70 protein-coding genes, 1 tRNA gene and 2 pseudogenes (2 of these 73 cut by a window edge) are annotated in these 53,690 nt (G+C 61.2%); 46 read left to right on the top strand and 27 right to left on the bottom strand.

Annotated features, from left to right (window positions below; all coding sequences use genetic code 11):
- Positions 1-650 carry the 3' portion of a CFI-box-CTERM domain-containing protein gene (locus tag SBA_RS05055; RefSeq protein ID WP_261936104.1) on the top strand. 190 nt of this gene lie to the left of the window's left edge, so the window shows 650 of its 840 coding nt (coding positions 191-840); the start codon falls outside the window, past its left edge; it ends in the stop codon at positions 648-650.
- 199 nt (positions 651-849) lie between these two features.
- Positions 850-1,176, top strand: coding sequence for an excalibur calcium-binding domain-containing protein (locus SBA_RS05060; RefSeq protein WP_261936105.1), 327 nt, complete (start codon positions 850-852; stop codon positions 1,174-1,176).
- A gap of 23 nt (positions 1,177-1,199) precedes the next feature.
- Here the strand turns inward: SBA_RS05060 and SBA_RS05065 are convergent, their stop codons facing one another.
- From SBA_RS05065 to SBA_RS05085, 5 genes are all read right to left on the bottom strand, one after another.
- Positions 1,200-1,496, bottom strand: coding sequence for a hypothetical protein (locus tag SBA_RS05065; RefSeq protein WP_261936106.1), 297 nt, complete (start codon positions 1,494-1,496; stop codon positions 1,200-1,202).
- A 198-nt stretch (positions 1,497-1,694) separates the two neighbouring features.
- Positions 1,695-2,162 (bottom strand): excalibur calcium-binding domain-containing protein, encoded by a 468-nt coding sequence (locus tag SBA_RS05070; protein ID WP_261936107.1) that lies wholly within the window; start codon positions 2,160-2,162, stop codon positions 1,695-1,697.
- Positions 2,163-2,210: 48 nt separating this feature from the next.
- Positions 2,211-2,708, bottom strand: coding sequence for a MucR family transcriptional regulator (locus tag SBA_RS05075; RefSeq protein ID WP_261936108.1), 498 nt, complete (start codon positions 2,706-2,708; stop codon positions 2,211-2,213).
- A 103-nt stretch (positions 2,709-2,811) separates the two neighbouring features.
- Positions 2,812-3,006, bottom strand: a complete 195-nt coding sequence (locus SBA_RS05080) for a DUF6961 family protein (RefSeq protein WP_261936109.1) — start codon at positions 3,004-3,006, stop codon at positions 2,812-2,814.
- Positions 3,003-3,203, bottom strand: coding sequence for a DUF5818 domain-containing protein (locus tag SBA_RS05085; protein WP_261936110.1), 201 nt, complete (start codon positions 3,201-3,203; stop codon positions 3,003-3,005). The genes SBA_RS05080 and SBA_RS05085 overlap by 4 nt, the downstream gene beginning before the upstream one ends.
- Before the next feature lie 367 nt (positions 3,204-3,570).
- Here SBA_RS05085 and SBA_RS05090 point away from each other — a divergent pair, with 367 nt between their 5' ends.
- From SBA_RS05090 to SBA_RS05100, 3 genes are all read left to right on the top strand, one after another.
- Complete coding sequence (locus SBA_RS05090) at positions 3,571-4,674, top strand: ParA family protein (RefSeq protein WP_261936111.1); 1,104 nt, start codon at positions 3,571-3,573, stop codon at positions 4,672-4,674.
- Positions 4,671-5,390, top strand: coding sequence for a RelA/SpoT domain-containing protein (locus tag SBA_RS05095; RefSeq protein WP_261936112.1), 720 nt, complete (start codon positions 4,671-4,673; stop codon positions 5,388-5,390). The genes SBA_RS05090 and SBA_RS05095 overlap by 4 nt, the downstream gene beginning before the upstream one ends.
- Before the next feature lie 224 nt (positions 5,391-5,614).
- A complete protein-coding gene (locus tag SBA_RS05100; protein WP_261936113.1) occupies positions 5,615-5,959 on the top strand; it encodes a polyhydroxyalkanoic acid system family protein in 345 nt (114 codons plus the stop codon).
- A gap of 29 nt (positions 5,960-5,988) precedes the next feature.
- On the opposite strand, the gene SBA_RS05105 is transcribed toward SBA_RS05100, so the two are convergent.
- Positions 5,989-6,213, bottom strand: a complete 225-nt coding sequence (locus tag SBA_RS05105) for a hypothetical protein (RefSeq protein ID WP_261936114.1) — start codon at positions 6,211-6,213, stop codon at positions 5,989-5,991.
- 87 nt (positions 6,214-6,300) lie between these two features.
- Entirely contained in the window at positions 6,301-6,951 is a 651-nt protein-coding gene (locus tag SBA_RS05110) for a hypothetical protein (protein ID WP_261936115.1), read from the bottom strand.
- 313 nt (positions 6,952-7,264) lie between these two features.
- Here SBA_RS05110 and SBA_RS05115 point away from each other — a divergent pair, with 313 nt between their 5' ends.
- The 7 genes from SBA_RS05115 to SBA_RS05145 all read left to right on the top strand — a co-directional run bounded on the left by SBA_RS05115 (position 7,265) and on the right by SBA_RS05145 (position 11,878).
- On the top strand, positions 7,265-7,543 hold the full coding sequence (locus tag SBA_RS05115) for a hypothetical protein (protein ID WP_261936116.1): 279 nt from the start codon (positions 7,265-7,267) through the stop codon (positions 7,541-7,543).
- A gap of 469 nt (positions 7,544-8,012) precedes the next feature.
- A complete protein-coding gene (locus SBA_RS05120) occupies positions 8,013-8,414 on the top strand; it encodes a hypothetical protein (RefSeq protein WP_261936117.1) in 402 nt (133 codons plus the stop codon).
- Positions 8,411-9,088, top strand: coding sequence for a hypothetical protein (locus SBA_RS05125; protein WP_261936118.1), 678 nt, complete (start codon positions 8,411-8,413; stop codon positions 9,086-9,088). The genes SBA_RS05120 and SBA_RS05125 overlap by 4 nt, the downstream gene beginning before the upstream one ends.
- A complete protein-coding gene (locus SBA_RS05130; RefSeq protein ID WP_261936119.1) occupies positions 9,085-9,729 on the top strand; it encodes a hypothetical protein in 645 nt (214 codons plus the stop codon). Before SBA_RS05125 ends, SBA_RS05130 begins: the two co-directional genes overlap by 4 nt.
- Before the next feature lie 231 nt (positions 9,730-9,960).
- On the top strand, positions 9,961-10,143 hold the full coding sequence (locus tag SBA_RS05135; protein ID WP_261936120.1) for a hypothetical protein: 183 nt from the start codon (positions 9,961-9,963) through the stop codon (positions 10,141-10,143).
- A 245-nt stretch (positions 10,144-10,388) separates the two neighbouring features.
- Entirely contained in the window at positions 10,389-11,186 is a 798-nt protein-coding gene (locus SBA_RS05140; RefSeq protein WP_261936121.1) for a hypothetical protein, read from the top strand.
- A 56-nt stretch (positions 11,187-11,242) separates the two neighbouring features.
- The gene (locus SBA_RS05145) at positions 11,243-11,878 is read left to right on the top strand and encodes a recombinase family protein (RefSeq protein ID WP_390902390.1); all 636 of its coding nucleotides are present in this window, start codon (positions 11,243-11,245) and stop codon (positions 11,876-11,878) included.
- A 100-nt stretch (positions 11,879-11,978) separates the two neighbouring features.
- On the opposite strand, the gene SBA_RS05150 is transcribed toward SBA_RS05145, so the two are convergent.
- On the bottom strand, positions 11,979-12,260 hold the full coding sequence (locus tag SBA_RS05150) for a DUF427 domain-containing protein (RefSeq protein WP_261936122.1): 282 nt from the start codon (positions 12,258-12,260) through the stop codon (positions 11,979-11,981).
- 328 nt (positions 12,261-12,588) lie between these two features.
- Here SBA_RS05150 and SBA_RS05155 point away from each other — a divergent pair, with 328 nt between their 5' ends.
- On the top strand, positions 12,589-12,825 hold the full coding sequence (locus tag SBA_RS05155) for a hypothetical protein (RefSeq protein WP_261936123.1): 237 nt from the start codon (positions 12,589-12,591) through the stop codon (positions 12,823-12,825).
- A 204-nt stretch (positions 12,826-13,029) separates the two neighbouring features.
- Here the strand turns inward: SBA_RS05155 and SBA_RS05160 are convergent.
- Positions 13,030-13,115, bottom strand: a tRNA-OTHER gene (locus tag SBA_RS05160).
- A 367-nt stretch (positions 13,116-13,482) separates the two neighbouring features.
- Here SBA_RS05160 and tnpA point away from each other — a divergent pair.
- The 3 genes from tnpA (at position 13,483) to tnpC (ending at position 15,824) form a co-directional block, all read left to right on the top strand.
- Positions 13,483-13,866 (top strand): IS66-like element accessory protein TnpA, encoded by a 384-nt coding sequence (gene tnpA, locus SBA_RS05165; protein WP_104960067.1) that lies wholly within the window; start codon positions 13,483-13,485, stop codon positions 13,864-13,866.
- A complete protein-coding gene (gene tnpB / locus SBA_RS05170; protein ID WP_104960066.1) occupies positions 13,863-14,210 on the top strand; it encodes an IS66 family insertion sequence element accessory protein TnpB in 348 nt (115 codons plus the stop codon). The genes tnpA and tnpB overlap by 4 nt, the downstream gene beginning before the upstream one ends.
- 102 nt (positions 14,211-14,312) lie before the next feature.
- The gene (gene tnpC / locus SBA_RS05175) at positions 14,313-15,824 is read left to right on the top strand and encodes an IS66 family transposase (RefSeq protein WP_390902434.1); all 1,512 of its coding nucleotides are present in this window, start codon (positions 14,313-14,315) and stop codon (positions 15,822-15,824) included.
- A gap of 153 nt (positions 15,825-15,977) precedes the next feature.
- Here tnpC and SBA_RS05180 read toward each other — a convergent pair whose 3' ends face one another.
- Both SBA_RS05180 and SBA_RS25265 read right to left on the bottom strand, forming a co-directional pair.
- Complete coding sequence (locus SBA_RS05180; RefSeq protein ID WP_261936124.1) at positions 15,978-16,601, bottom strand: hypothetical protein; 624 nt, start codon at positions 16,599-16,601, stop codon at positions 15,978-15,980.
- Between the two features lie 8 nt (positions 16,602-16,609).
- Positions 16,610-17,359 (bottom strand): PD-(D/E)XK nuclease family protein, encoded by a 750-nt coding sequence (locus SBA_RS25265; RefSeq protein ID WP_390902435.1) that lies wholly within the window; start codon positions 17,357-17,359, stop codon positions 16,610-16,612.
- 326 nt (positions 17,360-17,685) lie between these two features.
- On the opposite strand from SBA_RS25265, the pseudogene SBA_RS05185 reads away from it, so the two are divergent.
- Positions 17,686-18,121 (top strand): annotated as a pseudogene (locus tag SBA_RS05185) (DUF1810 domain-containing protein).
- Positions 18,122-18,185: 64 nt separating this feature from the next.
- A complete protein-coding gene (locus SBA_RS05190) occupies positions 18,186-18,500 on the top strand; it encodes a hypothetical protein (RefSeq protein WP_261936125.1) in 315 nt (104 codons plus the stop codon).
- Between the two features lie 537 nt (positions 18,501-19,037).
- On the opposite strand, the gene SBA_RS05195 is transcribed toward SBA_RS05190, so the two are convergent.
- The 13 genes from SBA_RS05195 to SBA_RS05255 all read right to left on the bottom strand — a co-directional run bounded on the left by SBA_RS05195 (position 19,038) and on the right by SBA_RS05255 (position 31,812).
- Positions 19,038-21,002 (bottom strand): AAA family ATPase, encoded by a 1,965-nt coding sequence (locus tag SBA_RS05195; protein ID WP_261936126.1) that lies wholly within the window; start codon positions 21,000-21,002, stop codon positions 19,038-19,040.
- Between the two features lie 386 nt (positions 21,003-21,388).
- Complete coding sequence (locus SBA_RS05200) at positions 21,389-21,568, bottom strand: hypothetical protein (RefSeq protein WP_261936127.1); 180 nt, start codon at positions 21,566-21,568, stop codon at positions 21,389-21,391.
- A 196-nt stretch (positions 21,569-21,764) separates the two neighbouring features.
- Positions 21,765-22,043, bottom strand: a complete 279-nt coding sequence (locus SBA_RS05205; protein ID WP_261936128.1) for a hypothetical protein — start codon at positions 22,041-22,043, stop codon at positions 21,765-21,767.
- 417 nt (positions 22,044-22,460) lie between these two features.
- Positions 22,461-23,063, bottom strand: a complete 603-nt coding sequence (locus SBA_RS05210; protein WP_261936129.1) for an alpha-ketoglutarate-dependent dioxygenase AlkB — start codon at positions 23,061-23,063, stop codon at positions 22,461-22,463.
- Positions 23,051-23,476: a thermonuclease family protein gene (locus SBA_RS05215; protein ID WP_261936130.1), complete on the bottom strand. Its 426-nt coding sequence runs from the start codon at positions 23,474-23,476 to the stop codon at positions 23,051-23,053. Before SBA_RS05215 ends, SBA_RS05210 begins: the two co-directional genes overlap by 13 nt.
- A gap of 72 nt (positions 23,477-23,548) precedes the next feature.
- The gene (locus tag SBA_RS05220) at positions 23,549-24,289 is read right to left on the bottom strand and encodes a hypothetical protein (protein WP_261936131.1); all 741 of its coding nucleotides are present in this window, start codon (positions 24,287-24,289) and stop codon (positions 23,549-23,551) included.
- A 529-nt stretch (positions 24,290-24,818) separates the two neighbouring features.
- Positions 24,819-27,377 (bottom strand): PriCT-2 domain-containing protein, encoded by a 2,559-nt coding sequence (locus tag SBA_RS05225; RefSeq protein WP_261936132.1) that lies wholly within the window; start codon positions 27,375-27,377, stop codon positions 24,819-24,821.
- A gap of 112 nt (positions 27,378-27,489) precedes the next feature.
- Complete coding sequence (locus tag SBA_RS05230) at positions 27,490-27,660, bottom strand: helix-turn-helix transcriptional regulator (protein WP_261936133.1); 171 nt, start codon at positions 27,658-27,660, stop codon at positions 27,490-27,492.
- A 376-nt stretch (positions 27,661-28,036) separates the two neighbouring features.
- Positions 28,037-28,603 (bottom strand): hypothetical protein, encoded by a 567-nt coding sequence (locus tag SBA_RS05235; RefSeq protein WP_261936134.1) that lies wholly within the window; start codon positions 28,601-28,603, stop codon positions 28,037-28,039.
- Positions 28,600-28,839 (bottom strand): hypothetical protein, encoded by a 240-nt coding sequence (locus SBA_RS05240; protein WP_261936135.1) that lies wholly within the window; start codon positions 28,837-28,839, stop codon positions 28,600-28,602. Before SBA_RS05240 ends, SBA_RS05235 begins: the two co-directional genes overlap by 4 nt.
- Before the next feature lie 114 nt (positions 28,840-28,953).
- Positions 28,954-29,538, bottom strand: coding sequence for a hypothetical protein (locus SBA_RS05245; protein WP_261936136.1), 585 nt, complete (start codon positions 29,536-29,538; stop codon positions 28,954-28,956).
- A 143-nt stretch (positions 29,539-29,681) separates the two neighbouring features.
- Complete coding sequence (locus SBA_RS05250; protein WP_261936137.1) at positions 29,682-30,011, bottom strand: site-specific integrase; 330 nt, start codon at positions 30,009-30,011, stop codon at positions 29,682-29,684.
- A gap of 88 nt (positions 30,012-30,099) precedes the next feature.
- Positions 30,100-31,812 carry a recombinase family protein gene (locus SBA_RS05255; RefSeq protein WP_261936138.1) on the bottom strand — a complete coding sequence of 571 codons (1,713 nt, stop codon included), beginning with the start codon at positions 31,810-31,812 and terminating at the stop codon, positions 30,100-30,102.
- A 30-nt stretch (positions 31,813-31,842) separates the two neighbouring features.
- Here SBA_RS05255 and SBA_RS05260 point away from each other — a divergent pair.
- Both SBA_RS05260 and SBA_RS05265 read left to right on the top strand, forming a co-directional pair.
- Positions 31,843-32,724, top strand: a pseudogene (locus SBA_RS05260) (YifB family Mg chelatase-like AAA ATPase); the annotation flags it as partial.
- Positions 32,725-32,878: 154 nt separating this feature from the next.
- Entirely contained in the window at positions 32,879-33,445 is a 567-nt protein-coding gene (locus SBA_RS05265; RefSeq protein WP_261936139.1) for a hypothetical protein, read from the top strand.
- A gap of 434 nt (positions 33,446-33,879) precedes the next feature.
- On the opposite strand, the gene SBA_RS05270 is transcribed toward SBA_RS05265, so the two are convergent.
- From SBA_RS05270 to SBA_RS05280, 3 genes are all read right to left on the bottom strand, one after another.
- Positions 33,880-34,263, bottom strand: a complete 384-nt coding sequence (locus tag SBA_RS05270) for a bactofilin family protein (protein WP_261936140.1) — start codon at positions 34,261-34,263, stop codon at positions 33,880-33,882.
- Positions 34,244-35,425 (bottom strand): M23 family metallopeptidase, encoded by a 1,182-nt coding sequence (locus SBA_RS05275; protein WP_261936141.1) that lies wholly within the window; start codon positions 35,423-35,425, stop codon positions 34,244-34,246. Before SBA_RS05275 ends, SBA_RS05270 begins: the two co-directional genes overlap by 20 nt.
- A gap of 160 nt (positions 35,426-35,585) precedes the next feature.
- Positions 35,586-37,880 (bottom strand): putative bifunctional diguanylate cyclase/phosphodiesterase, encoded by a 2,295-nt coding sequence (locus SBA_RS05280; protein WP_261936142.1) that lies wholly within the window; start codon positions 37,878-37,880, stop codon positions 35,586-35,588.
- 352 nt (positions 37,881-38,232) lie between these two features.
- Between SBA_RS05280 and rpsL the strand changes: the two genes are divergently transcribed.
- From rpsL to secY, 26 genes are all read left to right on the top strand, one after another.
- Positions 38,233-38,604, top strand: coding sequence for a 30S ribosomal protein S12 (rpsL, locus tag SBA_RS05285; protein WP_004208728.1), 372 nt, complete (start codon positions 38,233-38,235; stop codon positions 38,602-38,604).
- 15 nt (positions 38,605-38,619) lie between these two features.
- On the top strand, positions 38,620-39,090 hold the full coding sequence (gene rpsG, locus SBA_RS05290; RefSeq protein WP_224550570.1) for a 30S ribosomal protein S7: 471 nt from the start codon (positions 38,620-38,622) through the stop codon (positions 39,088-39,090).
- A gap of 163 nt (positions 39,091-39,253) precedes the next feature.
- The gene (gene fusA / locus SBA_RS05295) at positions 39,254-41,326 is read left to right on the top strand and encodes an elongation factor G (protein WP_224550569.1); all 2,073 of its coding nucleotides are present in this window, start codon (positions 39,254-39,256) and stop codon (positions 41,324-41,326) included.
- Between the two features lie 137 nt (positions 41,327-41,463).
- Positions 41,464-42,654 carry an elongation factor Tu gene (gene tuf, locus SBA_RS05300; protein WP_066606490.1) on the top strand — a complete coding sequence of 397 codons (1,191 nt, stop codon included), beginning with the start codon at positions 41,464-41,466 and terminating at the stop codon, positions 42,652-42,654.
- Between the two features lie 209 nt (positions 42,655-42,863).
- The gene (rpsJ, locus tag SBA_RS05305) at positions 42,864-43,172 is read left to right on the top strand and encodes a 30S ribosomal protein S10 (protein ID WP_007686587.1); all 309 of its coding nucleotides are present in this window, start codon (positions 42,864-42,866) and stop codon (positions 43,170-43,172) included.
- Between the two features lie 270 nt (positions 43,173-43,442).
- Positions 43,443-44,198 (top strand): 50S ribosomal protein L3, encoded by a 756-nt coding sequence (gene rplC / locus SBA_RS05310; protein ID WP_224550597.1) that lies wholly within the window; start codon positions 43,443-43,445, stop codon positions 44,196-44,198.
- 3 nt (positions 44,199-44,201) lie between these two features.
- Positions 44,202-44,825 carry a 50S ribosomal protein L4 gene (gene rplD, locus SBA_RS05315; protein WP_224550568.1) on the top strand — a complete coding sequence of 208 codons (624 nt, stop codon included), beginning with the start codon at positions 44,202-44,204 and terminating at the stop codon, positions 44,823-44,825.
- Positions 44,818-45,135: a 50S ribosomal protein L23 gene (locus SBA_RS05320; RefSeq protein ID WP_224550567.1), complete on the top strand. Its 318-nt coding sequence runs from the start codon at positions 44,818-44,820 to the stop codon at positions 45,133-45,135. The genes rplD and SBA_RS05320 overlap by 8 nt, the downstream gene beginning before the upstream one ends.
- Before the next feature lies 1 nt (position 45,136).
- Positions 45,137-45,973, top strand: a complete 837-nt coding sequence (rplB, locus tag SBA_RS05325; protein WP_224550566.1) for a 50S ribosomal protein L2 — start codon at positions 45,137-45,139, stop codon at positions 45,971-45,973.
- Positions 45,974-45,978: 5 nt separating this feature from the next.
- On the top strand, positions 45,979-46,254 hold the full coding sequence (gene rpsS / locus SBA_RS05330) for a 30S ribosomal protein S19 (protein WP_007707899.1): 276 nt from the start codon (positions 45,979-45,981) through the stop codon (positions 46,252-46,254).
- The gene (gene rplV, locus SBA_RS05335; protein WP_224550565.1) at positions 46,254-46,640 is read left to right on the top strand and encodes a 50S ribosomal protein L22; all 387 of its coding nucleotides are present in this window, start codon (positions 46,254-46,256) and stop codon (positions 46,638-46,640) included. The genes rpsS and rplV overlap by 1 nt, the downstream gene beginning before the upstream one ends.
- A 4-nt stretch (positions 46,641-46,644) precedes the next feature.
- Entirely contained in the window at positions 46,645-47,340 is a 696-nt protein-coding gene (rpsC, locus tag SBA_RS05340; protein ID WP_224550564.1) for a 30S ribosomal protein S3, read from the top strand.
- A gap of 21 nt (positions 47,341-47,361) precedes the next feature.
- Positions 47,362-47,793: a 50S ribosomal protein L16 gene (gene rplP, locus SBA_RS05345; protein WP_261936143.1), complete on the top strand. Its 432-nt coding sequence runs from the start codon at positions 47,362-47,364 to the stop codon at positions 47,791-47,793.
- Between the two features lie 4 nt (positions 47,794-47,797).
- Positions 47,798-48,001: a 50S ribosomal protein L29 gene (rpmC, locus tag SBA_RS05350; RefSeq protein ID WP_056691689.1), complete on the top strand. Its 204-nt coding sequence runs from the start codon at positions 47,798-47,800 to the stop codon at positions 47,999-48,001.
- Positions 48,002-48,013: 12 nt separating this feature from the next.
- On the top strand, positions 48,014-48,277 hold the full coding sequence (gene rpsQ, locus SBA_RS05355; RefSeq protein WP_006960320.1) for a 30S ribosomal protein S17: 264 nt from the start codon (positions 48,014-48,016) through the stop codon (positions 48,275-48,277).
- A 167-nt stretch (positions 48,278-48,444) separates the two neighbouring features.
- Positions 48,445-48,813, top strand: coding sequence for a 50S ribosomal protein L14 (gene rplN / locus SBA_RS05360; RefSeq protein WP_056691686.1), 369 nt, complete (start codon positions 48,445-48,447; stop codon positions 48,811-48,813).
- Positions 48,813-49,124, top strand: a complete 312-nt coding sequence (rplX, locus tag SBA_RS05365) for a 50S ribosomal protein L24 (RefSeq protein WP_261936144.1) — start codon at positions 48,813-48,815, stop codon at positions 49,122-49,124. The genes rplN and rplX overlap by 1 nt, the downstream gene beginning before the upstream one ends.
- Entirely contained in the window at positions 49,124-49,699 is a 576-nt protein-coding gene (rplE, locus tag SBA_RS05370) for a 50S ribosomal protein L5 (RefSeq protein ID WP_224550562.1), read from the top strand. Before rplX ends, rplE begins: the two co-directional genes overlap by 1 nt.
- A gap of 51 nt (positions 49,700-49,750) precedes the next feature.
- A complete protein-coding gene (rpsN, locus tag SBA_RS05375; RefSeq protein ID WP_261936145.1) occupies positions 49,751-50,056 on the top strand; it encodes a 30S ribosomal protein S14 in 306 nt (101 codons plus the stop codon).
- 12 nt (positions 50,057-50,068) lie between these two features.
- A complete protein-coding gene (gene rpsH / locus SBA_RS05380) occupies positions 50,069-50,464 on the top strand; it encodes a 30S ribosomal protein S8 (RefSeq protein WP_224550561.1) in 396 nt (131 codons plus the stop codon).
- Positions 50,464-50,997 carry a 50S ribosomal protein L6 gene (gene rplF, locus SBA_RS05385; RefSeq protein WP_066606456.1) on the top strand — a complete coding sequence of 178 codons (534 nt, stop codon included), beginning with the start codon at positions 50,464-50,466 and terminating at the stop codon, positions 50,995-50,997. The genes rpsH and rplF overlap by 1 nt, the downstream gene beginning before the upstream one ends.
- 1 nt (position 50,998) lies before the next feature.
- Positions 50,999-51,352 carry a 50S ribosomal protein L18 gene (rplR, locus tag SBA_RS05390; RefSeq protein WP_066606453.1) on the top strand — a complete coding sequence of 118 codons (354 nt, stop codon included), beginning with the start codon at positions 50,999-51,001 and terminating at the stop codon, positions 51,350-51,352.
- A gap of 2 nt (positions 51,353-51,354) precedes the next feature.
- Positions 51,355-52,086 (top strand): 30S ribosomal protein S5, encoded by a 732-nt coding sequence (gene rpsE, locus SBA_RS05395; RefSeq protein WP_261936146.1) that lies wholly within the window; start codon positions 51,355-51,357, stop codon positions 52,084-52,086.
- 5 nt (positions 52,087-52,091) lie between these two features.
- On the top strand, positions 52,092-52,271 hold the full coding sequence (gene rpmD, locus SBA_RS05400) for a 50S ribosomal protein L30 (RefSeq protein WP_066560520.1): 180 nt from the start codon (positions 52,092-52,094) through the stop codon (positions 52,269-52,271).
- Between the two features lie 367 nt (positions 52,272-52,638).
- Positions 52,639-53,172 carry a 50S ribosomal protein L15 gene (gene rplO, locus SBA_RS05405; protein ID WP_261936147.1) on the top strand — a complete coding sequence of 178 codons (534 nt, stop codon included), beginning with the start codon at positions 52,639-52,641 and terminating at the stop codon, positions 53,170-53,172.
- Positions 53,173-53,367: 195 nt separating this feature from the next.
- Positions 53,368-53,690, top strand: partial view of a preprotein translocase subunit SecY gene (gene secY, locus SBA_RS05410; protein WP_224550558.1) — the 5' end (the start) only. It continues 1,042 nt past the right edge of the window; 323 of the gene's 1,365 nt are visible here — the first part of the coding sequence; the start codon lies at positions 53,368-53,370; the stop codon falls past the right edge of the window.

The raw sequence follows: 53,690 nt of genomic DNA on the forward strand, positions 1-53,690 counted from the left end.
CTGGAGAACGGCGAGAAGCCATTATTGCCGAGGTTACTGGCGAACTGAATAAGATCGTCACAGCCCTCTACCGCATGGCGCGCAACCACATGGAGGAATTTGCGGCGCTTGATCACACGTGGCCTTCTTATCTGAATCAAGTCGCTCAAATGTTAGATGCTTTGGAGCAGGCTGAAAAATGGGACCCTCAAAATAAAGTTATACTAGAAAATATCGTTCACCTTACGAAGGACAATATCGAAGGATACAAATATTGGGATTCTATCAATCGCGTTTCAGGTGTTCATGGAATAACTCCAGAATATGAAAAGACGCTGCGCGGAATGATGGAAGCCGCAGTTACGGCTTTACGTGATATGGACGAGACTTATGTGGCTCCCGCCGTCGAAAAGAAGCAAGCCGATGCCTGTTTCGTTGTTACAGCGACAATGGGAGATTTCAGTCATCCCGACGTAACGCTTCTCCGCCAATTTCGCGATGAGTGGATAGTCGAAAAGCCGGGCGGCCGACGCTTTGTACGATTGTATTATCGAATAGGCCCTGGGTTGGCGGCTTGGATCGAGGGGAAGCCCAGCCGACGACGTCTCGCGTATAGGCTTATTGTCAGACCGGCGGTCCGCTTTGCCATGCGTATGAAGGATCCTCAATAACCAGGGACCCGGTCGAAAAAAGCCAAGCATGAGTTTTTCTGATCATTCTTCGCAGGCATTGAGTTCGTGCCGCTGCCAGCGTTAGCGACGCCGGATCGGGAAATTCAGTCAGTTGATTATTGCAGACAAATTCGTGACGATGGTTGTTCGTTTGCAGGTGCCAGCCATAAGGTAACCTTTAGTTTTGGAAGAACGACACATGTTGCCGCTTCGACGTTCTGGACTAGCGGCAATCGGAGCTGCAATTGTGGCACACTTACTTTCCGCGCCTTGCGCCTTTGGCCATCCAGGAGGCCTGAACGCTGAAGGCTGTCATAACGACCGGAAAAATGGCGGATACCATTGCCACCGAACGAGTTCCAGCGGCGCTCCCGCTCCCAGGCGGCAAGCCGGCACGGGCAGCGGCGGCGGAGCGTTCGCAAACTGTTCCGCCGCAAGGGCTGCGGGTGCCGCGCCGGTACGGGTAGGCGATCCTGGGTACGGGCGGCACTTGGATCGCGACGGTGACGGGATTGGGTGCGAGTAATCGCCACCAACCCCGTCAATTTGTCAATTTCCGTTTATAACCTTCGCCCGCTCAGCAGGGGTCAGCGCTTCAGCGTTGATGTCAGAGTCGTCAATTGCCTCTTCCTTGGCGTCGCCGGCCTCTCGGGCGGCGTCAGCCTTCGCCTGCATCAGGTCCTCGGCTGTGCCGCTCATGTTGTCGGCCATGGCGTCCATCTTGTCGGCCTTGTTCTCGGCCGCTTCTTGCACCTGCTCGCCTAGCTTGTCGTCGCCCTTGCCGCCGCAAGCCGCCAGCGCCAGGCTCAAACCGATCGCCGCTTCTATTGTGAATGTGCGCTTCATTCCGTCTCTCCCTGTCGTGAGAGGGAATAACGGCCAGGGGCAGACTTGGCTCCCCCGCCTACTGCTAACGGTCAACGGCTCAGCCGCCTGCCAATGCTGCCACTGGTCTGGCACGCCCATACCACGGCTCGGCATCCCTATGGGGGCGATGGCCATGAGGCTGCGGCAGGAGGACGGCCAACGGGCGGAAACGAATAGTCAGCGCTGCCAGCGATAAGGCTCGCACGCGATGCCGTCACCATCGCCGTCCATGTGGGGTCCGTATCCTGGCTGTCCAGCGTACAGCGGCGCAGCACCTGCGGCCCGCGCCTGGGCGCAGTTGCGGTACGACCATCCGCTTGCGGCGGGCAGTGGCCGGGCGCGGGGCGTAGTTACCGTCGCAACGCTGCCTGACCCCGGTTGTTGCGCATCAAGCTCGGCGGCGGACATCAGCGGCGCGGGCGTGTACGGCACGGTATCGGCCGTCATCACCTGCTCGACAGCTGAGCGATCGTCGGAGGGGGCTTCATTACCCATGTAGATTGAGCCAGCGCCAACCGCCGCGCAAATCAACAATCCTGCCAGAGCTTGCGCCACAAACCTCTCCTGCCGACGCTTGCGGCGCTGGGCTGCGTAATAGCTGCCGGGGCGAACAGGTACGGCGCGGAAGGGCTTCTTAAAAGTCATGGGGCGGCATCGTGCCGCCCCAGTGTAAAGGATTGGTTGCCAACCGCGTCAGGCTGGCTCGGCTTCAACCTTTGGCTTCGGCTTCCGTCCACGCGGCGCGGGCGCTTTTCCGGTCTGTTCAGCAGGGATGGCCGAAGCCGCCTTGGGTTTCCTGCCCAGCCCGATCTTGACTGCCAGGTCCTTGCGCTGCTGGGCGTAGTTCGGCGCGGTCATAGGATAGTCAGCAGCAAGGCCCCACTTGGCCCGGTACTCGTCCGGCGTCATCTGGTAGGCCGTCTTTAGATGCCGCTTCAGCATCTTGAGCTTCTTCCCGTCCTCCAGGCAGACGATATAGTCTGGCTTGACCGACGCGCGAATGGAGACGGCAGGCTCCTGCTTGGGCGCTTCAGGTTCGGCAGGCGTGCCAAGGCCGGACAGTGCGGCGTGGACGTTCGCGATCAGGCCTGCAACGTCACCGACGCTGACCGAGTTGTTCGACACGTGCGCTGCGACAATGTCGGCAGTCAAAGCGATGAGGGTGTCTTGCGATATAGCTTCTGTGGACATGCGACCTGTCTCTCTATTTGGGAAAAGGGATTTTTGATTGGCTTGGATTGCTTGATGCAGGGCGCACATAGCATGGACCACGCGGAAAGGCGACCGCCGTACTTTAGGACAAGCGGTCAGGCGGCGAAAGTTTGGTCAGGCAGCTCGCGATCTTCTTCCACATCGCGACACCGTCTGCGTCGCCTGCCCGCTTCATCTCCTCGACACGCGCGGCGGCAACAGAGGCAGCGCGCTCCCCATGCTGACGCAGCAGCATGGAAGCAGCGCCCCACGGCACCTGATCCAGGGTTAGCGTCACGCGGGAGTGATCCTGTCTACCGCTACCACGTCGTGGCCCTGACGGGCACCCTCGACGCGCGCCTTGCGGCCCAGCAGACGGTCATGGCGGCCTAGGGCAAGCAGCCGCCACTGCCCGCCGTCTGGCATCTGTAGGATCAGCTGGCGGCCGTCGAGCAGCAGCAAGCCTTCAAGGGTGATGGGGCGTTCGCGGGGCATGGGTTGACGGGCCTGTTACGTTGTTACGTTAGGTCAGGAGATCGAAGCACGTCTGTAAACATAGGCGGCTCCCTCATAACCTGATCTCCTCATTAAAATCGAATGTCGATAGGGGGTATTAATGTAACAACGTAACAGAGAGCCGGGGTGGGGCATTTTTGGAATAGCTGGTTTGCGCCAATAAGCCACTCGGCTCGGCAGCGTCCCATCTCGAAAGCCGACGTTCGCACTGGTGCCAACGTCAGTTTGCATGCGTTCGCAATCGGCGCTCAACAAAGAAAAATTGAACAGTTAAGGCGCAACATTAGGTGAGCACCTTGCCATAAGCATCTCATTCGATATGCATACACCCAGAGAGGGGATGAGCGTGAAGCCGAACATCATAACAATATTTAATAACAAGGGTGGCGTCGGAAAAACGACATTGACCTATCACCTCGCCCATGCCCTCGGCGAAATTGGGCAAAAAGTTTTACTCATAGACCTCGACCCCCAATGCAATCTCACAATTGTGTCGACTGAAATGGAAAACATCCATGAAGTCTGGGCGGCTGAGGATCCCTTCATTGAGGATTTCCAAGCTGCCCGCACAGCTATGGGAGATGCGACGTTCGCGGCCATGATTGGTACGCCGCGCTCAATCCACTTTCTTTTAAAGCCAACCGAGGATGGCACCGCTGACCTTGATAATTTGCCACCACCGTTGAAGCTCGCGCGGAATGTCGATCTGATTCCTGGGCGCCTGACCTTACATCTCTTTGAAGCCAAGATCGGCGAGCGATGGAGCGGCATCTATCAAGGGGATCCCCTTGCGATCCGCACTGCCACGCACGTTCGGACGATGGCTTACGAATACGCGGAGCGGGAGGGCTATGACCTCGTTATATTCGACACATCCCCAAGCTTAGGGGCTCTCAACAGGCATCTTCTTTCATTAGCGGATGGTTTTATCATCCCCTGTTCTCCTGATCTTTTCTCAGTGTACGGCATCAGAAATATCGGTGACGCACTTCGTACTTGGCGAAAGCAGTTTGAAAGCATTTTCCATTTCATATCGGATCAGAAGCGTTCAAGCTTTCCACAGTCTTTTGTAAAGTTCATGGGTTTCACGCTCTACAATGCCAAACGGTACAGCAAGTATGAAAATGATCTAAATCTGGCAAAAGCTCACCAGAATTACGCTGTACAAATACCGGGAACAATCCACAGCTCAATAGATCGCAGCAATATGATAGAATTTCCCAATGTAGCGGAGGCTTCTATAGGGGATAATGCGATAATCCACAGCCACAATACATTCCCGAGCTTGTCGCAGAAGTATCATATGCCGATGTGGAAGTTACCAGATAGCGGAATTCTGGATGCCGAAGATAGAGGGACTGTCGCAGGAAATCAGAGTAAATTTCGCGATACCCAGGGCGCGTATCATCAGTTCGCGAGGGATTTCTTGAACCGAGTACAGTATCTGTGACCGCTCCTCTTTCGCCTGGTGAGGAGGGCAATCCTGCAGATATCGCTAATGAGGATGAGGATTCCTTGGTTCGATACGATGCAATGACCCACGAGCTGAAGATTTTTATGGATGGTGTACTCCACTACTTGGGAGATCACCCGGATCTTCGCGTTGACGGCAATCAGATCGTACACTCCTATAAAAGCCGCCTTAAAGACCGGGAGCATCTAAGGGAAAAGCTGAAACGTAAACGATCTGAAGGTCGGCCGATATCAACAGAAGATTTATTTTCCAGAGTGACTGATCTTGCCGGAGTTAGAATAATTCATCTTTTTCAGGAGCATTTTGGTCATATTGATAGCCTAGTCAGGCGCAAGGTGGAAGCTGGCGACTGGGTACTTGGAGAAAGAGCAACGGCCTACACTTGGGACCCTGAAGCTGCTGAATTTTTTAAAGGTTTTGATTTAGAAGTCGTTCAGAAGCCGACGGCATATACGAGTGTGCATTATCTTGTGCGCCCCCGAGCAGATTCTCCACTCTGCTGTGAAGTTCAGGTAAGAACGTTGTTTGAAGAGATCTGGGGAGAAGTTGACCATCAAATCAATTACCCAGTCCCTACAGAAAATCTTGCTTGCAAGGAGCAGATAAAGGTTCTTTCGAAAATAGTTGGAGCCGGAAGTCGTCTCTTAGACTCACTGCATCGAGTTCATCGCTCTTTGGAAGCGGGCAATTGAATGCCGCAAATTAGTGGTCCGCTTATTGAGCTTCGTCAACCATTACCTGACATTCCGCTACCGGCCAATTCCGCTAGTGGGACCTAACCACCGGAGTGATGCCGCTTTTCGACACCCGGTAACAAAGTAGCAGCGTAGCTAATAACTGCCCCATGCCCCCGAAGCATCGCCCCCGAAGCATCGCCCCCGCCTGAACAACCCTTGGCCCCGCGCGTCCCCTTGCCATGCCCAATCCCACCGTTATCGACATTCCCCACAACCTCGGCCGCGAAGAGGCCCGCCGCCGCATGGCGAAGGGCGTTGGCAAGCTCGCCTCTCACATCCCTGGCGGCGCGGCCACCGTGACGCACTCCTGGCCCAGCACCGACCGCTTGGCGCTGACCGTGGCCACCATGGGCGTGGAGGTGCCCTGCACGGTGGACGCGGAAGAAGAGCGACTGCGCGTCACGCTGGAGCTGCCCGGCATGCTCCGCTTGATGGCGGGGCCGATAGCCGCGATCGTCAAATCACAAGGCGAGCGGCTGATGCTGAGCGACGGGACGGCAAAGGCCAGCCGACTGCAGAGTTAAAGCGGGGCGCACATCCCCGCCCCCAAACGTCAGGCCCGTTTTCTCCTTGCGTAAAGCAGCGCCGCGACGATCGCCGCTGACCCGATGCCTACCGCCGCGCCCAGAACGCTGACGGGTCCGGGCGATGGCTCTCCCGTCCTGCCGTTATCGGCGTCCGTCGGCAGCGGATCGGCTTGCACGCTCTCGGCATGTGGCGCGGGGTGGGCTGGATAGGGCGGCGTGCTGCCGGGCGGAACTGCGGGCTTGTGGGTCATGATGCCTCTCTTGTTATGGAGAGGGTCAACGATCCGGAAAGCAGGCGGTTGCCAGCGTGTGTTTCAGGCGGTCGCTCCATGCGCGCGCTACATCACTGTCCCGGTCTCGGCGTTCATGTAAATCTTGTTGGCGGCGGTCATGCCTCCGCAATATGTAAAATAGACAGGCTCGTCACGCTGGTTCACCGACTTAACCCAGCCGCCCTGCTCCTTAAAGTCCTCTGCGGTGCAACGGCCGCTGGCGATCAATTCCCGCGCTACCTTGGCGAACGTTGTGCGATACTGAGTGAAGTCGTCCGAGTCGGCGACGATGCTCTCGTCAGCGCTTGCCGTCTCGGCCGGGTCAGCCGGTCGCGCGACCGAAAGCTGGCTCTCCTTTACCCACTCAGCGAACTGCCCGTTCGTGATGCCATTGGCAGTGGTGCAGGCGGCATTGCCCTTGTCCACATACTGGCTCTCGCCGTTCTGGCACGAAGCGTCGTACGTCTTTGTGATCCTTACCCAGCCGTCCTTGGTTTGCATCGGTGTGGCTGCCTCCCGGAAAAACAGCCGTCCTACAATGCCGCACTCGTCGGAGGGACAGGAGTGGCGGTCTGCATATTGCGTAGTCACCCAAAGCTTGCCCGCGTCCGGCGTCGATTGCGTCGCTTCGGTCGACTCGACCGCTGTGTTGCTTTGCGGGGGCTGACTGCAGCCAGCCAACAAGACGCTTGTAGCTAAAATCACAAATCCACGCATTATCCGCTCTCCCCGCTTTACATCAGCGTCGCCATAGGGGCTGTCCGCGTCAACCAGGCTGGCCAAGATTTCGGTTGCAGCCGGGTAATATCGCCCTACTTCGCCCGCCCTTTGACCGCGCGCCAAAGCGTGGCCACGCTAGTCAGCACTGCCGCCACTCCAAGAAGAAACGATCCGTCGATTATCACCATTGCCGACTCCTTTCTTGTCCTGCATGTTCGCTATATGTTCTCATGTAGGAAAGAGTGATTCTGCGATGTGCGTTTCGATTCGTCCCATTCCAGATAGCGTGCGGCTGAGGGTCGCTGGCGACGTGGAGACGGTGCTGACCGTGCCGTACGAGACCGACGAGCGTTTCTTGGTCGGTCTTAGTGACGGCACACTGTTGCTGGGCTGGTACGACGACGACATGCGGTGTCGATGGGAAGTGGCGCGCGACGGAGCGGGTATCGTCCGCTTCGACGGCGATCTGGCCCGCGTGGAATGGAGGGTCGAGTGGGTGACGGTTGCGACCTTCGATCCGCGCGTTGTCGAGCCTGACGTTCCTCCAGCGCTGCCACTGTTTCCAGACCTGGACCGGTGGGCGGCTTAGGCCTGCTACGTTGTTACGATACGTCAGGAGATCGACAAGCGTCCCGTAAGGGGTGGGCCAGCTAAGCTTTCAGGTCTCCTCATTAAAATCGAATGTCGATCAGGGGTAATAACGTAGCAACGTAGCAGCAGTGGGCGGTTTTGCCCTTTTGCCTCCTCCTAACGTCATGCCCGCCACGCAGACAAATATTCTGTCAACTGCCGTCACTTGCCAAGCCTGCGGCCAAGCGGCAAAAGGTCCGCGCCCTGGAGACAGGGCGGGGCGTGGAAACCCTTCAAGCAATGCATCTCGGTCGCCAGTTTCGGTGGCCGGGTGGCATGCGCGCATGTCCAGCCGGAAACGGTAAAGGCGCATGCGCTCTGTGCATTGCCAGGGTTTCCAACATCCGGCTCATGGCCGTCGCCCCGGACAACATAGGGCGGCGTGCCAGGGATGAATGTGGCGCGTGGTCCCGTAACAGGGGACGAGCATGATTAGAATTTCCATGGTTGCTATCACCATCGCCGCTCTGGTTGGCGCACAGCCCGCTGTGGCCGCCGCGCCTAAAAAGGCCGCACCGAAAGCGCCGTCGTCGGCCTGCGCGAACCTAGCGACCAAGTATGAGAACTTCAGCAAGCAGCTATCCGTGAACAAGGCTGACGGTCGCGGCGGCAGCGCGGCCGTGATGACGGAAGCTGGCCTTACGCTGGACCTGATGCGGTCTAACGGTTGCACGCTTCCCACCGACACGCCGTCCGACATGCGCTATATCCTCAAGGCGTACGAGTGCAGCAATGCTCGCAAGCGGGCGGTGCTCGCGATCGTGGAAGGGAAACCCGCTGCCACCAGCATTCCGCAGTGCGACTGGTCCACTTGGACGCCCGACCTGTGAGCGCCCGAGCCCTCCTTTTGGCCGCCGCCATCCTGTCGGCAGTCCCCGTTACCGCCGCAGAGCGGAAGGTCGGCCAGCGCCCTGACGCTGGCGTGGACACAATCGTCACCGTCGGCACGCCGCTGCTAGAAAAGTTCAACATGGTCACCGTCACGGTGCCGCGCCTGCGCGACGACCTTAAAGTGCCGCTCGGCCTACAGGGGCAGATCGTGGTGCCCAGCGGCGCTCAGTTCCGCGTGGTGCGCGAAAAGCCACTCAAGGCCTGCACTGTCGCGGAAGATACCTATGTGGACCACTTTGTCGGCCCGCGCGGCGCAGCCTGCCTGCAGGACGCTGACGGCGACGGCGCGTTCGACAAGGCGTCTGCCGAGAGCGTCATGTTCACCACCAAGAAGATTCAGCCGCCAGCGCCATACGACCTTGTGGATATGCCCGCGGCAGCGGGGAGCGACTATTTCCGCCAGAGCCTTGTCTATCTGGGCGCGGCGCAGGGCGTGCTTCGACTCAACTACCGGGAGTTCTCGCACGACATGGCGCGGCCCGCCTTCACGGAGGAATTGTCGTTTCCGCTGGAGGCAACGTACCCGCAGGTGATCGCTTGGCGGGACACGCGCATCACCCTGCTGGGGGTCAGCAATGCGGGGCTGCGCTATCGTGTAGAGCCGCCTCAGTGATCGGTCTGCTGTTCGCAATCATGGGCGCGGTACTGCTGTTTTGCTTCCTCGCGCTCCGCTCGACCAATGACAGTCGAAGCAGGGTGGTCGCCCGTTCGGACGAGGCCAAGAGCGATGAGGCGCAGCATCGCTTGTTTGAGGAGAGTGTCAGGGAAGAGTGGCCGGTCGTCCATGCAGGGCGCAGCCGTCCCGACCGAGAATACTTCATGATCAGCGCGGATCGATCGCGGCTGCGGTGGGCGCGCGTTCAGCTTCGACCGGCCTATACCGTCGTGGAGGAGCGCGTGGTCGCCCTAGACACGGTTCTGTCTGTTGAGCTGCGACAGTCGAGCCGCACGGTCATGCGGTTGGAGACGCAGGCCGTGACCAAGAAGACGGGCGCATTGGGACGCGCAGTGGTGGGTAGCGTCCTGCTAGGCGGCGCTGGAGCGGTGATTGGGGCGGCGACGGCTGGCGGGCAGACCACCGCCACGACAAAGAGCAAGAGCCTGACACGCGACGGGCCGACCTATGTCGTCATCGGCACAACCGACCTTGAGCGCCCTATGCTTAAGGTCAAGATGAGCGGTGTCTCGGCTGGCGAGGAATGGCTCCATAGGATCAAGGCGTCGCTAGAGTTGCAGAAGGGTAACCGCCTTTGAACGTTTCGCGCGTCGAGAAAATCGAAAATCGAGATCGGATCGGGAGAAGCTGAGCCGCGCGCAGCGAACAAACCGCTTAGGCTTATAGCTGTCCCAGTACGTCACAGAGGCACCACGCGTCCCGCGGCCGTAAACCACCTTGTCCACCTCTCTGCGGTGATCGTATCGCAAGCGGAACCCCTGGCACTTCCGGCAGCGCCAGCTGTTGGCAGGTTGGAGGAGAGCGCAGCCATGCCAGACAAGGTCGTGTCGATAGGGTTACTGACGGAGCGGGACTTGGAGCGGTTGGGCGAGGGCTTCCGGCGGCACATCCCTATAACTAGCGACGACCTGTTCGCCGACCTGATGGCGAAGCTGGACCGGATACCCTTCGACCCAAGCCATAAATCACGATCCCACAAGGCAAAGCGGTGAAAGCTGTTTGCAAGTCACAAGCTAAACGCGACTGAAATATTCGATATTTTTCTGACCAAAGGTGACTGAACCAAAAGGTCACCCACAGCCCAATACCCCGACAAGGTACCATACGGAATTTTCCAAGAGAAACGCGGCGAGCCGTTCCTGTGCCTGATCGTCGTCACTTTACTTGTCATAAAGTCACAATGCATCGAGTTGTTCGTCAACGAGACTTTGACGCAACATAGACTTGGAGCAGACTTATGACGCAGGCCGATAACGCTTCCGCACGCAAGACCCTATCCACTCGGCTGGGCACCAGCCCGAAGACCTTGCACCGCAAGGCCATGGCGAAGGCCGCCGCAGCGCCAGCGCCCGAGGGGGAGGGCTTAGAGGACATGTTTCCCGCGTCGCCTCTGGATGCCGACGTTGCCTCAGCGCCCGGCAATGCCGCGCCATTGCCTATCGCCACGGCCGTAGGTCAACACGCCGCATCGCAGTCCGACGACAGCGCCACCGTGACCGATGGGGTGGTCGCCGGCGACCAACAGACAGCAGCCGCACCCGCCATCGATATAATAGAGTCGAGCGCCGCCCCCAAGCAGGCCGACGAGCCCGTCGCCACTCCGCCCTCGACCATCGTTAAGAATCAGTCGGCACCGGCAGCGCCCGCCCAATTGCCAACGGTGTCGCCTTGGTCTGAGGCTGACGAGAGGGCGTACCAAGCCATGGCCGCGCGTCGCAAAGCGGCTGGCTTCCAGCGGCGGGGCCGGAACGTGTCGGCGCAACAGGTTATTCTTGGTGCCGTCACGCCGAATCCCGGCACGGTGTATGCAACAATTGCTGCCATAGTGGGCGCTGCTGGCAACATCAGCAGGGGCGAACTGATTGACCTAATGGCGACCGCGACCTTCTCCAACGTCAAGGCCAAGCCGACCGATCGCAATTGGTGTACCGCGTATATCGCGGGCGCTGCGCGGGACGGGGTGCTGGCCTGGACTGATAGTGGGCAGATACTCGGCGAGCATTCGCCCGAAGCAAGCAATGGTGCAGACCTGTGAATCTTGTGGTCTATCTCCGGGTAAGCACCCAAGCTCAGGGTCGAAGTGGCCTCTCTGTGGAAGCACAGCGTACCGCTGTCGAGAGTTACGCTCTCGGTGGCGGTCACCGCATCGTGGCAGAATATGTGGAGGTCGAGTCGGGAAAACACGACGATAGGCCCTTTTTGGCGGAAGCCCTGGCTGCATGTCGGCTCCACCGCGCCACGTTGTGCATTGCCAAGCTGGATCGACTTTCCAGGTCAGTCAGCTTCATTTCTCGGCTGCACGATGGTGACGTGGACTTCGTCGCATGCGACGCGCCCTATGCAAACAGGTTCATGATCAACCTCTTTGCGGCAATCGCCGAGCATGAGCGGGAGATGATCAGTCAGCGGACCAAGGCGGCGCTTGCCGCTGCCAAGGCACGGGGCGTGCGGTTGGGCAATCCTAATGGCGGGGCAGCCCTGCTGCCTGGTTGCAAAATAGCGGCGGCAAAGGCCGGAGCCTTGCTTGCCCAAAGGGCGGATCAGCGCGCCATCCAGGTCATGCCGTTGCTGCAGCAGCTTGAGGCGGATGGTTGCACAAGTGCCAGGGCGATGGCGCACGCGCTAAATCTGCGGGGCGTGCCCGCACCCAGCGGTCGCCCGCTCTGGTATCCAGAGCAGGTACGGCGCGTGATGCGACGGGGCGCAAATCTGGATCGCACCGGGTGAGGCGTCTGCTGTTGGGCACCGTCGCACTATACGCTATTGGGTGGATCGCGATCGGCTGAAGCGGATATGGGCAACTGCATCCGTTAATCCACGTCCCAAATCAGCCTACCTCCACACCCTTCCAAAAGGCGACACGACCGAGGATATTCTCCGCCGCGGATTTCGGATCAGGGTAATACCACGCGGCGTCGCGATTCTCCGCTCCCTCAACCTGGAGGCTGTAGTAGTGCGCTGTCCCCTTCCACGGGCAGACGGTTGTCGTCTCGCTCGGCTGCAGGAACGCAGAATTGACGGCGGCGGCGGGAAAATAGTGATTGCCCTCGACGACGACCGTCTCGTCGCTGGCGGCGATCACCGAGCCGTTCCATCTTGCTTCGACCATTGTCACTCTCCTGCAAACTTCCCAGGTCGGGCGCGCCGCAGCGTGTTTCAAGGAGTGTCGTTCCAAGCCAGTACCCAGCCGCGAGAGCGGACGGTCAAGAGTCGACCAATTGTGTTCACTTGCGACGTGTTTTATCTCTCCAATAGTGGACGGTCGCTCAAATGGCGCACACGTATCGCTAGCGATCGTTTGATGGCGCGAATACCCCTTGCGCGGATGCTAAGTTATGCGACTCCGACGCCCGCACTGTTGCGCATGGTTGGCCCCGAACGCGTTGTTGATGAAGAGGCGGCACGGGTCTAGAGCGATGGTGAAAAAGGGAAACGCAATGCCTTACTATTCATTAAGAATTACAAGCGGAGAAGATGCCGATTTGGTAGAATTGAAGGGCATGTATCCTGATTGGCAGCCGGCCGATTATACCGATAGCCCAATGATTTACATTCAGCGGTCGTTAGATATTGCGAGCCTTCAACGAAACGTGGCTGGCGTCGGTGAGGATGGCGGGACCGTAGAAGTGAAGAAAATTACCAAGCGCGAGTTTGAATGGAAGAAGCATCAGTGAACGGGGGGATCGCTTGAAACCTCGAATGCTAACGCGGGGAGCAATCGCCATTTGCATATTGGCTTGTACGCGGACTGTCCCAATGGCGATTCGCCATCCCCGTACAAGTTAAAACGGCGTTGCGGATATGCAGAATGCGGTGGTCATCCGCATCTTCCGCGTGCCGCTGTAAACTGACTTTCTGCTATCCACCAAACGTAGCCTTGCCAGCGACCGGGGATCGAACCCTGCACCCCGTCCGTCGAGGAAGACCATTACAATGGTGCGTCTACCAATTCCGCCACGCTGGCTTGAGGGGAATAGCACATGTTCACCCTTTGGGGAGCGGGACCGTCTCCAGATCGCCAATCAGCAATTGTTTCGCTTACGGAATATTTTCCCGCGTCGGACGTTTCGGCTGGTGTGTCTGAGAATTGGCGGGTTCACGATCGGAAGCGGAAGGGCCATTTTTTGATAAGCTGTCGGGTAACCGCGTGTCGCGCTCCGTCGCAAAGCTGATTTGACCGCATCTCAGTACGCGAGTAAGCGGGGTCTGACGGCCGCCTTGCATGCCGGGCATTCGCCGGGATGATTGCCGCTCTTTGAGCGGGGTGGCGGGTGTCGGACGAGATCGGGGATTCAGCGAGCTGTGCAGCGACTACTCATACGAGCGGTCGTATGAGTAGTCGGATAGAAGTCGTTAGCCGGGTGTCGGGCCGGCGGCGCTGGACGGTGGATCAGAAGCTGGCCGTGCTGCGGGATGCATTTGGCCCGGAGGGCTGCGTGCGCGCGGCCTGTGAACGCCATGATGTCGGCAGCGGATCGATCTACACGTGGCGGCGACAGGCGATGTCCGGTGAACTGGCCGGGGTACGCAAGCCGATCGAGCCCGTTTTTGCGGAGGTGCAGATCAGCGAGCAGCCAGCCTTGCCCGCCCCAACGCTCGCGGCGCGCAGCGGCAGCGTGATTGGCATCGAGCTGCCGTCAGGTATCAGGGTGAGCGTGGATGCCACGGTCGATGCCGATGCCCTGTCGCGGGTGATCGGTGTCCTGACACGATGATCCCGCTGCCACCATCGACGCGGATATTCCTGGCCTGCGGCGCGACAGATATGCGCAAGGGTTTTGACGGCCTTGCCGTGATGACGCAGCAGGTCCTGGAGCAAAGCCCGCATTCCGGCGCGCTATTCGTCTTTCGCGGCAAGCGCGGCGATCTGGTGAAGCTGCTCTGGTATGACGGCCAGGGCATGTGCCTGTTCTCCAAGCGGATGGACCGAGGGCGCTTTGTGTGGCCGTCGACGAAGATGGGGTCGGTGGTGATGACCGCAGCCCAGCTTTCGATGCTATTGGAAGGCATCGACTGGCGGCGACCGGAACGCACTTTCACCCCTTCATTGGCGGGGTAAAGCGCCCATTTTCTGGCACTTTTATTAGCATTTTTGCTGCTGATCTGCTATGTAAATGCAGTGTCGGACCCAGGCCTTTCCACCCCTGATAAAGACGCTCGGATCGCCGAGCTTGAAGCCGCATTGGCCGCCGCCCATGCCGATATTTCCGCCCGCGACATCCTGATCGACACGCTGCGCGTGCAGATCGCGCGCCTCAAGCGGATGCAGTTCGGCAAGTCGTCTGAGAAGCTCGATACCCAGATTGCTCAGCTTGAGCTGGCCCTTGAAGAGCTCGAAGGCGAGGCCATCGTCGCCGCCGCGCGTCGAGGCGATCCGGTAGCCGTCGATCGGCCATCACCGGTTCGGACGCTGCCAGCTCATTTGCCGCGCGAGGAGCAGCGGATCGAGCCCGATCAGGGTAACTGCACCTGTCCCGACTGCGGCGGCGCGTTGCGGCCGCTGGGGCAGGATAGCGACGAGATGCTCGATGCCGTGCCGGTGCAGTGGCGCGTCGTTCGGACCATCCGCCCCAAGTATAGCTGCCGGTCCTGCGAGAAGATCGTGCAGGCGCCCGCGCCGGTAAAGGCGATAGCGCGGGGCAAGGCGACCTTCGGCACGCTGGCCCATGTCGTCGTCTCCAAGTTCGACCATCATCTGCCGCTTTACCGTCAGGCCGAGATAATGGCCGCCCAAGGCATCGAGATCGACCGCTCGACGCTGGCAGGGTGGGTCGGGCAAGCATCCGTGCTGCTCGACCCGATCGTCAGTCGCATCCGCGAGGTCGGACTGACGGCTTCAAAGATTCACACCGACGATACGCCGGTCCCTATGCTCGATCCGGGACGTGGCAAGACGGCAACCGGCAGGCTCTGGGCCTATGCCGTCGACGATCGCGGTTCTGGTGCGACCTCACCGCCGTTGGTCTGGTATGAGTTCACCACCGACCGGACAGGCGCACATCCCCAACGGCAGCTGGCCAGTTTCACCGGCTATCTTCAGGCGGACGGCTATGCCGGATACGACAAGCTCTACGACACCAACCGCGTCACCGAGGTCGCCTGCTGGGCGCATTTCCGCCGCAAGATATTCGACATCCACGCGACCAAGCCGACACCGCTCACCACTGATCTGCTGGAACGCATCGGCCAACTCTATGAGATCGAAGCAGAGGTTCGCGGCCATCAGCCTGATATCCGACGACGAAGCCGACAGGACCGCACCAAGCCATTGATCGACGAACTGCACGAGGCGCTCGACGATGCGCTGCGCCGTCTTTCGCCCAAGTCGGAGATGGCCAAGGCGATCGCTTATGGCCGCAAGCGCTGGGTCGCGCTCACGCGCTTCCTCGACGATGGCCGACTGGAGATTGATAACAACATTGCGGAGCGCGCCATGCGCTGCGTGGCCCTGGGCCGCAAAAACTGGCTGTTTGCAGGATCAAAGGCGGGCGGTGATCAGGCCGCTGCCATCTACTCCATCATCGAGACTGCCAAGCTCAATGGCCTCGAACCGCAGGCCTACATCGCCGATGTCATCGCCAAGATCGCTGGCGACTGGCCTGCCGCGCGCTGGGATGAACTCATGCCTTGGAACTGGCAGCCAGATCAGCAACCGATCGCCGAAGCCGCCTGATCTGCGGCCTCCAGCCCACGCTTACGTACGCGAAAGCCGGGTGGCGTTTGAACATAGGTATTAACGCGCAACACACTCGCAGCCGACAGCACTCGCGCGGCATTCTTAAGAAATTAAAGTGCGTATTACCAATCCGTGGTAATCGATCCGGAGCTATGCCCGCTTTGGATTGCCTCTCATCAGGATTTTATCGAACGTACTCTGATCAGCTTCAAGTTCATCCAGCGCGTTGCGGAGTGGGGCGAGAACCTCGCTCCAATCTTCATTCTCCCACGCAGAGACTCTGAGATCGGCCGCCAGCGCGATGGGGCGAAAGAAGATACCCTTGCCTTCGTTAATCCAGCCCTTTTTTCCTAATTCCTCGGCTATATCCGCGATCGTCTTAGAGAAAGCATTCCATGTGCTCTTCCCGCCAAACCAGCTGTATTCCGGTTCGAACCAAAATCCGAAATCCGTCTGACCAAGGTTGAGCAAGTCTGCGATCTCGTAAGAGCTGGTGGCTTCCTCGTTTCGATGACCTAGTGTGAAGCGCGCCAGTGGCTCTTCCTCAGAATCATTTTGCCAAGCCCCTGGGCAGACCCAAATAGTGGTGAAGGTATCCGGCGCGTCGATTTCGCCCTTCCATAATTTCTCCTCGACCCATTCTCTGATGAGCGTCTCCACTGCATTTGTGATTATCGGAACGACTTGCTCTTCGTAGAAGATTGTGGCCCTGTTCAGCACCGCTAAATCCCGAAGAATGATCGCGCCCGCTCGAATGAAGTCGTCATCGGCCATGGATAAACCTATAAGTTGGAGATATGGGTAGCAAATGAGGTAGCCAGGAAACGGGGCACGGGCGCTGTATCTCGTGCCGCCGCTCGCAAACTACGCGCAATCTGCTTCCAGGAAACCGAAACGACGCGGTCAGTCCAGTCGCCAGCAGTTGAAGGAGTTCGCCCCGAAAGCGTTAAGAATATCACAGCCCAAGGCCGCATGGCTGTCGCGCGCGCGGCTGCGATTTCGCAATACCTCGCAAGCTGGCCGGGTTGCTCCTGCGCATCCAATTTCACCTCGATGACAAAAAAGAATCCCGGGTCGTTAACCTGAATGTCAACGCGGCTCGCTCTGTCACCGTCAGGGCATTCTTCGACAGAAACGGTGCAAGTGGAGGACGGACGGCTAGGAAAGTCGCCTGGCGCAGTTCTATTTGCGCGCTCCAGCAGGTCCGTAAGAAGGCTGCCAGCGCAGCCATGGCCAGCGCGCGGGTCTAGAAACCAACGAAGGACGGATGCATTGCGTACTTCGTCGCGGCGAAGTCCGGACGCCGCCCAAGGATCGCTTAGCAAGCCGGAGGCATCAACGCTCTGCAAAGGAGCACGCACGCTATCGAGAAAGTCGATCATTGCGCCGGTAGGAGGTGGTCGAGAGTGTTTCGGTGGGGTTTGCACTGCGCCGATCAAGGCAACGCCACGGAGCGCGTCGAACAGGTCCGACAAATCATTTGCCAACCCACTTGAAGGGCCTGCGAAACAGTCTCGCAACCCACTGATCATTTCTGCCAGTGCCTCAGGATCTGGCACTTCCACTTTCAAGGGTGTGTGTAGCCCAGAGCGACGAGAGGACAAGCCCGACCATCGGCAAATCGAGAAACGCCTGATGTGAGGCCAAAGTGGCAACCGCGATCCATATCGCAACTGTCATCTATAGCCTCGTTCTTTGCAACCGACATTTAATACCGGCAACACTAAGAGCCTTGGCGTGCTTGGCAGACGGATGCGCGTGTGGCAGCTTTTAAGATTACTTGCACGCTATTGGAATGACTGAAATTGGCGCAATCCAGTCATGCGGAACGACCAGCCGCCATCGGCGTCTTAGCCGCATGACCCTCGACCCTCATAACTTCCATCGCTTCCTCGACGCACAGCAGGACACCTACATGTCAGCCCTGGCAGAGTTACGAGGGGGCCGAAAGACAAGTCACTGGATGTGGTTCGTTTTCCCTCAGCTGGCGGGACTGGGCCGCAGCCCGGCAGCGCAGCGCTTTGCCATCACGTCGCTGGACGAGGCGCGCGTATCTCGATCACGCGACGTTAGGCCAGCGGCTGCGAGAATGCGTGCGGGCGCTGCAGGACTTGCCGCATGGCAACCGCGCTGCGGTCGCAATCCTTGGCGACGTGGACGCCATTAAGCTGCGGTCGTCCCTAACCCTGTTTGAGGCGGCCGGCGGTGGTGATCTGTTCAGCGCCGCGTTGGACCGCTGGTTCGGCGGCGTTCGCGACGACGGCACCCTTACGATACTGGCCCGCATATCGTAGCAGTATAGCTCGAAGCGCCGTCGCATCATTGGTCAACGCTGCCGCCAGAAGGTAAACTGCGACCATGACAAGCCAAGACACATCCCGCGCCGTCACCTTCGACGGCATCAACCTCCAGGCCGAGCGCGTCTGCAACGACCCCGACGGTTACGACCGCATCGCGGCCTGGGACCCTGATACCGGGCAACGCCTGGTCGAAATTAGCTGGCATCGCGACACGCGGAAGCTCGGCGTAATACTGCATGGCGACCGGCGCTGGTCGTTTGAGGCGGTGGAGGAGATGCGTCGGCTGGGGATGGAGGCGCTGTGGTGGTCGGCGGAAGCGGCTCAAGTCGAGGGCTGCGAGAAAAATTCCGTAGAGTCCGCTGCGGCCGGGTAAATCCGTTCTGCTCGCAACCGATATTGAGTTATCCCGCAGCAAAGCACGATATTTGCGGAACTGCCGAACCGTTCGCGCATTGAAGCTATGTCGGACGGAACAATCTTTGCCCCCCGCTCAGTCCGTTCGGCTCCCATAGAGGCCCCGCTGCTCCCCCGCAGGCGGGGCCTCATTTGCAGTGGGCCAGGTAGGTGTTGAGCGCATGCATTGTGGCGGGAAGAGATGGCATCATTTTGCTGGTGTTGTGCTCGATCCTCTTGGCGTCGGCTAGGGCATTGCCGTCGTTCTCGCCCCCGGGTCAAATGGCAGCTGTCGGCCTGGCACCGGGCATGCCGAAAGGCGGCAAGCAGCGCGGGAAACGGGAATCTGGCCGGAAGGGGAATGGCAGTAGACACCTACAGTCTTGGTTGATCCGTAGCCGACGGCTTTGAGGCGATGGCCGGTTTCGGGACCATTGGAACGACCGGGATATAGCTCATTCCCGAGGTGCGATCAGCGGCGGGTTGGCCGATCTCGGACCATTTAGGGGCATTTCGGTCAGATGAACTTGTCGATACGCTCGAAGGCAGTCTCGAAGCGCGCGAGTGTTTCCTGAACCGGCTTGCCTTTGCCAGAGAGTAACTTCGGGTTCTGCAGCAGATACATCGATGGGTCGAAGTGACTAAATTCCGGAATCTCCTGGGGCAGAAGGCGGAAATACGCTTCGGCCTTCTTTACAAGGCGGGTCGTGCCAGTGTCTGCCGCTTCGAGCTTTTCAACGGTGAGCAGGTGTTCCCCCTGAAGCCCATAGGCCTTGTTCACAAGATCGACGAACAGCGCGGGAGCGAAGAAATCCTCGATGTCGGCCTCGTCCTTCCCGGCCACCTCGGTCGCGAGGATGATTCTCTCCTCCTGTAGGAGCGCCGACTTGTGAAGGTCGTCGAGCTTTCGCTTTTGACCACGCTCAAAATCCGTCAGCACGGCGATATTGAGCTTGTTTCCATAGAAGAGACGCACGAACGGCAGCACCTTGTCGATGCCGCCCGACGGGCAGATCGCCCAGTGCGGAGATAGGTGTGGACGGCCGGCCGCCTTCAATGCCGCTGACGCAACCTGAAGATAGAGGATGTCGCTCGGCCCCTCCACCAGCAAAGTGTTCTTACCGATCACAAGCGTCTGCGTCACTTCGAAGCCCATAGCTCCAAAGATCGGGAAATTGGTCTGCGGGTCCGTCGTCAGCACATCCGATCGGATTTTCGTGCCGATCGACTTTTTGCGGTTGCGCTGATCGAGCTGAACCACGTCCTCGACCGTGCGGACCGAAGACAGATCATCCGGCGGCACCATGAAAGGCGAATGTGTCGACCAGATCAGCTGGTGATGGGGCGCGATCTCCTTGTAGAAATAACGCAGCAGGTCGAGCTGCGCGGTACCGTGTAGCGTCAGCCCGGGCTCATCCAGAAGAAGGATCACGTTGCCGTGGCTCTTCTTGATCTGGGCGAATTTCACAAGGAACGAGAAGAACCAGATGAATCCGGCCGAGCGCTCCGAGAACGGCACCGTGACGCCGTGCAGACTGTTCTCTACACGTGCGCGTGCCACCGGCCCGCTATTGAAGGGCGCCGGGTCCCCGGATTTGCCTTCTGAGAGCACGACCTTGATCTTCAACTCGTCATTCTGAGTCCAGTAGTCGAAGATCTGATCAGTGATCTTCAGTGCCGCTGCTTCACACTTGGCGTTCAGCTCTTCGAACTGCTTAGTCTTTACGAGGTCATCCAGGGTGGTACCGGCATACTCGAGGAAATCGAGGAATACGCGGTCACCGCTTGGCATCGGGCGACTGTTCTGACGATCCTCGTTAAGCTTGTTGATCGACATCTCCCCGCTCATGCGATCGTAATGGGAGAAATACATGAACTTCGGCATCCTTGGGTATAGGATGTCAATGATACGAAGGCTGACGGAATTCGATCGGAATTTCTTGATTGCGTCTAGAAGCGCCTGCTGCGCTTCGCTGCGCGCGCTGAGCGCTTCAAGCAACGCCGCCGCGCGAAGCGCCGTCGTCGCATTATTTAGCGCTGCCCGATCATCGCTGGTCAGTTGATGATGTGAAATCAGGTGATCAAGCGCGGCCTTCTCGCTGAACTGCACTGTCCAGCTCGTGCCTTCCTGTTCATACGTCTTTTCCACTACGACCGTGTCGCTGGTCAGGGTATCGTTGCCGAACTCCATCGCGATGAGCTTCTTGTCCACGGCATCCAGCTTCCACCGTGTCCGCATGACGCGCGCCTCATTCTCGCCATGGTCCGATTGATATTCGGCCAGCATGCGGCGTGGGTAGTTCGTGATCTTACCATAGTCCTTGAAAGACGCATCTGTTGAACGTATGCCTTCAAGCGCCTTCAGGAAGGCCGACTTGCCTGCTTCGTTCTTGCCAACAAGGCATGTGGTCTGCCCGATCGCCACGGGATCCGCGTCGATGATGTTGCGGTAATTGGTCGCGTGCGCTTCGATCAGCTTCAACTTCATCCTCCCGGAACTAATTCTTCATCCAACGGTATCAGCATCACTATCCATTCGCGATCGAAACATTCAACTGCTTAAAGTCTAGTCGCCGAACTTTCTGAGTCTTTGCATGCCAATTTAAGTCGATGGCTGGTGGCCACTCGCAATGCGCAAATGATAATCCGGTGTGTTGCATCAGCTGGACGGCAGCTTACGTCCATGGATTTAGTGGCCGCTTCCAAGTGCAGGAAATCGCAGTCGGACGGCAAAAAGTGGCTCGTAGCCGATCGGCGGAAGTTCAGTTTTTAGAAGACCGGTTTTGGTGTAAGATGAAGCTCCAGAGGCCGCACCAGAACAGCTTGAATAGGTCGCCTTCGGACTCCCTACGCCGATCAATCAACCCCCTAGACCGTCGCGAACCACTCCGTATAGGCCGTGTTGCGCGCCATGTGCCTTTGCCATTCGAGCGCGCCGTCCGACCACCACACCGGGGCGCGCTCGCCCAGGGCGTGCTTCGCCGCGTCGACCGCTGCTCGGACCCTGGCCACGCCCTCCGCCTCGCCCGCCCGATTGGCAGCGCTCACCGCGCGGCGCGTCCATGGGCGCGCTGATCAGGACAGCGCGCTTGTCGTCGGTGAGCGCGGGGTTCGCCATGCGCCACAGCCGTCCGCGCATGACGAAGTAGCAGCCGTCGGGCGTGACCGGATGCTTGCCGGCCATGCGCGCCGCCTCAGCCACCGGACCTTCGGCAGAGACGCCAAAGCAACCTCAGCCCCAATATCACAAGCATATAGAAGGCGACGTCTGCCACGAAGGGCCAAGGCGAAATTCGTCCTCCAGAAAGCCGAGCCGGTCCTCCACGAATATGCCCGGCCGGTCGAAGGCGAACGGCGCGGGCCAGCCGCCATTCAGCACCGGCTTGGGACAGTACATGTCGTAGCCGTCCGCGGACTTGCTCAGCGCACAATAGACAGCCTGGTCGGGACCGTGCCGCTGCACCGCGCATGATCCTATTGCCAGCGTGACGGCGAGCGATGGAGGAACGGCGCTTCTGATCATCTCGACACCCTAAGTACAGATATCCAGATAACGGTAGCGGCGGGCAGCTCACATGCGAAGGGCCGCCCCTCAGCGGGACGGCCCTTCCATTGTCAGCCATTCGCGGACAGCTCAGACGAGCCGGACCCCCGCGTTGGAGGCCATGCCCAAGACTGCCGCGCGCGGCGCGTGACAATGAGACATTCGACCACCTCCTTTCCGTTGTTGACGATAACGCGGACGTGGTGCGCACCGTTCAGCATTGCAAGTCCAGCGGGCGCGGTGGCCGCCGGGAACCGTGCTAACCTTTGTTAGTTCGTCACAGTGGACGCGGCCCGCGCACGGATATCCGGGGACGGCCTGCGACCGTTAGGAGCGTCCCGTCCCGCCCTTCAGGGAAGGCGGGACGCTTTTTACGTTCAGATGGGCTATCGCCGATCACTCTCGCTGGTTCGCCAGCCGCTGACCCTTGCATGATAGGCTGCGGAACGTAACCGACCAGCGCGGCTGATCCATCTCGACAATGCTGTGCTCCCAGTCGTGGCGCGCTTCGCCGCACATATGGTAGAGCGACCGCGGGACCAGTGGCACCGATGCCCGGTCGAATTTCGCTGCGTTACGCCTCCGGAACCGCATGGTCGCGGGCGCGGCCAGCGATATGCCCACCACATGCTCGAACACTGGTCGGTCCTTGTGCCAGCCGATGCCCGCGCCCGAATCGTAACGGATCACCAGCGCTTGGGCGAGGTCGCCAGCGACAAGGCCCGTAAACAGCGCGGCGCGCTCCCGCATGTCCAAAAGCCACTCCGGCATGGGGTCGGCCGCGTCGAACGCGCCGTTGGCAAAGTCGTAGCTCCAACCGAACGAACGGGTCAGGCGCTTGCCGGTCCACTGCTGGAAGCGGAATGGGGTTAAGCCTGCGTTGTCGATGTGGCGAATCAACGCGGCTTCCTCATCCGGCGTAACGATGCCGTCCGCCGTGGCGAGACCTGGCAGGGCATGGGTGTCGAATAGATCCAGGAAATGACTCACTTCTGCCATCCCCTGCCACCTTGCTCACCACCTTGGCGACGCAGCCGCGTCCCCAGCGGCTGACCCTTCAGCGCGCAATAGCCGATCACCCGGTCATAGCTGCGTTTGCCCGCGCGGCAGGTCAGCGGTTGGCCAAGCGCAATCCGCTCCAACCTGCGCTTGGCGTCCGCGCCGCCCGCATCGCGCAACTCCGGCGCGTAGAAATCGCCCAGCCTGACCTCGATCCAACGGTCGGGCTGGCCAGCGGGGCCAACGCACAGACTGTCGCCGTCGCCGACATAGCGCACAACGCCGGAGAAGGTAGCGCCCTTGGCCGGTAGCTTACCCTCGCAGGGGTCGGCATGGGCGGGCGCACTCCAGCCTACAATGAGCAATGCGGCCAGGGGCAACAGGGGACCATAAGGGCTGGGCAGAATGTGCATGAGGCGGTGATCGGTTCGCTGCGTGGAATCAGTGACGTGACCGATAGCACGGAACGAAAGCGGAACGTCAAGTCAAAGCAGCGGACGCCTCTGGTCCAGCAGCGCCAACAATTCTGGACCGCTGGGCAGGGGTGGGAGCGCTAGCTCCTCTGGCAGGACGTCGAAGGCGAAGGACAAGTGCGCGCCCTGCCCATGCCCTAGCCGACGCGCGCCGTCGTCGACCGCCCGCTCGAGCGCGCGCAGATCAAAGGGCACGTAATAGGCGGCCGGGGCCAGCACACGCAGGTACAGCCTATCGGCCCGCAACAGTTCCGGCCGCCGGGCGGGCGGGTCGGCGCTGGCCAACAGCCAGGCGCTGGCGTAGCCCAGCAGCTCCACTACCGCGTAAAGGGGCGTGTCGCTGGCGATCTTCAGTTCGATCAGTTCTACCGCGCCGTCCGTGCGCCGATGCGCCAAATCCACTGCCCGCCTGCCGTCCGTCGATCCCTCTATAAGACCGGACGCCACTGGTATCTGGTTAGCCCAGTCGTTCCGACCAGCCGCGTTGCACGCCGACGCGATTGCCCGCTCCAGCACCACCTCAGGGCTGCGATTGCCCGCGCCGATCTGCGGCTGCAAGGTCCAGCGCCAGTTTTGCTGCGACCGCTCCTTGTTGTCGCCAGCGCGCCCCGCGTCCCAGTTGCCACTGACCACGCTATGGACCAGGGCCGCGACGTCGAGGCCAGGTGGCAGGCGCAGGGACCGCAGCGCCGAGCGATGGCGCAGCCGGGCGATGCCAAGGGCGTCGCAAATGGCGGACTCCAGGCCGTGCATGATGGACGAAGGATGGTTCGCGACGGGCGGGGGGCTGGGCATAGCGGGGTGATAGCAAGGTTGCGGGGCGGGGGGCAGACGCGCGGCGGAGATTGTCGGCGAGCCATGGGCACGCGCGCCATGCCGTCGATAAACGAAGGCTGATCCGATCGAAAATCTTCGTCCAGTCAGCTGCGACAGGGTAAAACGCGGCTTTGTCGCACATACGGCCGGGCGGCGGGTACTGTGCGGGTACCCCGGCCGGTCAGTGCCCGCCCCAAAAAGCGTAGCAAATCCGCCGTTTGCGGGTGCAGCGGGGCCTGCGGGGACTCGACGGGGGTTTTGCATAGGGCAGGGGGCACGGGGGCGGGCATGCCGCAGCAGGCGAGCGTACCGGGGGCGTGCCCCTTTTCTCTTACTCAATATCAAAAGAGTACCCGCTGTCCCCGCCATACCCGCTGACCGCAGTTTTGCGTCAGTTTCGACGGCGGGTACTGAATGGGGGAGTACCCGCCAGTACCCGCTGATCTGCCGTGTTGAAGCGGCGCCGTCAAAACGGCATCGGCTCGTCGTCAGCTGTGCCCCCCGTGTTCGCCGAACCACGCGCGATGCTATCGGCAGCCAAAGTCTCCGGGTCGAACGCGTCGTTGGTCACGATGGTGAAAGTCGCGACTTTGCGCTTCTTGTCGAAGGCCTCAGTCACGTCGAACCCCGACGTGCGCAGTCCGTCCGCCAATCGACGGAACATGGTGGAGAACTGGTTCACGGGCGGGAGGCTTTCAAAGCGCGCATGGGCCCCCAACATGTCGCGCAAGTCCCGCGCCGTCCTATCGACGATCGTCGCCCCCGGCTTTTGGAAATAAGTCCCCAGCGCCTCGATCAGCGGATGCCCCTCCACCGCCTTGCGCTGCATGCTCTCCTGCTCCGCGTTCAGCAGCGCGGCAAATCCCCCCGCCTCCAGACGCATCGGCCCGCCCGCCGCCTCCACCCATGCGGCAAAGTCGGCTAGGCGCGGCAGTACCAGCTCGCCCGCCTCCACGCGGGCGGCCACCGCCGCTCCGTTGCGCAAGCCCGCCGACACGCAGTCCAGCAGGAAGCCCACCATCTTACCGGCGTCAGCGTCGAAGTCGCGCCAGACCGCCGCCTCCGTCCGCCGCTTTGCCAGCGTGGTGGCGGTGATCCGTAGCGAACGGCTGAGCAGGTCGCCCCGGTTGCTGGGCGTGGCGATACAGCTGACGATGCAGGGGCGGCGGACGAAGAACAATTGCTCATCGGCGCTCGAATAGAGAACCCTGTGCGAAGATGCCGCGCCCGAAGCCAGACGACAGAGCTGGTCGGCCACTTCTGCGGAAAACACGGATATATTGTCCAGATACAGCATGGAGCAGCGCGACGCCTGAATGTGCAAATTGCGCTCCTCTTCCGCCATGCTGAAGCGGGCCGCCTGTCGATCGCCGATGGGCGGATCGACCAGCGCCAAGGCTTTGTCGCCCAGATTGCTCTTGGCTGATCCGGCCACACCCTCGATCAACAGGATGGGATAGGCCCCCTCCGCGTTGAATATCGACAGCAGGAAGCCGATCACACGGTTCAGGTCATCGGCACTGACGTTGAAATGCTTGCCGAACGTCTCCAGGGTGCCCCCCGCAACGGGCATGGGGAGCGGGCCGCGACTGCCGACGACGAAGTGCACCGGCGGCTCCTTGTCCATAATGCGCCAGCCGGACGGATCGATCTCTGCGACGACGCCCTGCTGGGGATCGAGATTGACGTACACGCGGCCGTCATGGTGCGCGACGCGCAGGTGCACCGGATGGCGAACGTCAGCCTGGCGCGCACGGGCGTGCAGTATGCCCACGGCGGCGCTGACCTGATCCTTGGGCGCGGTCTTGACGATCTGCTGTTCGTGATAGCGCAAGGACAGGATACCACGATAATCTTGACCGTCTAGTGGCAGGGTAACATGGCGGGGCTTGCCGCCCGCCTGCGTCTGCTCCACCCGAACATAGGCTTTGCCGTCAGGCGACAGGAATACCTCGTCGCCCGCTGCCGCTGCTTGGTCGAGGATGATCGAGGCTGCGTCGGGCTTGGCCTTACCGCCACCGCCGCCACCCGCCGACTGCTCGGCGGCGTCCACCCACCCGGCTTCCTTGGCCTTGGCGATATAGGTGGCGATGGTGAGACGCTGGCTTGCCGGACGGTCGGTCTTGACGCCGTTCCAGTGCTTGCGAACGTCATCCTCGCCATTGAACGAATCGTCCTCGGACGAAAGCTTAAGGAACAGCGCGAACCCGTCTTCGCCATAGCTATTCTTCAGCGCGATACCCAAGCGACTCCAATCGCTATAGTCGTCGATTGCCAGCCCATCCTTGCCGATCAGATGGCGTAGCGCCGCCTCCGTCCGCGCAAGCTCGGCTTTGCCCGCCTTAGGCTGAGCCAGAGCGGCTATGGTATCAGCCCTGCTTCTGCCTTCGGATGCGCCGGTCCCGTGCGCTTTTTCTGCCTCAGCAAGCGCCATCATAAATTCTGAGATGGAATAAGGTGCCAGCCCGTCTGTCACGGTGCAGGTAACCAGGGTCGGTGCGTCGGGGTTCTTTTGGTGGAGAAAGCCGGGCAGCCGCATGATGCGCGGCAGGTCGTGGATGCTCTTGTCCGATCCAAACAGGGCAATCAGCCGCTTCTGCACGGCCGTGAACTGATCCAGTGCGATGCCGATCACCCGCCAATAATAGTGGCGCTTGCCGGGCGACGTTTCCACGACAACGTGCGGCGCGATGCCCAGCCGATCCACATTCTCCAGGGGGGTACCGTCAAAGTCGGCAAAAAAGCAGGTGGCGGCGGAGATGTTGGCGGCGGTCACGCCCTGCCCGTCCGACGCGTTGACCTGAACGAAGATGCCATAGCCCGCGTCGTTCCAGCGGCGCAGCGTCTGCATGGCCTGATCGAACGGAGCGGTCATCTGTTGCGCGCCCATGCCCTTGCGGGCTTTGTCGTCCATGATGGCACGGAATGCGAGGGGGCTGGTGCGGCCGATGGCAGCGAGGAAGGTGATGGCCTGCGCACTAACCTGGCGCGGCGCGTCGTCCATTTCGGTGGGGATGGTCGGCATTGGGCATAGCTCTGGCTGCGCGCGAAACCATGATCGCGCGTGGGGATAGATCAGACCCCGTTTGCAGCCAGGGCGGTGGTGGAATGCAGCGACCAATCAGCCGCCGTGCGGCTTAAGCCGTGGCGATCAGGCTCTGGATGGCGCTGGCACGCCAGCCGACCCTGCCACCAATGCGGACCTTGCCGGTGATGCGACCGTCCTTAGTCCAGCGATCGACCGTAGCGGGATGGACGCTGAGGCGATCGGCAACCTCCGATTTGGAGAGCAGGCGGTCGTCGGACATGGGCATGTTGTTCTGCATGTATAGACCCTTGTTGCTTGCCGTCGTTGCGGCATATGGCGCTATATATACAACAGCTAAAGCATGTTGACCATGTTGCCGCGCTTGCGCTGCTCCTTATCGGCGAACAAAATAGGTGCTGGTTACTATTTTCTGAACGGCTTGGCGCACAGTCATGAACGCTCTACCGCAGGTAGAGCCTGATCTGATATTAAAAAAATATTTTTTGCACTTACCCATTACGTTGCCCACGACCTGACGGTCATCATGGTGCATGCGGTGCTACATACCGCTCGCCGCCACCAACAGCCTCTCAACGCAAAGGGGTGACGCGGTGCGCCGCCCCTTTGCGTTGTCGATGCCAACTGGTCGGTACCCGTCAGCCGACCTCTCGATCTCGGGCTGCGCGCCAGGCACTCGCCTCCGCCCGCTCTTCACGGGTCCGCCGCAGGCCGCACTTTGAAGCGCGCTCGCCTTCGAACTGCGCGTCGACCATCTGTGCGATCAGCCGCACGTCTGCGGACGTGTAGTGCCAGCCTAAGGTGCGGACGACGGCGATCAGGAACGGAAGGTCCTGCCATTCCCCGCTATCGTCCATCCGCGCGCTGCTCTTCCGATCGTGCAGGAAGAGCAGATAGTGCATGAGCGATCGAATGGTTACCCAAGCGATCGCGTCAGCGACGCACCGGCCGGGGGGCATTTCCCAGCTCTTCCAGCGGGCGCGTTCGTGGCCAGCATCATCTGTTAGGCAGTAGGGGTCGTGCTGACCGCGATATGCGCGATACAGAACGCGGGCGAGCATGTAGGCGCAGGCGAGATTGAACCCCGTGACCAGTTCCTCTGCATCAAGCACGGCGCGCTCCCAGTAGTCTGAGCGGCCGTCGTCATAGGCGTCGGGCAGTGGCGACAGGCTTTCGAGCCAGTTGTGCTGGACAGTCCCGCTCACTTCCCACCTCCCCGAACGGCTTTGATGGGCATATGGTTGACGTGGATGAAAAGGTTCATCGCTTCTCGCGCATTTTGAAAGCCCACCAGGTGATTAAAGGCCCTCAGTAACGATATTTCGGATTCCAGGTCTTCGGCCATCGCCCAGATACCCTCAGTTTCCATCTGCCAGTCTTCAATGGCTTCGATCAGATCACGCTCAGTCGGCACGGCGGGGTTTTCTGGTAAGTCACTCATTGCACACTCCTTTTGATTAAGTGCACAACTCAAATATGACGTTTACAAAAAAGGGGGCAAATGCACCGAGCGAGCCGAAAGATTGCTACCCTTTTTAATCATAAGCGGCGGGGCCTAAGGCACCGACGCAACGCGAGCATCCCGCCACATGGAATTCACGTTGTTGAAGGTGAACGGAATTTCGGTGGCTGTCAGCATGTCGATTACGAAACGCTCCGCTGGGCGCTGCAAGCCGTTCACATCTGCGGATGCCCGAACGTTAGGGTCGTTTAATCCATACTTGCTCCAGCCGGTGCCCGTAAGGGCAAGCGCAGTGCGACAGGCATGTAGTGATTTCAGCAGAAGCTCGTTCTTCATGCTGCCCGCCTTGCCCGGTTTGAGCGGGATGGCTGCGACGCGCCCAAGAACAATAGAAAGATCTTTAAGGCGCTCATCGGTCAAATCAGGGTGCCAGATAGGGAAGAAATCCGCCGGAAGATCTAAGGCATCTTCCACAATGGTAACGTCGTACACCGCTCGAAGAAGGCTTATGCTTGCGCCGCCGTCCCCTACGATTTCATGTCGGAGGTTATTGATAGTATAAATATAATTTTTGATCTGCGAAATTAATCTATGCGAATCAGTCTGGAGCTGTCTTGCTGCACGTGCAGCCTCGCCCCTAGCTATATTGATCTCCCATTCTTCTGATGGAAGGGACATGTCTCTTATTTTGTAGCCCTCGAGCTGGTCAAGCAAGTCACGTATAATTATAGCCAGTGCGTGTCGGCCGACAGTCTTACCTATCTTAGTCTGGATAAACTTATCGGTTAAGTGGGTGCACAGTTGTGGCCAACCTATACCCGTTAGATGACCTCCTGGTCCGTCAGATATAAAATTGTCGCTGCCCATTTTTCCAGCGCCTCCCGTTTCTCTGCGGCGTAATCGTAGCGGTTATAGATGGCGTCGACCTTCCCGTCAGCATGATTGACGACGGTGCGCGCGACGTCTTTGGATACGTCAAGGGCCGCTAAGCCGCTGCGTGCCGAACGGCGAATATCGTGGATCACCCATCCGTCCACTCCCGACACCTCGTCCAGCTTGGTCTTGCTCTTGTGGAGGTTGCTGCTGGCGCTATCGCCGCCGTCGGTGCTGAATACGTAACCCTTGCCGCGGTGGGGATGAGCGAACGTCATACATGTTCCGCGCGGCGGGGATCAGCGGTAACATGCGCGGCAGGTCCGTCTTAACGCGGTCCCGTTGAAGCAGGTTATAGTCGCAGTCCTATCCGGGCGGGCTAGCCAGCTTGACTTGCGCGGCAAGCGCCGCCTCGTCCTTCCCCCTTTTCTGCCCAGCCGCCGCTGCCCGCCGCGCGACCCGCGCTACGTCGTCTGCACGCCTGCCCCAGGCCGCCGCAAGGTCCGGCACCGCAGCGATCTTATCCATGTCCGACGACCGCGCGATGACCTCGCCGCTGATGGTGAAGCGAAAGGCCGCTATGCCACCCGCCAAGACGACAGTGACATACTGGTGGTGCGCGTCGAACGTGATGCGATCGATGACCGACCGGGCCGCCTGCTGAGCGTTGAGGCGAATGGCGAGCCGGTCTGGTCCATCGCCTTGGATATTGTCTCTAACTGCCCGAAGCCTGACGGCGTGCTCTTGGGTCGGGAGTTCGGACTGGGCCAGGAGTACGTCCTCGCCTGCCGCCTTCGCGCGCTTTTCCATGTCCGCTAGCTCGTCCCGAAGCCGCCGAAACAGAGCTTCCGCTTGATCGTCTGGTCCGCGCGAAAGGAGGTCCAGGATGCGGTCACGTCGCGCACGAATATCCTCAGTCTTGGCCTCCAGGCTGGCACTGTAGTCAAGGAGTTGCTGCAAGCGGTCGTTTCCGGGCTTTTGGTCCAGGTCTATCAGCATCGATAACGACTCCGTCAAAATGCTGTTTTCCACGACATGATAGTTCCAATGCCGCCGTGACTGGCATCCTCGGCTGCGTAAGGCACCGTCGCAGACAAGATATTGCTCGTTCGGTTTTCCTTTATTCCTATAGGTGAGCGAGCCACCGCACTCCGAACATTTGATCAACCCTGTGAACAAGTTTGATATTTGCGCCCCACGCCGTCCGCCTTTCTGGGTCCGCGCGCGGATCGCGGCTTGTGCGCGCCGATACAAATCGTGGGGTACAATCAGCGGGAAGTAGCCATTCAATGGCGCGCCCTGTGGTACACGCCGCCCTGCTTCCAGCGTGTGAAGTTGCGCTTCACCTAAAACTGCTCTGCCGCCCAATATTTTTTGGACATATGAGGGATGCCAGCCGTTGGCGCGCCCACTTATAGGAGGAACGCCCTCTTTATTTAGGGTTTGGGCAATCAGACTGCGGCCATGGCCAGAAGCCGCCATCTCAAATATGCGGAGAACGACACCAGCTTTATCAGCATCGACTAGATATCGCGTTCCATCCTCGCTTTTTCGCAGCCATGCAGGACATATTGATGTTAGTGGGACGCCCTCGGCAGCGCGACGACGCTTGCGTGTCCAGGCTGCCCGCAAGCGCTCTGACTTTTTCTCGCTCTCCTCGTTCGATAATTTTGCCGTCACAACCATGTCGATGAGTTGGTCAAACGGTACGTCTCCGACGTAAAGCCGATCATTGCTGGCTATGGCGATAGCTATATTTGCTTCGAGCATGCTGGATACGAACCGAACCACAGCGTGGGGTGACTCTCGGCTGATGCGGTCAAGGCGCTCCACAACCAAAACGCTGCCGTCCGGAATATCACCCGCGTGAGCCATCCGCTCGAATTTCGCCAGCGAACTATGACCAGAGCGGTTAGAACCGTCATAGGCAGAGATGCCCTCGTCTACCAGTTCGCGCGAGGGGGAATGGCTCCAGCCTTTGGCTTCACAGAAAGTGCGACAGTAATGCAGTTGCCGTTCCAGCGAACTGCCTTTGGCCTGTTCGGCTGAAGAGAAGCGGGCATAAATATAAGCGTTCATGCTACCCGTATAGCCGTGGGTGTAATATGTCACAACCTGCTCATGGTCGGGCCGCCGGGCGCAGGCAAATCGCTGATGGCGAGTTGCCTGCCGGGCATATTGCCTGAGATGACGCCTTCCGAGGCGCTGGAAAGCTCCATGGTGGCGAGCGTCGCCGGGACGCTGGAGGGTGGACGGATCAGTCGGGCGCGGCCGTTTCGCAACCCGCATCACAGCGCGTCGATGGCGGCTTTGGTCGGCGGCGGGCTGAAGGCGCGGCCGGGCGAGGTCAGCATGGCGCATCTGGGCGTGCTGTTTCTGGACGAGTTGCCGGAGTTCCAGCGGACAGTGCTCGATTCGCTGCGCCAGCCGCTGGAGACAGGCGAGGTCACGGTGGCGCGGGCGAACGCGCATGTGACCTTTCCTGCGCGGGTGCAGCTCATTGCGGCGATGAACCCGTGTCGCTGCGGCCATCTGGGCGATCCGGCGCTGGCCTGTTCGCGCGCGCCACGATGCGCGGCGGATTATCAGGCCAAGGTGTCCGGGCCATTATTGGATCGCATCGACCTGCATGTCGAGGTGCAGGCGGTGACGGCCGCCGATCTGGTGCTGCCACCGCCCGCCGAAGGATCCGCTGAGGTCGCGGCGCGGGTCGCGGTGGCCCGCCGCGTCCAGACGGCGCGCTATGCCGGGAGTAAGGTGCGTACTAATGCCGAGGTGGATGGCGAGCGGCTGGAGGAGGTCGCCGGGCCGGACGAGGCCGGGCGACAGTTGCTGGCGCAGGCGGCCGCGGCGATGAAGCTGTCGGCACGGGGCTATACGCGGGTGCTGCGCGTGGCCCGCACGATCGCCGACCTGGCGGGCGCGGAGCGGGTCGGGCGGGTGCATGTGGCGGAGGCGCTGAGCTATCGGCGACGGGCGCCAGTGAATTGAGGGGGCGTGTGGCAGTTAACGACTTGGTGCCGCTTATGCGTTGCCTTAGCGAGAAGACTGTACGCCTGAGAGTTGAAGGTGATATTCTAGAAGTTTATGTCGAATAGTGCGTCGTGACGAAGTTCGCGAATGCTGGTGAGATCAGGGGCGTTCAATGCTACGATTTATTGCCTACGCTGCGTTGGCGATCGGTTCATTCTATGGGGCTGCGGCCGAAGCTGAAGATCTCTACGCGGCGTATCCTAATGCAAAAGATGAATTTTCAAAATGGGCTATCTGTCGCGCAGGTTATGTCGGTCAGCACTTTCAAGAAAAAATATCGGAGGCGCTTGTTGCTGAGCATTCTGCGGATGCATGTTTGGCTGAAGGTCAGGCATTATCTGTAAAGATTATTCAAGCAAAAGGCGATCCCTCTGTTTTTATAAGAAAAGTTGATGCTGTTGTGCGAGCAAAGGTCGCTCAGCTTAGGCAACGCGGATTGCCTACCACTCCTTCGGGAGAATGGGCCAGATGCGTAACAACAAAATGGAAACCTCCTGCCTCACGTGCGGGTGCCGATGCGGCTTTGAATGCCGCCTACTTTGAGTGTGACGCCGAAGAAGGAAAATTGCGAGCTTACGTTAAGCTTGGGGCCGGAGATGCAGAGGTGCCACGAGTGATCGGAGCCTTAAAGGACGGCATGAGGAATCAGCTTTTGCTCTTGCTGGAGAAGAGCCAGTAGTTTTTCAGCGATCGTGGAAGTCCGCTTTTCAAATTAAAATGGGTCAAATCTGCTTTTTCACCACCTATCTAAGTTGGAAATGCGCCTCTTCAAGGCAGCGGCTGAACGCTGACCAGCGTGTAGAGGCCGATCAGGAGGCCGCTGCCGGTGAAGGCGAGCAGGAAACGGCGGATGTCGGGCCAGAAGTCGGGACGTTCCATGGCGCACCTCTTCCTATTGGGGATGACGGTGCGGGGCGTAGGACCGTGGCCGCGGCGGGGCCAGTGACAAATATGGTTAGGGTGGAAGCGCTTCCCCTCGACCGTTCGCCCTGAGCGTAGTCGAAGGGCCACACTGAGCGTTAGCGAAGTGCCTTCACTGCGTTCAGGCAAGGGCTTCGACTTCGCTCAGCCCGAACGGAGGAGGGGTAATGCCCCCTTGTTCTCAGTGCGGATTCAACCCGCGCTGTCGTTGGCGATCAGCTTCAACTCGGCGGCGGGGGCGTCGCTGTCCCTGGGGCGGAAGCGGCCTTCGATGCGGCTGCCCGGTTCGATGGTGATGCGTTCATAGACGACGTCGCCGGTGATCCGGGCGCTGCTTTCGACCACCAGTTCGCCCGCGGCGATCGACCCGTCGACCAGGCCGGCGAGGCGGGCGCTTTGCGCGGTGACATGGCCGGTGATGCGGCTGTCCGGCCCCTGCACCAGGGCGGCGCAGCTTATGTCGCCCTCGATGGTGCCATCGACATGCAGGTCGACCGACGCGGCGAGGTTGCCGGTGATCGTCACGTCGCCGCCGATCAGCGAGAAGGGGATGGACTTACCCCCGGTCGCGGACATCGGCGAAGCGGGCCGTGGCGATTTGCTGGACTTGGAGAACATCTTTGCGGGCCTCCAGGAAAGGGCGGGGATTGACGGCCTGGCCGTTCAGCCGGACCTCGAAATGGAGATGGGTGCCGGTCGAACGGCCGGTCGATCCCATCCGGGCGATGGTGTCGCCGCGCGCGACCTTCTGGCCGACGCGGGCGGAAAAACCGGACAGGTGGGCGTAGCGGGTCATGATGCCATTGCCATGTTCGACCTCGACGACATTGCCATAGCCCTGGCGCTGGCCGACATAGCTGACCTTGCCGTCGGCGGCGGCGGTGATCGGCTGGCCGTAGCGGCCGGGAAAGTCGAGGCCGGCATGGAAGGCGGCATGGCCGTTGAACGGGTCGCGACGGTATCCATAGGAGCTGGTCAGCATCGGCGATCCGGTCGGGCGGCCTGAGGGAATCGTGAGCAGGCTGCGTTCCAGAAATTCCATGCGCGACATGGCGTCGGCCAGATTTTCCAGTTCGTCGGTCAGCGCGCCCTTGTCGCCCTTCCATGGGACGAAGGGGCCACCCTGGGCGCGGGCGGCGCTGCGGGCGAGATTGTCGGGGTTGAGGCCGAAGCTGCGGATCGCGGCGGCGGCCTTGTCCGCGCGGCGCTCGACTGCGGCGGTCAGCAGGGTGGCGAATTGACGCTGGCGCGCTTCCAGCCGGACCAGCGGTGCGGCTTCGGGCGCCAGGCTGATCTTGGCGGTCAGCGCGTCGGATTTTTCCGCCCTGGTCGGGGCGGCCATGTCGCTGCCCGCGGACTTATCGTCCTGATCGCCGAAATGGGTCTTGTAAAGGTCGTCCATGAAGTCCTGGCGGGCTTCGAGATCCTGCGCCAGATCCTCGACCGACTTGCGATAGCCCTCGACCTTGGTGGCGGCAGTGGCGACCGAGCGGCCCTGCTGCGCCAGCGCGGCGCGTTCCTGCGCGACCGATGCGCTGCCGGCGAGCATCGACAGAGTCATGCCGCCCCAGCCGAGCAGCGCGGCGGACGTCACGCCGATCGCGGCAAGCTGCGCGCGGCGGGAGATGCGGAGGAATTTCACCTGGCCGCCGGAACGGAGGAATATCTCCCGTTCCGGGCATAGGGCGAGCAGCCGTTCCCGGAGGGGAGCGACCCCCTTCTTCTTCTGATGCGACAATGCGACCCCGACTCTTATATAGCGAGGGGGCCGGTAGCAAAGCTTTGCCTTTCGCGCGAATCCGTCGTTGCGGAGTCGTGACGAGTCGAGCGATCGATGCGGCGAAATGATCGGTCTGGCTTTTTGTTCCCTGCTTCGGTCGATTATTTGCGGATTTATTTCAGCTCTGGCGGAATTGATCCTGCCGGCCGAGCATGGCTTCGACATCCGCGGCGCGGATGGCGGCGCTGAAATGATAGCCCTGCCCCATATGGCACCCGCCGGCCCGCAGATAGTCCACTTGCTGCTGGTTCTCCACGCCTTCCGCCACGGTACGGATGCCCAGGCTATAGGCCAGGTTCAGCACGGTGCGGACGATGGCGGCGTCGTCCGGGTCGGTTTCGAGGTCGCGGACGAAGCGCTGGTCGATCTTGATGACGTCGATCGGGAATTGCTTGAGGTGCGACAGCGACGCATAGCCGGTGCCGAAATCGTCCAGGGCGATGGCGACGCCCGCGTCGCTCAGCCGTTGCAGCAGGCGTCCCACCCGGTCGGCATTGCGCCCCAGAAATACCGATTCGGTTACTTCCAGCTCGATGATCGAGGGCGGAAGATCGGCGTCCGCCAGGCGGCGCAGCAGGCGGTCGGCGAAATCATCGTCGTTGAGGTCGGCGCCCGACACGTTGAAGGCGACATGGCCGAAGGGCAGGCCGGCGTCGCGCCAGCGGCGGCAGTCGGCCAGGATGCCGTCGATCATCTGCGCGGTGATGGCGGGGCCGAGTTCGGGATGTTCGAAGGCGGCCGCGATGTCGGCGGGCATGATGACCGCGCCGGCGGTCGTGGGGCAGCGGAACAGGGCTTCAAATCCCACCGGCGCGCCAGTGGCGAGATCGATTTTGGGCTGATACCACGGGCAGGGGCGTTCCTGCGCCAGAATGTGCCGCGCCCGGTCGAGCATGGTCGCCTCGCGCTCCCAATTGGCGAGCAGCGCCGGCTCGAACAGGGTCGCGCGCCCGCGCCCGCTATTCTTGGCGTGGTAGAGGGCGATGTCGGCATGTTTGACCAGCGCGGTGACATCGCCGCCATGGTCCGGGAAGAGCGCCACGCCGATGCTGACCCGCGCCTCGATCGGCCGGCCGCGATAGCTGAGCGGCGCATGGAGATGATCGGTGATGCGCGCCAGGATCGGCATCAAGGCGTCGATGTCGCGCAGGCGGGTCAGCAATACGGCAAATTCGTCGCCGCCCATGCGCGCCACCAGGTCGCCCGGTCGCAGCGCCAGGCGCAGGCGGTCCGCTACGGCGCAGAGCAGCGCGTCGCCCGCATCATGCCCCGCGGTATCGTTGACCCGCTTGAATTCGTCCAGATCGATCAGCAAGATCGCCGATTGGGCCGAATCCACCAGTCGGCTGGCCGGGCCGCTCGTCGCCTGGGTCACCGCCGCCATGAAATGGGCGCGGTTGGCAAGGCCGGTCAGTGCGTCGGTCATGGCCAGCCGCTCGAGATGTTGTTCGGCTTCCTTGCGTTCGGTGATGTCCACCACGCTGGTCACGATGCAGGGCGTGTCGTCGACGACGATCGGGCGCGAGGACAGCAATGTGTCGCGAATCTGTCCGTCCGCCCGGCGCAGGCGGCATTCGAAATTGTCGACGCGCTCCTCCCGCTGCAACATCCCGAACAGCAGGTTGCGGATCGGCAGGTCGACATAGGTCTGCTCGACATGCGCAAGGGGGATGTCGCTGCCGGCGGCAAAGGCGTCCTGCGCGGCCTGGTTCAGGCGCAGGATGCTGCCGTCGTGCCGGGTGACGAGCAGAGGGATGGGCACGGCCATGAACATCCGCTCCAGCGCGTCGAGGCTGTTGGCCAGTGCCGCCTGCGCCGCCTGCGCCAGTCGGCCGGCCGTCCATTCCTGCCGTTGCAGCCGGTTGTGCCGGGTGATGGCCATCCACATGCCGCAATGCAGGATCAGCATCGCCAGGACCATGCCGATCGCTGTCTGGCTATGCGGCGCAGGGGCAAGATAGCCGGTCAGCATCGCGGCCGCGCAGGCCAGGCCGCCGCCGGCATTGCCGCGGAAGCTGGTGGGCACGACGAGGTAGAAGACGAGCGGCAGCATGACCAGCACGAAGAGGGCAATGTCGCTGCGCGAACTGACGAGCAGCGCCACGCCGATGGCGGTGATCCCCTGCCACAGGAAGCAGAGTCGCTCCAGCGCGGAGAAGCTGCGGGTGTAGCGCCACAGGGCGAGGCACAGCAGCGACCCTGCGACGACGGCGAGGCGGGCGGGAATGGCGACCCAGAAATGGGGGGTGCCGGCAAAGCGCCAGTCGCTGATCAGGAAGATGGCGTTCAGCAGTGCCGACAGGGCGAACAAGGTTCTGGCATGGCGGCGGGTTTCGGGGAGTCGTTCGGCCTGAAACGCCGATTCCCGGTCGGGATCGCGAAACTCGCCGGTGAAAGGGGATAATATCGTCACGTCGCGTCCAGGCTGAGCGGGCCGTCATCATAGGACTGTTAAGGTTATCAATTTACTAAGTGCCTGAAAAAGCGTGTACCTGAAAAGCGCCGATCGCCGCCTCCGCTGCTCGCTTGACCGGCCGGGCGTCGATGGCTATAGGCGCGGCTGCCCAGCGGCCTTGCCGTGCGAAGACTCGTCTCCTCGCGTCATATCAACTGGGCGACACTAGAGCTGAACATTACCGGGTGCTCTTGCGGCTCCAGGGGGCTTATGCCCACCGGGGCCTTTGCCGTTTGGACGAATCAGTCCTCCAGGCGGTGCGAGACGCGGGGATGCCCAGGTAAAGTAACTGAAAAAGGTGAAGGGCTTCATGCCAACAATCAACCAGCTGGTCCGCAAGGGCCGCGAGCTGCAGAAGACCAAGAGCAAGGTCCCTGCAATGGATGCAAACCCGCAGAAGCGCGGCGTTTGCACCCGCGTCTATACGACGACCCCGAAGAAGCCGAACTCGGCGCTTCGCAAGGTGGCCAAGGTTCGCCTGGTCAACCAGCGCGAAGTCATCACCTATATTCCGGGTGAAGGCCATAACCTGCAGGAGCACAGCGTCGTGCTGATCCGCGGTGGCCGTGTGCGAGATCTTCCGGGCGTGCGCTACCACGTTCTTCGCGGCGTTCTGGATACCCAGGGCGTCAAGGATCGCAAGCAGAGCCGTTCGAAGTACGGCGCGAAGCGTCCGAAGTAAGGGGAGAACAATAATATGTCACGTCGTCGTCGCCCCGAAAAGCGCATCATCCTGCCCGATCCCAAATATGGCGATCAGGTTCTGTCCAAGTTCATGAACAGCATCATGCAGGACGGCAAGAAGGCCGTTGCTGAATCGATCGTCTATGGCGCTCTCGAAACCGTCGAGACCCGCGCCAAGAAGGATCCGATCGGCCTGTTCCATGACGCGCTGAACAATGTGAAGCCCGGCATCGAAGTCCGCAGCCGCCGCGTCGGCGGTGCGACCTATCAGGTTCCTGTCGAAGTCCGCCCCGAGCGGTCGCAGGCCCTGGCGATCCGCTGGCTGATCACCGCAGCGCGCAACCGCAGCGAAACCACGATGGCCGCGCGCCTGTCGGGTGAGTTGCTGGACGCCGCCAACAACCGCGGCAATGCCGTGAAGAAGCGCGAAGACACGCACCGCATGGCGGAAGCGAACCGCGCCTTCTCGCACTATCGCTGGTAACAATGATGAACGGGAAGGTCGCCGCAGGGTGTCCGTCCCGTTTTTCGCTCTAAAAATCCATCCGTTCGTCGTGGGTCTACCCATGGCGAACGGATTGGTTTAGGGGCCACGCCCAGATCAAACGAATCCCCAACCGCCGGCGCACCGGCAACGGAGAAGCATCATGGCCCGCAGCCATCCGCTCGAGAAGTATCGCAATTTCGGTATCATGGCGCATATCGACGCCGGCAAGACCACCACGACCGAGCGTATCCTTTACTACACCGGCAAGTCCTACAAGATCGGCGAAGTCCATGACGGCGCCGCCACGATGGACTGGATGGAGCAGGAGCAGGAGCGTGGGATCACCATCACGTCGGCTGCGACCACGTGCATCTGGAACGATCACCGCCTGAACATCATCGACACCCCCGGTCACGTCGACTTCACCATCGAAGTCGAACGTTCGCTGCGCGTGCTGGACGGCGCGGTCGCCGCGTTCGACGGCGTTGCCGGCGTTGAGCCGCAGTCGGAAACCGTGTGGCGCCAGGCGGACAAGTACAAGGTTCCGCGGATGTGCTTCATCAACAAGCTCGACCGCACCGGCGCCAATTTCTATTATTGCGTGCAGACGATCATCGATCGCCTGGGTGCGATCCCGGCCGTCCTCTATCTCCCCATCGGTGCGGAGAGCGAGTTCAAGGGCCTGGTCGACCTGGTCGAAAATCGCGCCATCATCTGGAAGGATGAGAATCTGGGCGCCGAATTCTCCTATGAAGAGATTCCGGCCGACCTCGCCGACAAGGCTGCCGAATATCGCGAAAAGCTGATCGAACTCGCCGTCGAACAGGACGACGAGGCGATGGAAGCCTATCTCGAAGGCAATCTGCCCGACACCGCGACGCTCAAGGCGCTGATCCGCAAGGGTACGCTGAACCAGTCGTTCGTGCCGGTGCTGTGCGGCTCGGCGTTCAAGAACAAGGGCGTTCAGCCCCTGCTCGACGCCGTCGTGGACTATCTGCCTTCGCCGCTCGACATCGAAGACGTGCAGGGCATCAATCCCGACACCGACGAACCCGACAGCCGCGCGACCGCGGACGACGCGCCCTTCTCGGGTCTGGCGTTCAAGATCATGAACGATCCGTTCGTCGGCTCGCTGACCTTCCTGCGCGTCTATTCGGGCACCCTGACCAAGGGCACTTATCTGAACTCGGTCAAGGACAAGAAGGAAAAGATCGGTCGTATGCTGCTGATGCATGCGAACAGCCGTGAAGACATCGACGCGGCCTATGCCGGCGACATCGTTGCGCTGGCGGGCATGAAGGAAACCACCACCGGGGATACGCTGTGCGCCGAGCGCAAGCCGATCATCCTGGAGCGGATGGAATTCCCCGAGCCGGTCATCGAACTGTCGGTGGAACCCAAGACCAAGGCCGACCAGGAAAAGATGGGCGTCGCGCTCAACCGCCTGGCCGCCGAAGATCCGTCCTTCCGCGTCTCGACCGATCACGAATCGGGCCAGACCATCATCAAGGGCATGGGCGAGCTTCACCTCGAAATCCTGGTCGACCGCATGAAGCGCGAGTTCAAGGTCGAGGCGAATGTCGGTGCGCCGCAGGTGGCCTATCGCGAATATCTCAAGAAGGCCGTCGACGTCGACTACACCCACAAGAAGCAGTCGGGCGGCACCGGCCAGTTCGGCCGCATCAAGGTGAAGGTCACGCCGGGCGAGCGCGGCGCGGGCATCATCTTCAAGGACGAGATCAAGGGCGGTAATATTCCCAAGGAATATATCCCGGCGATCGAGAAGGGTATGCGCGAAACCGCGGCGACCGGTTCGCTGATCGGCTTCCCGATCATCGATTTCGAAATCAACCTGTATGACGGCGCCTATCATGACGTCGACTCGTCGGCTCTGGCGTTCGAAATCACCGGCCGTGCTGCGATGCGCGAAGTCGCGCAGAAGTCGGGCATCACGCTGCTCGAACCGGTCATGAAGGTCGAAGTCGTCACCCCGGAAGAATATCTGGGCGACGTCATCGGCGACATGAACAGCCGTCGCGGCCAGATCCAGGGCACCGATACGCGCGGCAACGCGCAGGTGGTCGAGGCGATGGTTCCGCTGGCCAACATGTTCGGCTATGTGAACTCGCTGCGTTCGTTCACTCAGGGGCGTGCGAACTATTCGATGATCTTCTCGCACTATGACGAAGTGCCGCAGAATGTGGCGGATGAAGTCAAGGCGAAGATGGCCTGATGACTTTCCCGTGCCGAGCCGTGCGAACGGCTCGGTTAGGGGCTGGTAATCTGTAAATTTGCTGCTATGGACGCGCCTTCGCGAGGCGCGGCCGAGCGGTCAGACCCAAGCTGATTTTGATTAGAAGGTAGGATAAAATGGCTAAGGCTAAGTTTGAGCGGAACAAGCCGCACTGCAACATCGGCACCATCGGTCACGTCGACCATGGCAAGACCTCGCTGACCGCAGCGATCACCAAGGTGCTGGCCGAGACCGGCGGCGCGACCTTCACGTCGTACGACAACATCGACAAGGCGCCTGAAGAGCGCGAGCGCGGCATCACCATTTCGACCGCCCACGTCGAATATGAGACCGAAGCCCGTCACTATGCGCACGTCGACTGCCCGGGTCACGCTGACTACGTCAAGAACATGATCACCGGTGCCGCCCAGATGGACGGCGCGATCCTGGTGGTGTCGGCCACCGACGGCCCGATGCCCCAGACCCGCGAGCACATCCTGCTCGCCCGTCAGGTCGGCGTGCCGCAGCTTGTCGTGTTCATGAACAAGGTCGACCTGGTCGACGACGCCGAAATCCTCGAGCTGGTCGAGCTGGAAATCCGCGAACTGCTCAGCAGCTACGATTTCGACGGCGACAACATCCCCGTCATCCCCGGTTCGGCCGTTGCCGCGCTGCAGGACAAGACGCCTGAAATCGGCCATGACGCCGTTCTGGCGCTGATGGCGGCCGTCGACAGCTGGATCCCGCAGCCCGAGCGTCCGGTCGACAAGCCCTTCCTGATGCCGATCGAAGACGTGTTCTCGATCTCGGGTCGCGGCACCGTCGTCACCGGCCGTGTCGAAACCGGCATCATCAAGGTTGGTGAAGAAGTCGAGATCGTCGGCCTCAAGGACACCACCAAGACGACCGTCACCGGTGTGGAAATGTTCCGCAAGCTGCTCGACGAAGGTCGTGCAGGCGACAATATCGGCGCCCTGGTGCGCGGCACGAAGCGTGAAGACGTGGAGCGTGGTCAGGTTCTGGCGAAGCCCGGCACCATCACCCCGCACACCGAGTTCGATGCCGAAGTGTACGTCCTGTCGAAGGAAGAAGGCGGCCGTCACACCCCGTTCTTCGCCAACTATCGTCCGCAGTTCTACTTCCGCACCACGGACGTGACCGGCGAAGTGATCCTCCCCGAGGGCACCGAGATGGTCATGCCTGGCGACAACGTGAAGCTCGGCGTGAAGCTGATCGCCCCGATCGCCATGGACGCCGGCCTGCGCTTCGCGATCCGCGAAGGCGGCCGCACCGTCGGCGCAGGGGTTGTCGGCACGATCTCGAAGTAATATAGGACCGCAGCGGCGCGAATCACCCGATTCGTGCCGCTGAGGATTTTAACCGCCCCGGATCGCCTTTCTCCGGCTCGCAAGAGCTAGAAGGGCAGTTTGCGGGGCGGATATTTTTTGGTTGGCGCATTTTCACAAATCATCGGCTGCTCCGGCTGATTTTTGAAAATGCTCTACGTTTTTGGCTCTTTCGCATCGGTACAGGAACTATGGACAGCAACATCCGCATCCGCCTCAAGGCGTTCGATCATCGCGTGCTTGATCAGGCGACCGGCGACATCGCCGACACCGCCCGCCGCACCGGCGCCCTTATTCGCGGTCCCATTCCCCTTCCGACGCGCATCGAAAAGTTCACGGTCAACCGTGGTCCGCACATCGACAAGAAGTCGCGCGAGCAGTTCGAGGTCCGCACCTACAAGCGTATGCTTGACATTGTGCAGCCGACGCCGCAGACGGTCGACGCGCTGATGAAGCTGGACCTGGCTGCCGGCGTGAACGTCGAGATCAAGCTGGCCTAAGCCGGCAAGTCCCTGCTTTCTGAAAAGAGAGCAGGGTATCGGGCATTTCGGGAAACCGGAAGCTCACACGACACAAGGGATACCGCACAGCACTGGGCAACCAGCGGGTCTGTGGTTCTGGTCCCCCGTCGCTATTCCCGAGCAGGGGGTGGCATCCAACCCGGACGGGGTGATCTATACATTGGGTTGGGCCGCGAAGCAGAGATGCTGAGCGGTTTTTTCGTTGGATACGCCCGTTGCTAAGACGGGCCTCTATGGGAGTAATCAGTGATGCGCACAGGCGTGATCGCTAAGAAAGTCGGGATGACCCGTCTGTTCCAAGAGGACGGACGCCATATCCCGGTTACGGTTTTGGCCCTTGAGGGCAATCAGGTCGTGGCCCGCAAGGATGTCGACAGCGACGGCTATGTCGCCGTCCAGCTCGGCGCCGGTGTCGCCAAGGTGAAGAATGTCGCCAAGCCGCAGCGTGGCCACTTCGCCAAGGCGCAGGTCGAGCCGAAGGCTCGCCTGGTCGAATTCCGCGTCGCCGAGGATGCGCTCCTCGACGTCGGCGCTGAAATCGCCGCAGACCATTTCATCGACGGCCAGCTGGTCGACGTGTCGGGTCACACGCAGGGCAAGGGCTTTGCCGGTGCGATGAAGCGTTGGGGCTTCGGCGGTATGCGCGCCACCCACGGCGTGTCCATCAGCCACCGTGCGCATGGTTCGACCGGTAACCGCCAGGATCCGGGCCGCGTCTTCAAGAACAAGAAGATGGCCGGCCATATGGGCGACCGCGAGCGGACCCAGCAGAATCTCGAAATCGTCCGCACGGACGTCGAGCGTGGCCTGATCTTCGTCAAGGGCAGCGTTCCGGGCGCCAAGGGCACCTGGCTGACCATCAAGGACTCGGTCAAGGTTCCCCGTCCGGCCGACGTGCCGTACCCCGCCAGCCTGAAGAAGGCTGACAACAGCAATGACGCTCCGGCGAACACCCCGGCGGAAGACGCCGCGGCGCCTGAAGCGACCGAAGGCCAGGAGGGCTAAACCATGAAGGTCAAGGTACAGACCCTCGACGCAGCGGAAGCTGGCGATCTGGAGCTTAACGATGCCGTGTTCGGTGTCGAGCCCCGCGCCGACATCCTGCACCGCGTCGTCACCTGGCAGCTCGAAAAGCGTCGCGGCACCGCCCGCGGCACCCGCGAGCGTAGCGATGTTGCCCGCACCGGCAAGAAGTTCGGCCGCCAGAAGGGCGGCGGCACCGCCCGTCACGGCGATCGCCGCGCGCCGGTGTTCATCGGTGGTGGTAAGGCGCACGGCGCCCGCGTCCGCGACTTCAACCCCTCGCTGAACAAGAAGGTTCGCGCGCTGGGTCTGAAGATGGCGCTGTCGTCGAAGGTCAAGAGCGGCACGCTCACGATCATCGACAGCCTGGACGTCGCCGAAGGCAAGACCAAGGCGCTGGTCGCCAGCCTCGCCAAGCTGAACCTCACCAAGGTGCTGTTCATCGACGGCGACGCGGTCAACGTCAGCTTCGCGAAGGCTTCGGCGAACATCATCGGCGTGGACCTGCTCCCTGCCGTTGGCGCCAATGTCTATGACATCCTGAAAGCCGACTCGCTGGTGCTCACCCGCGCCGCGGTCGAAAAGCTGGAGGCCCGTTTCAATGGCTAAAAAGCAAGCCGGGACCGTCGACAACCGTCATTATGACGTGGTTGTCGCCCCCCACATCACCGAGAAGTCGACTCTTCTCAGCGAAAACAACGCCGTGGTCTTCAAGGTGGCGGGCGATGCCTCAAAGCCTGAGATCAAGGCCGCTGTCGAAGCGATCTGGGGTGTGGACGTCAAGAGCGTCAACACGCTGGTCACGAAGGGCAAGACGAAGCGCTGGAAGGGCAAGCCCTACAAGCGTTCGGACGTGAAGAAGGCGATCGTCCGCCTGGCCGAAGGCCAGTCGATCGACATCACCGAGGGAGTCCGCTGAGATGGCTCTGAAGCATTATAACCCGACCAGCCCGGCCCGCCGCGGCCTGATCCTGGTCGACAAGTCCAGCCTGCACAAGGGCAAGCCCGTCAAGGCGCTGACCGAAGGCAAGCGCAAGACCGGCGGCCGCAACAACAAGGGTCATGTGACCTCGCGCGGCATCGGTGGCGGTCATAAGCAGCGCTATCGCATCATCGACTTCAAGCGCCGCTTGTGGGATGTCGAAGGTACGGTCGAGCGTCTGGAATATGACCCCAACCGCACCGCCTTCATCGCGCTGGTCAACTATCCCGACGGCACCCAGAACTATATTCTGGCGCCGCAGCGTCTTGCCCCCGGTGACAAGGTCATCGCCGGCAAGAAGACCGACGTGAAGCCGGGCAACGCGATGGAACTGGGTCAGATGCCGGTCGGCACGATCATCCACAACATCGAGATGAAGCCGGGCAAGGGCGGCCAGCTCTGCCGGTCTGCGGGCACCTACGCCCAGCTCGTCGGTCGCGATCGCGGCATGGTGATGGTGCGTCTGTCCTCGGGCGAGCAGCGCTACATCCGTTCGGATTGCATGGGCACCATCGGCGCCGTCAGCAACCCGGACAATGGCAACACCAACCTCGCCAAGGCTGGCCGCAACCGTTGGAACGGCATCCGCCCGCTGACGCGCGGCGTCGCCAAGAACCCGGTCGATCACCCCCATGGCGGTGGTGAAGGCCGCACCTCGGGCGGCCGTCATCCGGTTACGCCATGGGGCAAGCCGACCAAGGGTGCGCGCACCCGCCACAACAAGGCGACGGACAAGATGATTATCCGTAGCCGCCATGCGAAGAAGAAGAGGTAAGCGAGATGGCTCGTTCCGTCTGGAAAGGTCCTTTCGTGGACCTCAGCCTTCTGAAGAAGGCGGAAACCGCGCAGGACGCGGGTGGCCGTGCGCCGATCAAGACCTGGTCGCGCCGTTCCACCATCCTGCCGCAGTTCGTTGGCCTGACGTTCAACGTCTATAACGGCCGCAAGCATGTTCCGGTCTCCGTGAACGAGGATATGGTGGGTCATAAGCTGGGCGAATTCGCCCCGACCCGCTTCTTCCCCGGCCACGCCGCCGACAAGAAGGGCAAGCGCTGATGAGCAAGGAAAAGGCTCCCCGTCGCGTCGCCGACAATGAGGCGCTGGCCGTTGGCACGCAGATCCGTGGTTCGGCCCAGAAGCTGAACCTGGTCGCCACGCTCATCCGCGGCCGCAAGGTCGAGGACGCGCTGAACATCCTCGCCTTCTCCAAGAAGGCGATGGCGGTCGACGTGCGCAAGGTGCTGGCTTCGGCCATCGCCAACGCGGAAAACAACCACAATCTCGACGTCGATTCGCTGGTCGTCGCGGAAGCATCGGTGGGCAAGAGCTTCACCCTGAAGCGCTTCCACGCGCGCGGCCGCGGCAAGTCGACCCGGATCCTCAAGCCCTTCAGCCGCGTGCGCATTGTCGTGCGTGAAGCTGGCGAAGAAGCGGAGGCGTAAGCACATGGGCCACAAGAGCAATCCGATCGGTCTGCGTCTGCAGATCAACCGCACCTGGGACAGCCGCTGGTTCGCCGAAGGCGCCGACTATGGTCGCCTGCTGCTGGAGGATCTCAAGATCCGCCAGTTCATCTTCAAGACCCTGCCGCAGGCCGCGATCTCCAAGGTCGTGATCGAGCGTCCGGCCAAGCTGTGCCGCGTGTCGATCTACGCCGCCCGTCCGGGCGTCATCATCGGCAAGAAGGGCGCGGACATCGAAAAGCTTCGCAAGAAGCTGGGCGCGCTGACCTCGTCCGACGTGTCGCTGAACATCGTCGAGATTCGCAAGCCGGAAATCGATAGCAAGCTCGTCGCACAGGGCATCGCCGACCAGCTCGAACGCCGCGTGGCGTTCCGCCGGGCGATGAAGCGTGCGGTGCAGTCGGCCCTGCGTCTGGGCGCCGAAGGCATCAAGATCACCTGCGGCGGCCGTCTGGGCGGCGCGGAGATCGCGCGCGTCGAATGGTATCGCGAAGGCCGCGTTCCGCTGCATACGCTGCGTGCGAACGTCGACTATGCCGAAGCCACGGCACACACCGCCTATGGCGTGTGCGGCATCAAGGTCTGGATCTTCAAGGGCGAAATCCTTGGTCACGATCCGATGGCCACCGACCGGCTGATGCTGGAGGCTCAGACCTCCGGCGTGCGCCCGGCGCGCTGAAGATAAGAAGGTAATAGCGTCATGCTGCAACCGAAGAAAATGAAGTTCCGCAAGACCTTCAAGGGTCGGATCAAGGGCGATGCCAAGGGTGGCTCGGCCCTGAACTTCGGCTCCTATGGTCTCAAGGCCATGGAACCCGAGCGCGTCACCGCACGCCAGATCGAAGCGGCTCGCCGCGCGATCACCCGCCACATCCGCCGTCAGGGCCGGTTGTGGATCCGCGTGTTCCCCGACGTGCCGGTTTCCAAGAAGCCTGCCGAAGTCCGTCAGGGCAAGGGCAAGGGTTCGGTCGAATATTGGGCCGCCCGCGTCAAGCCGGGTCGCATCCTGTTCGAACTGGACGGCGTGCCCGGTCCGCTCGCAGCAGAGGCCTTCTCGCGCGCCGCGATGAAGCTGCCCATCAAGACCAAGGTCGTCGCCCGCCTCGGCGACACCTCGCATCTGGAGGGTTAAGCACATGGCGAATGTTGCAGACCTGAAGACCAAGACGGACGACGAACTGTCGACCGAACTGAACAACCTGAAGCGCGAGCAGTTCAATCTGCGTTTCCAGGCGGCCACCAACCAGCTGGAAAAGCCCAGCCGCGTCAAGGAAGTCCGTCGGTCGATCGCGCAGATCAAGACCCTGCAGACGGAGCGTAACAGCTCCGCCGCGAAGTAAAGGAAACACACGATGCCCAAGCGCGTGCTGACGGGAACGGTGGTTTCCGACAAGACCGACAAGACGGTGGTGGTTCGTGTAGAGCGCAAGGTTAAGCATGCGCTCTACGGCAAGATCATCCGCCGTTCGAAGAAGTACCATGCCCATGACGAGGGCAATGTCTACAAGGAAGGCGAGACGGTCCGAATCGAAGAGACCGCCCCGATTTCCAAGCTCAAGACCTGGAAGGTGATCGAGCGCGTGGACACCCACAAGTCGCCGGAAACGGCGGCCTGAGGGACGGCTCGCTGAGCCTTCGGTGAAAAATGCGGCGCGGGGCTGGCCTTTTCCTTCGGAAAGGGTTACAGGCCCGCGCTTCGCGTAGAGTCACCGAGCTCTAGGCAGATGAATTCGGAACCGCCGGGAATTGCCCCGGTAGGCCAAATAAGAAGGAACCGGATCCAATGATCCAGATGCAATCCAATCTTGACGTCGCTGATAACAGCGGCGCCAAGCGCGTCCAGTGCATCAAGGTGCTGGGCGGCTCGAAGCGTCGCTTCGCTGGCGTGGGCGACATCATCGTCGTCTCGATCAAGGAAGCTGCGCCGCGTGGCAAGGTGAAGAAGGGTGACGTGCATCGCGCCGTCATCGTGCGTACCGCCAAGGATATCCGCCGTGCAGACGGTTCGGTCATCCGTTTCGACGGCAACGCCGCTGTGCTGATCAACAAGAACGAGGAGCCGATCGGCACCCGTATCTTTGGCCCGGTCGTTCGCGAGCTGCGCGCCAAGAAGCACATGAAGATCATCAGCCTTGCTCCCGAGGTGCTGTAATGAGCGCTGCTAAGATCAAGAAGGGCGACAAGATCGTCGTCCTGGCTGGCAAGGACAAGGGCCGTACCGGCGCCGTCCTGCAGGTGATGCCCAAGGACGACAAGGTTCTTGTCGAAGGCATCAACGTGCATGCCAAGCATCGCAAGCCCGACCAGGCGAATCCGCAGGGTGGCATCGAGCGCAAGCCTGCGCCGCTGCACATTTCGAACGTCGCTGTCGCCGACAAGGATGGCAAGCCGACCCGCGTCCGTTTCGAGGACCGCGACGGCAAGAAGGTCCGCGTCGCCGTCAAGTCCGGTGAGGTGCTGTAATGGCCGACAAATATATCCCGCGCTCCAAGGCGCAGTATGACGCTGAAATCGCCAAGGCGATGACCGAGAAGTTCGGTTACAAGAACGTCATGGAAGTCCCCAAGATCGACAAGATCACGCTCAACATGGGCGTGGGCGAAGCGACCCAGGACAAGAAGAAGGTCACGCAGGCCGCCGAGGAAATGGAACTGATCGCCGGCCAGAAGCCGGTCATCACCAAGGCGAAAAAGTCGATCGCGCAGTTCAAGCTGCGTGAAGGCATGCCGATCGGTGCCAAGGTCACACTGCGCCGCGAGCGCATGTATGAATTCCTTGACCGCATGATCAATATCGCGCTGCCCCGCGTGCGCGACTTCCGTGGTCTCAACCCGAAGAGCTTCGACGGCCGTGGCAATTATGCCTTCGGCATCAAGGAGCAGATCATCTTCCCCGAGATCAGCTATGACCGCGTCGACAAGGTGCGCGGCATGGACATCATCGTCACCACCACCGCGAAGACGGACGACGAAGCGCGCGAACTGCTGCGCCTCTTCGGCTTCCCCTTCCCGCAGGAAGAAGAGAAGCAGGCGGCCTGATAAGGCCCCGCTTCTCTCCCAACGCTTAAGCTAAGGAAGAGAACTTAAGTCATGGCGAAACTGAGTTCGATCAACAAGAACGAGCGCCGCAAGAAGCTGGTGAAGAAATATACCGGCCGTTATGCCAAGCTCAAGGCGATCGCGAATGATACCGCGGCCGATGACAGCGATCGTCTGATCGCGCGTCTGAAGATGGCGGAGATCCCCCGCAACGGCAATCCGACCCGCGTTCGGAACCGCTGCGAACTGACGGGGCGTCCCCGCGCTTATTACCGCAAATTCCGCCTCTGCCGCGTGCAGCTGCGTGATCTGGCCAACAAGGGCCTGATCCCCGGCGTCACCAAGTCGAGCTGGTAAGGATCATTTGAGATGGCATTGACCGATCCCCTGGGTGATATGCTCACCCGCATCCGCAACGGGCAGCAGGCGAAGAAGGACAGTGTTATGTCCCCGGCGTCCAAGCTGCGCGCCCGCGTGCTCGACGTGCTCCAGCGCGAAGGCTATATCCGTGGTTATTCCGAGGAAGCCCTCGGCAATCACCCGGGCCTGCGCATCGAGCTGAAATATTTCGAAGGCCAGCCGGCGATCAAGCATGTCGCCCGCGTTTCCAAGCCTGGCCGCCGCGTCTATTCGGGTTCCAAGGAACTTCCGGTGATTCGCAACGGCCTGGGCATCACCATTGTCTCGACGCCTCGCGGTGTTCTGTCCGACGCCGAAGCGCGCGAACAGAATGTCGGCGGCGAAGTGCTGGCGGAGGTGTTCTAATGAGCCGCATCGGTAAAAAGCCGGTCGCGATCCCCGCAGGGGTGACCGCAACCATCGAAGGCGGGCAGCTGTCGGTCAAGGGTCCCAAGGGGACGCTGGCCCTGCAGATGCGCGACGAGATCAGCTACACGCTGGAAAATGACGGCATCTCCGTGCAGCCGGCCAACAAGACCAAGCAGGCGCGCGCCTTCTGGGGTATGCAGCGGACGCTGGTGCAGAACCTGATCACCGGCGTGACCGAGGGCTTCTCCAAGAAGCTGCTCATCACCGGTGTCGGCTACCGCGCCAACTCGCAGGGCAAGAACCTGAAGCTGCAGCTTGGCTACAGCCATGACGTCGATTTCGCGATCCCCGACGGGATCGAGATCAAGACCCCGGATAACACCACGGTCGAGATCAGCGGCATCGACAAGCAGCAGGTCGGTCAGGTAGCGGCCGAGATCCGTCGCTGGCGCAAGCCCGAACCCTATAAGGGCAAGGGTATCAAATACGCCGGCGAATTCATCTTCCGCAAGGAAGGGAAGAAGAAGTAAGATGGCAAAGCTTTCCCTCTTCGCGCGGCGTCGTCGCCGCGTTCGCACCGCGCTCAAGGCTGTTTCGGGCACCCGCCCGCGCCTCAGCGTTCACCGTTCGGGCCGTCACATCTACGCCCAGGTCATCGATGACGCGCAGGGCAAGACCGTTGCCGCCGCATCGACCCTGGACAAGGACGTGCGCGGCAAGACCGGCGCCACGTCCGAAGCGGCTGCCGATGTCGGCAAGCGCGTCGCCGCCGCGGCGACCGCTGCCGGCGTCACCCGCGTCGTGTTCGACCGTGGTGGCTTCCTGTTCCATGGCCGCGTCAAGGCGCTGGCCGATGCGGCCCGTGAAGCCGGGCTGGAGTTCTGATCATGGCTGACGAAAACACCAACGAAGTCGTCGCACCCGTCGAGGGCGCCGAGGCGACTGCACCAACCGAAGGTCGTGGTCCCGGCCGTGGCCGTGGCAACCGCGGCGGCGGTGGCGGCAATGATCGCAACCGTGGCGAGCGTGGCGGCCGTGGCCGTCGCGACGATCGTCGTGGCGGCAACCGCGACGAGGATCAGGGCGAAGAACTGATCGAGAAGCTGGTTCACATCAACCGCGTCTCGAAGACCGTCAAGGGCGGTAAGCGCTTCGGTTTCGCGGCTCTGGTCGTCGTCGGCGACGGCAAGGGCCGTGCGGGCTTCGGTCATGGCAAGGCACGCGAAGTGCCGGAAGCCATCAGCAAGGCGACCGCCGCCGCCAAGAAGGCGATGGTCCGCGTTCCGCTGAAGGAAGGCCGCACGCTGCATCATGACGGTCTCGGCCATTTCGGCGCCGGCAAGGTGACGGTCCGTTCGGCCCCGGCCGGTACGGGTATCATCGCCGGCGGTCCGATGCGCGCCGTGTTCGAAAGCCTCGGCGTCGCGGACGTCGTGACCAAGTCGAACGGCACGTCGAACCCCTATAACATGATCCGTGCGACCTTCGCGGCGCTGGTCGAGCAGACCAGCCCCAAGTCGGTGGCGCAGCGTCGCGGCAAGAAGGTCGCCGACCTGCTTCGTCGCGGTGGCGCTTCGGTCGAAGTCGCGGCGGCTGACGCCGACGCGATTGTGGAGTAAGCGACATGGCGAAAATCAAGATCAAGCAGATCGGTTCGCCGATCCGTCGCCCCGCCGACCAGAAGAAGATTCTGATCGGCCTGGGCCTAGGCAAGATGCACCGCGTGGTGGAGCTTGAAGACACGGCGGAAGTCCGCGGTGCGATCAAGAAGCTGCCGCACATGGTGGCGGTGGTCGAAGGCTAAACCCTTCGCCCTGCGGCAAGATTGAAAAGGGCCGGTTCGCGTTCGCGAATCGGCCCTTTCCTTTTTGGCGGCGTCGTCGGTTGCTTGCGCGCTGTCCTACAACGCTCGGCCATGGCAAACTGGCGTGGCGATGGATGCAAAGGGCGCAAGCAGAGGCGCAAGATAATAGCCTATTCTAGCCATGAAATGTCTGAATGGGCGGGAAATGTGCGAAGTTAAGCGGCCATGCCCCAACGCCGCCCCGCCGGTTGCGATGCTGGCGACGGCCTGGCTGCCATGACGCATTAGGGGGTGACAAGCCTCCCGCATCCCGCTATGGGCCGCGCTTCCCAATTCAGCGCGAACCAAGCGAAAGCGAGTGCACGATATGAAACTCAATGACATCCGTGACAATGATGGCGCCCGCAAGGGTCGTATGCGCGTCGGACGCGGCATCGGCTCGGGCAAGGGCAAGACCGCCGGTCGCGGCCAGAAGGGCGCCAAGGCGCGCTCGGGCGTCGCCATCAACGGCTTCGAGGGTGGCCAGATGCCGCTCCACATGCGCATCCCGAAGCGCGGCTTCAACAACATCTTTGCGAACGACTATGCGATCGTGAACCTGGGCGCCGTGCAGAAGGCGATCGACGCCGGCAAGCTGGACGCGGCTGCAACCATCGATCAGGCGGCGCTGAACGCCGCCAACCTGACCCGTGGCGGCAAGGATGGCGTCCGTCTGCTCGCCAAGGGCGAACTGACCGCCAAGGTCAGCTTCCTGGTCGCCGGCGCGTCGAAGAGCGCGATCGAGGCGGTCGCAAAGGCGGGTGGCAAGGTCGACGTGATCGAAGTCGTTCCGGCGGCGGACAAGGCCAAGGCGAAGAAGGGCACTACCCTGGCCGCCAAGAAGGCCGCCCAGAAGGGCTGATCCGCCTTTCGCAGACTTGCAAGCGCGGCCCCGCTGCCCGATATGGGTTGGCGGGGTCATGCGTATCGGGGGGAATCCATTTGTCGCACCGGCGACAACTCCCCGTTCGACACGCCGGACCCGTCCCGCTAAGGGATGAGCGATTCCGCTCCGGGGCTTGATACCCCGGCAAGAGTGATTTGAAGGGCAGCCACCATGGCATCGAGAGCCGACCAGCTCGCATCCAATCTCAGCCTCGCAAAGTTCAGCCAGGCGACCGACCTCAAGAAGCGCCTGTGGTTCACGCTGGGCGCCTTGATCGTCTTCCGTTTCCTCAGCTTCGTGCCGCTGCCCGGCGTCGATCCGACCGCCCTGTCGCAGCTCTACAGCCAGACCAATGGCGGCATCCTCGACATCTTCAACACCTTCTCGGGTGGGTCGCTGTCGCGCATGAGCCTGATCGCGCTGGGCGTGATGCCCTATATCACCGCGTCGATCGTGGTTCAGCTCGGCGCCAGCCTCTCGCCGCAACTCGCGGC

The sequence above is a fragment of the Sphingomonas bisphenolicum genome, assembly GCF_024349785.1.
Classification (GTDB): domain Bacteria; phylum Pseudomonadota; class Alphaproteobacteria; order Sphingomonadales; family Sphingomonadaceae; genus Sphingobium; species Sphingobium bisphenolicum.

Coding starts and splice junctions, on each gene's coding strand:
- SBA_RS05205 (WP_261936128.1), bottom strand. CDS start 22,043: ATGATCAGAAGCGCCGTTCCTCCATCGCTCGCCGTCACGCTGGCAATA.
- SBA_RS05215 (WP_261936130.1), bottom strand. CDS start 23,476: ATGCACATTCTGCCCAGCCCTTATGGTCCCCTGTTGCCCCTGGCCGCA.
- tuf (WP_066606490.1), top strand. CDS start 41,464: ATGGCTAAGGCTAAGTTTGAGCGGAACAAGCCGCACTGCAACATCGGC.
- rplR (WP_066606453.1), top strand. CDS start 50,999: ATGGCAAAGCTTTCCCTCTTCGCGCGGCGTCGTCGCCGCGTTCGCACC.
- rpmD (WP_066560520.1), top strand. CDS start 52,092: ATGGCGAAAATCAAGATCAAGCAGATCGGTTCGCCGATCCGTCGCCCC.
- rplO (WP_261936147.1), top strand. CDS start 52,639: ATGAAACTCAATGACATCCGTGACAATGATGGCGCCCGCAAGGGTCGT.
- rpsN (WP_261936145.1), top strand. CDS start 49,751: ATGGCGAAACTGAGTTCGATCAACAAGAACGAGCGCCGCAAGAAGCTG.
- fusA (WP_224550569.1), top strand. CDS start 39,254: ATGGCCCGCAGCCATCCGCTCGAGAAGTATCGCAATTTCGGTATCATG.
- rpsE (WP_261936146.1), top strand. CDS start 51,355: ATGGCTGACGAAAACACCAACGAAGTCGTCGCACCCGTCGAGGGCGCC.
- rplF (WP_066606456.1), top strand. CDS start 50,464: ATGAGCCGCATCGGTAAAAAGCCGGTCGCGATCCCCGCAGGGGTGACC.
- SBA_RS05060 (WP_261936105.1), top strand. CDS start 850: ATGTTGCCGCTTCGACGTTCTGGACTAGCGGCAATCGGAGCTGCAATT.
- SBA_RS05140 (WP_261936121.1), top strand. CDS start 10,389: ATGACGCAGGCCGATAACGCTTCCGCACGCAAGACCCTATCCACTCGG.
- SBA_RS05150 (WP_261936122.1), bottom strand. CDS start 12,260: ATGGTCGAAGCAAGATGGAACGGCTCGGTGATCGCCGCCAGCGACGAG.
- rplP (WP_261936143.1), top strand. CDS start 47,362: ATGCTGCAACCGAAGAAAATGAAGTTCCGCAAGACCTTCAAGGGTCGG.
- rplE (WP_224550562.1), top strand. CDS start 49,124: ATGGCCGACAAATATATCCCGCGCTCCAAGGCGCAGTATGACGCTGAA.
- rpmC (WP_056691689.1), top strand. CDS start 47,798: ATGGCGAATGTTGCAGACCTGAAGACCAAGACGGACGACGAACTGTCG.
- rpsL (WP_004208728.1), top strand. CDS start 38,233: ATGCCAACAATCAACCAGCTGGTCCGCAAGGGCCGCGAGCTGCAGAAG.
- rplB (WP_224550566.1), top strand. CDS start 45,137: ATGGCTCTGAAGCATTATAACCCGACCAGCCCGGCCCGCCGCGGCCTG.
- SBA_RS05230 (WP_261936133.1), bottom strand. CDS start 27,660: ATGTCCGACGACCGCCTGCTCTCCAAATCGGAGGTTGCCGATCGCCTC.
- SBA_RS05070 (WP_261936107.1), bottom strand. CDS start 2,162: ATGACTTTTAAGAAGCCCTTCCGCGCCGTACCTGTTCGCCCCGGCAGC.
- rplV (WP_224550565.1), top strand. CDS start 46,254: ATGAGCAAGGAAAAGGCTCCCCGTCGCGTCGCCGACAATGAGGCGCTG.
- rpsC (WP_224550564.1), top strand. CDS start 46,645: ATGGGCCACAAGAGCAATCCGATCGGTCTGCGTCTGCAGATCAACCGC.
- rplC (WP_224550597.1), top strand. CDS start 43,443: ATGCGCACAGGCGTGATCGCTAAGAAAGTCGGGATGACCCGTCTGTTC.
- SBA_RS05085 (WP_261936110.1), bottom strand. CDS start 3,203: ATGCCCCGCGAACGCCCCATCACCCTTGAAGGCTTGCTGCTGCTCGAC.
- SBA_RS05225 (WP_261936132.1), bottom strand. CDS start 27,377: ATGCCGACCATCCCCACCGAAATGGACGACGCGCCGCGCCAGGTTAGT.
- SBA_RS05110 (WP_261936115.1), bottom strand. CDS start 6,951: ATGCGTGGATTTGTGATTTTAGCTACAAGCGTCTTGTTGGCTGGCTGC.
- SBA_RS05250 (WP_261936137.1), bottom strand. CDS start 30,011: ATGACGTTCGCTCATCCCCACCGCGGCAAGGGTTACGTATTCAGCACC.
- SBA_RS25265 (WP_390902435.1), bottom strand. CDS start 17,359: ATGATCAGTGGGTTGCGAGACTGTTTCGCAGGCCCTTCAAGTGGGTTG.
- rpsJ (WP_007686587.1), top strand. CDS start 42,864: ATGGACAGCAACATCCGCATCCGCCTCAAGGCGTTCGATCATCGCGTG.
- SBA_RS05210 (WP_261936129.1), bottom strand. CDS start 23,063: ATGGCAGAAGTGAGTCATTTCCTGGATCTATTCGACACCCATGCCCTG.
- rpsS (WP_007707899.1), top strand. CDS start 45,979: ATGGCTCGTTCCGTCTGGAAAGGTCCTTTCGTGGACCTCAGCCTTCTG.
- SBA_RS05180 (WP_261936124.1), bottom strand. CDS start 16,601: ATGGCCGATGACGACTTCATTCGAGCGGGCGCGATCATTCTTCGGGAT.
- SBA_RS05265 (WP_261936139.1), top strand. CDS start 32,879: ATGCTACGATTTATTGCCTACGCTGCGTTGGCGATCGGTTCATTCTAT.
- rpsG (WP_224550570.1), top strand. CDS start 38,620: ATGTCACGTCGTCGTCGCCCCGAAAAGCGCATCATCCTGCCCGATCCC.
- SBA_RS05155 (WP_261936123.1), top strand. CDS start 12,589: ATGCCTTACTATTCATTAAGAATTACAAGCGGAGAAGATGCCGATTTG.
- rpsH (WP_224550561.1), top strand. CDS start 50,069: ATGGCATTGACCGATCCCCTGGGTGATATGCTCACCCGCATCCGCAAC.
- tnpB (WP_104960066.1), top strand. CDS start 13,863: ATGATCCCGCTGCCACCATCGACGCGGATATTCCTGGCCTGCGGCGCG.
- rplX (WP_261936144.1), top strand. CDS start 48,813: ATGAGCGCTGCTAAGATCAAGAAGGGCGACAAGATCGTCGTCCTGGCT.
- SBA_RS05105 (WP_261936114.1), bottom strand. CDS start 6,213: ATGACCCACAAGCCCGCAGTTCCGCCCGGCAGCACGCCGCCCTATCCA.
- rplD (WP_224550568.1), top strand. CDS start 44,202: ATGAAGGTCAAGGTACAGACCCTCGACGCAGCGGAAGCTGGCGATCTG.
- SBA_RS05100 (WP_261936113.1), top strand. CDS start 5,615: ATGCCCAATCCCACCGTTATCGACATTCCCCACAACCTCGGCCGCGAA.
- SBA_RS05240 (WP_261936135.1), bottom strand. CDS start 28,839: ATGAGTGACTTACCAGAAAACCCCGCCGTGCCGACTGAGCGTGATCTG.
- SBA_RS05065 (WP_261936106.1), bottom strand. CDS start 1,496: ATGAAGCGCACATTCACAATAGAAGCGGCGATCGGTTTGAGCCTGGCG.
- rpsQ (WP_006960320.1), top strand. CDS start 48,014: ATGCCCAAGCGCGTGCTGACGGGAACGGTGGTTTCCGACAAGACCGAC.
- SBA_RS05120 (WP_261936117.1), top strand. CDS start 8,013: ATGATTAGAATTTCCATGGTTGCTATCACCATCGCCGCTCTGGTTGGC.
- SBA_RS05245 (WP_261936136.1), bottom strand. CDS start 29,538: ATGTCCCTTCCATCAGAAGAATGGGAGATCAATATAGCTAGGGGCGAG.
- SBA_RS05255 (WP_261936138.1), bottom strand. CDS start 31,812: ATGAACGCTTATATTTATGCCCGCTTCTCTTCAGCCGAACAGGCCAAA.
- SBA_RS05075 (WP_261936108.1), bottom strand. CDS start 2,708: ATGTCCACAGAAGCTATATCGCAAGACACCCTCATCGCTTTGACTGCC.
- tnpA (WP_104960067.1), top strand. CDS start 13,483: ATGAGTAGTCGGATAGAAGTCGTTAGCCGGGTGTCGGGCCGGCGGCGC.
- SBA_RS05220 (WP_261936131.1), bottom strand. CDS start 24,289: ATGCACGGCCTGGAGTCCGCCATTTGCGACGCCCTTGGCATCGCCCGG.
- SBA_RS05135 (WP_261936120.1), top strand. CDS start 9,961: ATGCCAGACAAGGTCGTGTCGATAGGGTTACTGACGGAGCGGGACTTG.
- SBA_RS05320 (WP_224550567.1), top strand. CDS start 44,818: ATGGCTAAAAAGCAAGCCGGGACCGTCGACAACCGTCATTATGACGTG.
- rplN (WP_056691686.1), top strand. CDS start 48,445: ATGATCCAGATGCAATCCAATCTTGACGTCGCTGATAACAGCGGCGCC.
- SBA_RS05270 (WP_261936140.1), bottom strand. CDS start 34,263: ATGTCCGCGACCGGGGGTAAGTCCATCCCCTTCTCGCTGATCGGCGGC.
- SBA_RS05190 (WP_261936125.1), top strand. CDS start 18,186: ATGACAAGCCAAGACACATCCCGCGCCGTCACCTTCGACGGCATCAAC.